This is a genomic window from uncultured Methanobrevibacter sp., assembly GCF_902788255.1.
Classification (GTDB): domain Archaea; phylum Methanobacteriota; class Methanobacteria; order Methanobacteriales; family Methanobacteriaceae; genus Methanocatella.
Genome location: NZ_CADAJR010000004.1, coordinates 1 through 57,671, shown reverse-complemented (window position 1 = coordinate 57,671; position 57,671 = coordinate 1). Strand labels below are relative to the sequence as shown.

The window sequence follows — 57,671 nt, the reverse complement described above, 5'->3', positions numbered from 1 at the left end:
ACAGAACAGGTGCGGAACTGTTGAATGCACTTAAAGAGGAAATCATCAAAAGAGATATCGAATGCATCGAAGAGGTAATGATCACATCACTTGTAACCGACGGAAATCAGGTGATTGGTGCAACAGGTTTAAATCTAAAGGATTCAAGCCTGATATATTTCAAGGCAAAATCCGTAATCCTTGCAAGTGGAGGAGCTGGACAACTATACCCTGTAACATCCAATACCTTCCAGAAAAATGGTGACGGATATGCAATATCCTACAGAGCAGGCGCAGATTTGATTGATATGGAACAGGTACAGTTCCACCCTACCGGTATGGTGGCACCTGAATCCAAAAAGGGAGTGCTTGTAACAGAAGCCGTTAGGGCAGAAGGCGGAAAGCTCATAAACAGCGAAGGCGAAAGATTCATGAGCAGGTATGCACCTGAAAAAATGGAGCTTGCAACACGTGATGTGGTTGCACGTTCAATATACCAGGAAATCATTGAAGGCAGAGGAACCGAAAACGGCGGAGTATACCTTGACATTTCACACCTCGATGACGATTATATAGACGAGAAGCTGGAGACAATGGTTCTTCAGTTTGAAAATGTTGGTGTTGACATCAAGCATGGTCCTATAGAAGTGGCTCCAACTGCACACCACTTCATGGGAGGACTGAAAATCAATACCGATGCATCAACATCACTGGACAATCTCTTTGGAGCCGGTGAAGTCTGCGGTGGAGTCCATGGTGCAAACCGTCTGGGCGGAAATGCGCTAGCAGATACCCAGGTGTTCGGTAAGATTGCCGGTGAAAGCGCAGCAAAAGCGGCCAAGTCAACAGAAATCAAAACCAACGATGACATGGTAAACGCCGAAGCTTCAAGAATTGAAGGATTGATTAAAAAAGGAAGCATAAAACCACAGGAGTTCAAAAACAACATCAAAAAACTGATGTGGGAAAAGGTTGCTATTGTCCGTGAAGAAAAAACCCTTAACGAAGCGCTTAAAGAACTCCAGGAAATGCAAAAAGACCTGGTAAATCTGGATGTCAAAGACACTAAGCAATACAATACAGATTTAGTGACAGCACTTGAAGTAATAAATATGGTTGAAATCTGTATTTTGACCGTAAAATCAGCTATTCTTAGAAGGGAAAGTCGTGGTGCACACTTTAGAAGTGATTTTCCTGAAACAAATGATGAATGGAAAAAGAGTATTGTTATGAATAAAGAAAAAATAGAATTTGAAGCTAGATAGCTTCTTCTTTTAATTCTTTTAATTCTTTAATTGCCTGTTTGGCTTTTGCATAAATTTCCTGTTCATCCAAAGTGGTTAATTTCTTATTTTCCATTAAAATTTTACCGTTACAAATGGTAGTGTCAACATTTGAACCGTTAGCGGAATAAATTACATTGGAACTTAAAGATGAACTGTCAGGCACCATATTTGCACTGTTGGTGTCAATTAGAATAAGGTCGGCTTTTTTGCCAACTTCAACTGAACCTATTTCTGAATCAAGACCTAAAGCTTCAGCACCCTTAATTGTCGCCATTTCAATAGCCTCATCAGATGACAGTACCTTAGGATCAAGGGTTGAAACCTTCTGAAGTAAACTTGCGGTTTTCAGCTCTTCAATCAAATCAAGATTATTGTTTGAAGATGCACCGTCTGTACCTATTGAAACACAGATGCCCTTATCAATCATTTTGGAAACAGGTGAAACACCGGAAGCAAGTTTCATGTTACTGCATGGGTTGTGTGAAACCTTAACATCATGCTTTTTAATGATTTCAATTTCCTCGTCACTCAACCATACACAGTGTGCAGCTAGAACGTCAGGACCTAAAAACCCGATTTTTTCCAAATATTCAAAAGGTCTGAGTCCCTTTTCTGCTGAAACATCATCGATTTCCTTTTGGGTTTCAGATACGTGTATATGGATACCCATGTTGTATTCATCAGCCAATTCACGAACCTTAATCAAGAGTTCTTCGGATGCGGTATATGGTGAATGAGGACCGAAAAAGACTTTAATTCTTCCGTCAGCCATTCCATTGCAATTTTTAAATAAGGTAAGATTTTGCTCGATTTCAGCCTGCCTTCTTTCAGCGTCACCAAAATCAATCATACCATATGATAAAACCGCCCTTAAACCTGCATCATCAATAGCACGGGCAACATCCTCCATGTAGAAGTACATGTCTGAAAGTGTGGTTGTTCCTGATTTAATAAGTTCAACAGCAGCCAAAAGGGCACCAATATAACAGTATTCTCCATTTAAATTGGCTTCCATTGGCCATATATGATCATTCAGCCAACTGTCCAAACTTAAATCATCAGCTAAACCTCTAAATAAAGTCATTGATAAATGAGTATGAGTATTAACTAATCCCGGAAGTAAAATTTTACCTTCCGCATCGATTATTTTATCTGCTTTTGAGTCTTCAATATCATCGGATATTTCTGCAATAAAGTCGTCTTTAATTAATAAGGATTGTTTTTTGTTTTCAAAATTATTCGGATTTAAGATAAATGCATTTTTGATTAAAATAGTATTATTCATGATAACACCCTGAAAAAATAAAAAAAAGAAATAGCTAAAAACTATTTATAAGTTTTTGATAGCTAATTTAATATCTTCTGCTTTAACAGTTTTACGTTTTGCAACTTTAGCAACATTGTTAGCTTCTTTAGCTACGTCACGTGCAACTTCTTCTAAGTATGCTGCTAATTCAGCTTTTGCATCTTCGCTAACTCTTTCAGCACCAGATTCTTTAATGATTCTTGCGATAGGAGCTTTTGGTATTTCAGACATATTTTTCACCTCACAAAATTCAATTAAAACTTATTACTAACATCGTTAATAATAAGTTAAATAAGATATAAGATTTCCTTATATTTAAATATTTTGCTAAATTATCCTATAATTTTAAAATAAGTTTAAAATATTTCCAATTTATTAAAAATAAAAGTATTAAAATATATATAAAAACAATAAAGATATTAATAACAAGTTTTATATATAATAACAGAAAAAATGTAGAGAAGATTAAAATGAAAATAAAAATTGCAGTTCCTTCCAAGGGAAGAATCAGTGAGCCTTCTATAAACATCCTAGAAAAGGCAGGATTAGGTTTAATCGATAAAAACAATCGTAAATTAATTTCAAAAACATTTAATGAAGATATAGAAGTTATGTTTGCAAGAGCATCAGATATTCCTGAATTTGTCAATGATGGTGTGGCCGATATGGGAATAACCGGTGTTGATTTAATCAATGAATCTGAAGCGGATGTCAGCGAACTGTTGGATTTAAGATTTGGACAGACAAAACTGGTCATTGCAGCTCCTGAAGAATCAAACATAAACTCAATTGATGATATAACCAATGACATGAAGGTGGCAACTGAATTTCCTGTATTAACCCAAAAATACCTACAGGAAAAGGGATTGGATTTAAAGATTGTAAAATTAAGTGGATCTACCGAAGCCGCTCCGTTCATTGGAATTGCAGATTTGATTACAGACCTGACAAGTACAGGAACCACACTTAAGATGAACCATCTAGAAATAATCGACGTAATTTTGGAAAGTACAATCAAGCTTATCGCTAACAATGAAAGCTTAAAAACCAAAAAAGAACTTATTGAGTCTGTAAGCACAAGTATAAAGGGTGTACTTGATGCGGACAGAAAGAAACTCATCATGATGAATGTGGATGAGGCTGACCTGGATAAAGTTAAAGAGGTAATGCCGTCAATGGGTGGTTTGACAATTTCAGAAGTACTGTCAGATAAAAAGACCGTCGCTGTACAGGCAGTTATTGATGAAAAACAAGTATTTGAATTGGTCAATGACTTGAGAAATGCCGGCGCCCGTGATATTTTAGTCGTGCCGATTGAAAGAATCATATGAGAATTGGAATTATATACACTACAACTAACAAATCAACAAAAAAATCCTGTAAAATACTTGAAAGAAAAGTGAATGCGGAGGTACAGCTTATTCCGATAGACTTGGCCAAAAATGACTGCATCATTAAATACAATTTTTTGATTCTGGCTGCATCAGCTTTAAATGGCAATGTACAAAGTTCACTGAAGAGATACATTTCCAAAAACATGAAAAACCTAAAGGAAAAGCCATTAGGATTGATAATAAACTGTGAAGAGGATAAAAACAGATTTAATGATACTTTTTCTGAAGAATTGGTTAATTCATCAAACATTTACTCAAATTTCGGTTATGAATTGGATGCTGATGAGGGAAATTTTTTTAAAAAGATAAAGACAAATAAAATAATTGAAAAATATCAAGATCTTGATATGGAACTTCCAAGCTTAAACATTAGTGAAATAGATAAGTTTGCCGACTACATGAATAATCTTATTGAAAAAAGGGTTGATTAAAATTTTCAGATTAAAAAACATAATTTCAATAAAAGACTTCAATAGAGAAGATATTGAATACATACTTGAAGAAGCGTCAAAACTAGAAGATATTGCACAATCTAGAAAAATTTCAGAAGAGTTAAAAGGAAAAATTTTGGGTTTAATGTTTTTTGAACCATCCACCAGAACAAAAATGTCCTTTGAAACAGCAATGAAACGTTTGGGAGGACAGGAAATAGGTTTTGAAAATAGTGGATCCAGTTCCGTTTCCAAAGGTGAAAGTATTGCGGATACTGCAAAAATGTTTGAGGGATACTGTGATGCGCTTGTAATCAGGCACGAACTTGAGGGAGTTTCAAAATTCATATCAGATGTGGTAAATGTTCCAGTAATCAATGCAGGTGACGGTGCAGGCCAACACCCAACCCAGACACTTCTAGATTTATACACAATCAAAAAGGAAATAGGTAAACTTGACGATTTAAAAATCGCTTTAATCGGTGATTTAAAGTATGGACGTACCGTACATTCTCTATCAAATGCTCTAACTCTTTTTAACAATATCAAAATTTATCTGGTATCACCTAAAGAGCTTAAAATGCCTCAGGAAATTCTTCATGACTTAAACAAAACCAATGTTGAATATGAGGAAGTTGAAAACATTGAAAAAGTCATTGATGATGTCGACGTTTTATATGTAACCAGAATCCAAAAGGAACGTTTCATTGACGTTGACGATTACTTAAAAATAAAAGGCGCATATATAATCAACAAAAAAATGTTGGAAGGAAAGGATTTGATTGTTATGCATCCACTGCCTAGAATTGATGAGATCGATACCAATGTGGACAATACAAAATACAACAAATACTTCGCCCAGGCAGCAAATGCCGTTCCGGTCAGGATGGCTATTCTAAAAACATTAATAAAAAACAACCCTAAATAGTGTATAGAGCTGTTTCGAGTAATGTTTCATCACATTGAAGTTTGATGATGTTGGTTCTACCTTTTCCACGTCCGCGTGAAACGGTATTTGTTGAAATAATTCCAAGCATTTCAAGTTCATTGATAAAGTCAAAAATTCTTCTATAGGTTACTGCATCGCTTTTGGAAATGTCAGTGTATGATTCATACAGTTTTCCTGAAGTGATTTCCTCTTTTTGTTTAGTTAAATTCAAAATTGCTTCAAGGACCCTCTGCTGTTGAAGTGGAAGGGTGGTTATTATTTCGGTTATTTTATTGTGTTCTATTCTGTCTTTAGCTTTCACAACATGTTCGCTTGTAACTTTTTCTGAAAATTCATCGAAAGCCAATTCACCAGCATTTTTAAGTAAATCCAGAGCATATCTTGCGTCACCTTCTTCTTTGGCCGCCATTGCAGAACATAATGGAATGACATCACCTTCAAGTACACCATCCCTGAATGAGAGTTGTGCCCTTTCATTCAATATATCTGACAATTGGTCTGCTCCGTAAGGTGGGAAAACAATTTCCTTATCATTTAAACTGCTTGTAACTCTTGATTTGATTAGATTCTTAAAGTCAAGGTAATTACTGATTGATAAAACCGCAACATTATCTGTTCTTGTCAGTGTATATAATATTCCGTCGCCGTCTTTTTCAAGAAGTATATCGATTTCGTCCAGGATAACTATAAGATGCAATTTTTTACCAAATGCGTTTGTTCTAAAAAGGGTTCTGAATGCCTTTACAACTTCAGCCTTGGTCCAACCACGGTTTGGAACATCCCTTCCTAAACGATTACATAACTCTGCAATAACCTGATATTCGGTTGTGTAGTCGGTACATCTTATGTACTCGATTTTCACAAAAATATTATCTTTATCAGCCGCTTCAATCAACTGTTCACGTGCAAATTTGGAGGCTGCTGTTTTACCGGTACCTGTTTTACCGTATAGTGTCACATTTGATGGAGTAACATCATTCAAAACATCAACCCATTGTTTAGCTATTTCTCTGATTTGATGATCCCTGTGAACAAGTTTATCTGGTAAAAATCTGTGATCTAAAGGTTTTTTGTCTTTAAAAATTGGATTTTCACGTCGGTTTTTAATAAGTTCTTCATCTTCAAAAATATTTCCCATATTTCCACCCTAATATTAACATTAAAAAAATAAAATGATGTAAGTATAATTTCCAGTGTTAATATTATAAAAGTGTTGATAAATAAAGTTTTGGATTAAACTTCGAAAAAATTGTAATAAATTTGAAAAAATCATGTGAAATTAAATCTCCTAAAATTCGTGAATAATGGAAATACAAACTAAATACCAATAAATTTAAATTAAAATAATTATGCATTCTTTAAACTTAATTTAAACATTAATAAGAAAATATTTTTTTAAAAATGAAATGGTTAAATTTCAAATAAAAGATATGAATTTCAAGTGTAAAAATCTCAAAAAAATATGAATTGACAGATGTCAAATCGTCTATTGGACACCACTTTTGAAAAATCTATCATGATTTGTCACAAAGACAGAGAGGTGTGTTTCAAGTGTAATGTATTTTTTCAAAATGCCGAAAATCAAGAGGTGTGTTTCAAGTGTAAAAAAATATGAAAATTTCAATAAAAATTGTAAATTATAAAAATAGGATTAATCAAACTTCAAAATCAAAAAATAAGGAAAATAAAAAAAGATATATTTCAAGTGTTACAGTTGAAATATACCCCTTCAGTCGCGAATATATTCGCAAAAGTGTTTCACTTGAAATGCATCTCCCTCTCTCTAGATGAACATGTCATTCTGATTGGAAGGTGAGGCATTAAATTGTTGGCGACCAAACTTTTGGTCGATTAACCAGATACAATGTAATTTTGATTTAAAAACACGTTTAATGGTTCTAATAAATTCATTTTTATTCAAACCGTCTTCAAACAATTGTTCAGTTACAACAAATTGCTGCAAGATATCCTGTGCAACCTGAAGTTCAAAATCAACCAGGAACTGATTCAAACCAAAGTTCAATTCCATAAGAAAGTCTTTCCTGGTAATATCATCACTAGCCTTCATCAAATCCATATGTTGAGGAGCAACTTGTGTAGCGCAGGCAATAATCAAACAGTCCTTATCTGTTGGTTTAACGATATCCATTATGTTTTCTTTAGGAAATTCTATAATGTAGTGAAAATCTGCATTTTCGTCATATTTTGCTTCTCTTAACAAATCTTCATCTGTTAACCATTGTCTTACTTTTTCTTCAAGATCCATAATATCATCTTTTAAAAAAAATTTATAATAAATTATTTATTTTTTAATTATATAAATTAAACTATGATTAATATTAATGACATTATATTTTTTAATTTTAATACAATAAATTCATTTAATCTGTTTTTATTTATTACATTAAGTTTAATATTGTCATTAGCGATAGATTTGATATTTGGAGAACTTCCAACTAAAATACATCCTGTTGTTATAATAGGATCAATAATAAGTTTTTTTAAAAAAATATTAATTGGAATTAAAAGCAGACTGTCAGGATTAATATTGGTAGTGTGTGTATGTATTGTTGCAAGTGTAATATTATATGTTATATATCTTGTATCTTCACTCAACATGTTACTGTTTTCAATTGTTTTTATAGTGCTTTTATCATCAACATTTTCAGTGAAAATGCTATTGCAGACAGCTGCTGATGTTAAAGATGCACTGGACATTAGCATTGACAAGGCAAGGCAGCTTGTATCATACCTGGTGAGTCGTGACACAGAAGAGCTGACAGAATCATTCATTGTTTCTGCATCTATTGAAAGTCTCACAGAAAACATCACTGACTCATATGTTGCACCTGTTTTTTATTACTTTATTTTTGGTCTAATAATATTATATTATCCTTTAAATGATTATTTATATTATTTACTGCTGATACCAATGTTATACAGGATTTCAAACACTCAGGATGCAATGCTTGGTTATGAAACTGATGAGCTTAAGAATATCGGTTTTTTCCCGGCAAAAATCGATGATATATTAAATTATATCCCTGCCAGATTGTCAGGACTATTTGTTGTATTGGCAGCTTACCTGTTAAGGCTTGACGGCAGAAATGCTTATAAAATAATGAGAAGGGATGCCAGAAAATGCCCTTCACCAAATTCTGGTTATACAATGGCAACAACAGCGGGAGCTTTGAATATTCAGCTGATAAAAAAGGATACCTATATTTTAGGTGATGACAATAAAGTAATATCAAAGGATGATATTACAAAGGCTGTTAACTTATCCAGATTGACAATTATCTTATTTACAATAACAATTTTATTATTATTAACATTATTCTATGTGATATTATGAAAATGGCAATCATATCAGTTTCCGATAAAGGTAGAACATTGGCATTGAAATTAAAGGATAAGTTGGATGATGATTCAACTGTAATAAGATGTGACCTGTATCACAAGAATGTTAAAAATTATTTTCCGGTTCTATTCTATGAATATGATGCAATAATTGCCATTATGGCATCAGGAATACTGATAAGATCAATTGCTCCATTGGTTGAATCAAAAGTCACTGATCCTGCTGTTTTAAACATCGATGACAATGGCAACTTTGTCATATCAACACTTTCGGGCCATCTCGGCGGTGCAAATGAACTTGCACATAAAATTTCAGGACTTATTGACGCAACACCTGTAATCACAACATCAACCGATGTCAACAAAAAGCTTGGTATTGATGTTTTGGCAAAGGACCTCTATTTGACAATTGACAATACAAAGGAAATCTTGTATTTCAACAAGGCAATTCTTGAAGGCAATGAACTGTCATTTACCATCAATCCAAATAAGAATTTCGATTATCTGTTTGAATACTTGAACAATAATACACTTGAAATCGACCTCTCGATTTACTACTCATCAAAGATAAGTGTTGATGAAATACATGTTGAAATCGATGAACATAAGATAATTTTAAAAGAGAAAAAGATTGTAGTAGGTATCGGATGCAGGCGTGGAAAGGAATGTGAAAAGATTTATGATGGGTTAAAAAAATCACTGGATGATTTGAATATCATGCCTTCACGTGTCAACATGCTAACCTCTGCCGAGATAAAAAAGGACGAAAAGGGAATATTGGAATTGTCAGATAAACTAGAAATTCCCGTTGAATTTGTGGAAATCGATAAATTGAGATTGTTTGAATCCCGTGATGTTACCAAATCTGATTTTGTATACTCAAAGTTCGGCATCTATGGAGTATGTGAACCTTCAGCACTGATAATGGCAGGTTTCGATTCAAAATTAATTTATAAAAAAACATCATATGACGGCATTACAATATCAATTGCCGTTTCCAATTAATTATTTATATAAAAATATTTAAAAAAAAGAGTAAATTTAGAAAGCTAGTTTAAATAGCTTCTAATTTAGATAAAACTTCCCAAATTAAAGTTCTGGCATGCACTGGTATATTAGGGTCGTTACTGATTTCATCTAATTTCCCAAGAACAGTACTTATTCTTACGGATTGATCTTGTTCATCATCTTTTAATAAGTCACAAGATTGATTAGCTGCTTCTCTAATGTTACGAGGTACAGTATTATTATCTGAAATGTAGTCAAGTATTTCACAGACCTCTTCGATTGCTTGGTTACTCATATTATATCCCTCCAAAATCAATAAACTTAAAACAAGTAAGATAACTATTATGTAAATATATGTTTCCAATGGATTTAAATAGTTTGTGGTAATTAGATAATTTTCGTAGAAAAATATATATTAAATTAAAAATGAATTATTATACATGTCAGATATAAGCAAAACTACAATAAACTTACCAAAGGATTTAAAAAAGGAATTAAAAAAAATTGCAATTGATGAAGAAACTTCATTATCCGGCTTAATCATAAAAATGATTGAGGAAGGAATGAAAAACAGAAACAAAACAGATGTAATTTCAGATGAAGATTAATCATTATCTTCAACTGAATTTAACATTAAAGTAATAAATTGTGTTTTAGCGGTCTCTTCAACGAATACCGCAAGAAGCATAGCCTCTCTTAAATCATCACTAACACAGATAACACCATGGTTTTTTAAAATCAGGACATCCTCATCGCCAAGTCCTTCACTAGCACTTTTTGCCAGTTCGTCACTTCCAGGTTTTTCATATTCGATGGACTGTAGATATTGTGTCTTGATCGCTCCAAATCCTTCGAGTCTTTTGAGCTTTTTATCTGAAAATGCAAAACCTGTTGCATATGGTGAATGGGTATGCACTATTGCTGTGACATCAGGTCTTTTTTTATAGATTTCAAGATGCATGTTTACTTCAGAGGACGGTTTTCCCTGTGTAAGCACGTTACCTTCCATATCCACTAGAACAATATCCTCCTCTGATAAGTTGGACAATGATTTCAAAGTAGGGGTGATTGCCACTACATCTCCGAATCTTTCACTGATATTACCGGCCTTTCCGGAAACAAGGCCCTTGTCATAGATTTCATTTGAAACTTCAATAATTTCATTAACATTTTTTTTCATCAAATAACCTCATATGAATTTATAATGTTTGTATTTTCCCTTATGAATGATAGGCACTTCTGCAGGAGTTGGGTTGATGTTATAGATTTTCTGGAACTCTGTCTGTGTCTGAAAAGTACCTGAGTTGATTAAGTGAACGCCCTTGAATCTTTTGTAGCTGTTAATGTGAATGTGGCCTGTGTGGAAAATATCAGGAACCTCATCTATTACAAGGTAGTCTTCAAGTTCTGATGCTAGTGGAGTTCTTTCACCATAGAGCGGTGCAAGGTGTCTTTTCTTTAACAGTTCTTCCATGATCAATTCACTTTTTTCATACTCGAATTCCTTAACTGCCATTACCATGTCGTCAAAGCTACGTCCGTGGTAGATTAAAACATTAATACCATCAAGTGATACTACACCAGGGTTTGAGATAAATTCAACGTTGTCAAGTTCATACAATGCCTTAGCATACTCTTCAGGCACTGCAGGCTGTGGTTCAGCCACTCTTGATGCGTCGTGGTTTCCTGGAGCGATAATGATTTTAATGTCGCTTCGGATATTTCCCAGAAATCTTGCAGCCTCATTGTACTGTTCTGTGATGTCCTTGATTGCAAGTTCCTTATCCTGGTTAGGATATACACCAATACCGTCCACGATGTCCCCACCGATAATAAGGTATTTTACATCCTCAGCAACTCTTCTCTGCTCCTCATCACCGGCTTCACAGTTAATCCAGTCAATGAACCTTTGGAATGCATCTTCAAGGAATGTCAGACTTCCTATGTGAACATCTGAAAGGAATACTATACCGAAATCCATTTCCTTGTCCGGTATCCTTAAGACACCCGGATTTATGATCTGCTGGCCGAATGCAAAGTTTCTGTCATCACTCTTGTTTGCAATGACACCCACAACCTCATCTTTAACAAGCTTTTCGGCTTCGGCAAACATTTCTTCGTTGTTTTTAGAAAAGAGAACAGATATGGTTCCGGTATCGTCTTCAAATTCCACGATCTTATGGCCGTTTTTACTGGTTCTAATTTCACGGACCATCAAAATCATGCTTAGGCTGTCCATTCCGTCATCGATATCTGCTATTTTGGTAAAATTCCTAAGTTCAGGCCTTCTTGATAGAATGTTGGCAAGCTTTTCATACCTGCTTTTGAAATAGGATATGAGGTTTTCAAGTTCACCGCTGGTATATGACTTTTTACTTGTATCCTGAATGATTTTAAAGTCATATGTAACGTTACTTTTCTGTTCGTTTCTTTTGAACTTGATTTTTGTATCCTTAATGGTTTCTGAAACCTTTTCGATTTCCTCATTTACATGTATTTCAGGTTTGTCAGATTCCTTTTTGAGATTTTCTATTGATGTCGGTTTTTTCACTTCAGTTTTTACATCGGGAGCTTCAGCTGTTTTTTCAACTTTCGGCTTTTCAGCAGAAGCGTTATTTACTTCAGCTGTTTTATTTGTGCTTTTTAAACCGACAATAGGTTTTTTTGCTTCAGTAGTTTTGTTTTCCGGCTGTGGTGTTTTATCAACTTTTTTTTCGTCTTTAATTAAAGTGTCCTGGTTACTGGTTTCTGGTGCAACTTTATTGCCTGTAATTTCGTCAACAGTTTCACCACTGACGCTAACAAGATCTTTAGAAGTAAACTTATCACTTTTTAATTTAACTATTAAATTTGATGCAAAATCTACAGGATTTTCTGCATTGATGACTTTATCATAAGCTTCAGGTGATAGGTTTATTCCCTTTTTTGCAAATTTTAATAGAATTTTATTAGTTGACATATTGTTAAAAAATTTATTTTTCTATGTTTATAAACTTTGAGAATTTTTGAAATCAATATTGTTTTGGGGTTGAAATTTGAGTTATATTTATTATATATTAAAAATATATTTTAACTTATTATATAATCTATATTAATGATTGTGATAAAATGGCAAGTAAAATACTAAAAGTTGTATTGATAATAGTGTTATTTATTGTATTTTTTGAATTAGGTCTTTTTAGTTCATATACTATTGTTACAGCCGAAGCTCCAAACGTTCAGGGATTGATTGATATGCAGGTTTCAAAAATCCAGGAAATGTTCAGTCCTGATAAGGTAAATGAGGCTTTAATCAAAGATCCATCTCCAGTTAACATAACCAACAAAAAAGATGTTGCGCTCAAGATGGAATCGCTATCGAAGGTTGATGGGGTTAATGTGGATTCAATGAACATTACAACATTTGAAGATACTGATAACAAGAATTTCACTGTAAATATTGAAGCGTTAGGTTATGCTTCACCAAATTCAACATCAGGTCAAATCGTTATAAGTCAGAACCCATCATATAAGGTTATAGCAACCGGTCATGCCTCATATAAGGAGAACGGTTTGAGAGTGGATGAAAATACAATTACAATAACTTCTGTTTTAAAATTGTACTAGTGATAAAATGATTAATGTAATAGGAATTGGCCAAAACCGCGAAAACATGACTTTAGGTGCCCTTAAAGCTATTGAGGAATCCGATGTCGTCATTGGTTATAAGAAATATATTAACCAGATTGAAGATTTGCTTGACGGAAAGGAAGTTGTAAAAAAAGGTATGGGTGATGAGATAGCACGTGCTGAATTTGCTATTCAAAAAAGTCAGGAAGGCCAAACCGTTTCATTAATTAGTTCCGGAGACCCTGGTGTCTTTGGAATGGCTAACGTACTTTATCAGATTGTAAGCAAATATGAAGATGTTGAAATAAAGGTTTATCCTGGAGTATCTGCACTGAACTATGCATCAAGCCATCTGGGAGCTCCATTGCATGATTTTGCTGCAATAAGCTTAAGCAATATTTTAACTCCAATGTCAGAAATAGAAAAGAAGTTGAGATATGCACTTGAGGCAAATCTAATCGTTGCAATATATAATCCCATAAGCAAAACACGTAAGGAACCTTTCAGAAGATTCAAGCAATGTGTTTTGGACATAAAGGGCGAAGATGCATTAATAGGCATTATTGACAGTACTTATGAACCTCCAAAACCAACTATTGTCAAGGTCAAAGACCTGACAGAGGACATCGTAAACATGTCCTGCACTCTTATAGTTGGAAACGATATAACCTATGTTCAGGATGACAAGCTAATAACACCAAGAGGATACGTTATAAGGTCAAAAATCCATCCGTTATCACAAAATCATTATGAAAAATTCTTGAATGGTGAAGTGGCACATGGTCCAAACAGGGAATGTGAATTTTATCCATGCCATTTTGAAGGCCAATACTGTGATTTCTGTTATTGTCCTTTCTATCCATGTGGAGATTCTGCAACCGGAGGGGAATGGATTAAAGGCAAAGGTGTATGGAACTGTACACATTGTCACTGGTTACATACAAAAGAACCTGTTGAATGTTTAAGAGAGCCTTTGGAAAACATTCTCGAAGAGGTTGAAGACCTAAAAACCAAGAAGAAGACATTATTAAAACTTAGAAAAGCATGTTTATTAAAAACAAATCCAAATGATCTTTAGGGGAATTTGAATTGTCAATCAAAAATCTTTTAATAGAAATGAAAAATATGTCGGAGTTAATGGTTGATTTAGCATATTCTGCTATATTGTTCAACAGTAAAGCGGCCGCTGAAGAAGTAATAGCTTTAGAAAATGAAGTTAACTCCATGAATTATGAAATCAAAAAAGAATCGTTAGTTGCTGCAAGATCATATGAAGATGCTGAAAAATTAACCGCTCTGCTTGAAATTGCAGAAGCTGCTGAAAGTATAGCAAATGCCGCAAAAGATTTAGCAGATTTAGTAATTACCGGATTCAAACCTCATCCTGTATTTAAGATGGTTATGGAAGAATCCGATAAAAGTATCGTTAGAGTGAAAATTGAAGAAAATTCAGATTTAGCAAATAATACATTAGGAGATTTATTGTTAGTTAATCGTACCGGTATGAGAGTAATTGCGATTAGAAGAGGAGTATCCTGGATATACGGTCCGGATAAACATACAACATTATTAGCTGACGATACATTAATTTTAAAGGGAACTGATGAAGGTGCTGATTTACTTGAAAAATTAGCGGCTGGAGCATGTTCCCTCGAAGATATTCCAGAAGAATTAGAAGACGAAGACTAGAGTTGATAAAAATGATTATAGGTAGTGATATTTGTGACAGAACAGCAGAAGAAGAATCGCAGTCCACTATCTATATTTTCAACATTTCCTGATTTTGTTAGTGAACACAACTCAATTATTAAGGAAAGCCTTTTGGCATTGCTTATTTGTGCAATAGGTGATTTATGTGCAGGTGTTATCTTAGGTAAGATGACATTTTTCCTTGAAACATTTCCGGGACTGTTAGTTATAATTCCCGGTGCGATAGGTATGAGAGGAAATATTTTTGGTTCATTCGCATCAAGGCTGTCAACCAACCTACACATTGGTATAATTTCACCTAAATTTGAATTTTCGGAAGAGTTAAATCACAATATCTTCTCATCATTTGTTCTGACATTGGTTTTATCACTGTTTTTAGCAATAGTGGCTAAGATATTATGTATTATATTTAACCAACCGTCAATGAGCCTTATTGATTTTATATTGATTAGTGTTATTGCTGGGATTATTTCAAACCTGATAATGCTTCCTATAACAATGTTTGTTTCATTCAAAAGCTTCCAGCATGGATGGGATCCAGACAACATTACAAGTCCTATCATTGCAGCATTCGGAGACTTGTTCACATTGCCTGCTATCATCCTATCAGTATTCATTTTGGATTTAATAAATTTTAATTATATATTTGAGGATATTGTTCTAGTTATAATATTGATTGCTGTTATTTTAAGCTTTATTTACTGCTATAGGTTGTCCTATGAAACAAATACCATATTAAGACAGTCCACACCGGTTTTACTTTTATGTTCCCTTTTGGGAGGGGCTGCCGGAGGAATTCTGAACTCTGCAGTTGAAACATTGCTGACTAATCCAAGTCTGTTAACACTGGTACCGCTATTCTCAGGCGAGTGCGGAAGCCTAATCAGTATATTGGGAGCAAGGATATCTTCAGGTCTTCACTCCGGTTTGGTGGAACCGTTCAACAGGCCTCAAGGAGAGGCGGTCCATAACTTTATAATAAGCTTTATTCTGGCTATTATAGTATTTCCGTTAATTGGTCTTTTGGCTGAAGGCTCTTCATATGCATTGGGTGTTGTTGGTGTAGGCTTTGACAAGATAGTTGAAATATCAACCTCAGCAGGCCTTATTTTAGTTGCAATAATGGTAATCATCGTTTATTATGTTTCAGTAACATCCTATAACAACAATCTGGATCCGGACAACATTGTAATTCCAATTTCAACCAGTATCACAGATTCAATTTCAAGCCTGATTTTAATTTCAATGTCCCTTATCTTTTTGGGTGTCCTGATTTAGTGCCAGGCACTTATTGTGAATTGGCATTCATTTGTTCTGAAGTAGTCATATTCTAGAAATTCCTTATTGAAATTTTTTGGAACGCTCACAAGCAAGACCTTTGCATTAGGCTTGTCAAGATGAATGAACACCACCGCACTGTTGTCATCATAGAAATCAATTTCATCATTCAAATAAACAGTATCTGATATCGCCGTTCGCCATGGCCTATCCTTAATGACCCTTGTTGAACTCACGACATATGAAATGTCATATTTTTCACCCGTATCCACCAACAGATAGTAGTCGGACTTTTTCAGGTTTCCCGGAAATACCTTAAAATAACAGCAGCTGTATTCGTCCTGAGGATGCTGTTTGTTGCATTTTCCCTTAATCTGGAAGTCATTTAACACATAACTTTTGTAGAAATCACATTTCACCAGCCGTGTAAGTGAATAGATGTCTTCACCGTTAGGGGTGTCACCTATTTTTACACTTGAAATACTACTCTTCTGCGGAGCCAGTTCCATGGATGTTTTGATTTTGGAGTCAAACAGTCTTTTGTTTACAAGATTATCGTAATCATTTCCAAGTGCAATCAGTTTGGCGTATGATATGCTGTTTGATATTACCTGGTCGTCATCATTTACAATTGCAAGACCTGGTGTACCCTTGCCATACTTGTTCCAGTCGTCGGGAACTCCAGGATTGTTAATAAGGTTGTCAACCACTTCGGATACCATTTTTTCCATGTTGTTTGTCTCCTGGGATTTTATAATCTTTTCAGTGGAGTTTTCAACTGAAGTTAAGATAACTCCAAATATTACAAGGATTATAATTAGGACCATGCTGATTTCAATAAGTTTCATTTGCAACCAACCCGTATTTTTTTCTGTGTGAGCTGTCCAAAATCAGGCTGTCCCAGTCATCGGGATTTATCTTCTCTCCATTGTAGTGGTCTGCAAATACTACATGATCTGAACATGAGAGTGATTCGTTTCCCAGGGGCGTATGAGTCTGTATAAATACTTCCATCCCATAATGTGGACATTTTCCTTTTCCTTCCAGTCTGCAAAGATAACAGCTTCCATCAGCACTTTCATGAAAGTATCCGGTATCAAGGCAATCTCTCAACACACCGGGATCTCCATGATGGACATAGGGGTCGTATGGACATTTTTTCATCGTCATCGGTGCCGTTGCCTCCAGATATGATTCTGGGGAATCAAAGTTGTGAAGAAGCATATAGGCAGATAATGCGGATTTGTAGTGAATCTTGTCGTCATATGCCATAATGCCCGATGCTATCGTAAGCTTTGCGATAGGAAGCGGGTCTCGCAAACCCTCTATTGATGAGTTGCTTTCAATTATTTCAGAAAACATTTCATTATCCTTTTTTCCATTCAATTTGACCTTAAACAATACTTTCCATGGACTGTCCGTTGGCTCGACAGATAATACCTCAGAACTTAATTCAATATCATACTTCTTTTTGTATTCCTCATTTTTATCGGATAATTTCTTGTTTAAGTTTTTCTTGATTTGGTCCTCACTGTCATGCACCGGCAGGCCGTTGTAAACTTTTTGTGTCGCTTCAGCTATTGAATCCCTTCCCAAAACTTCCAAATTTCTTGAATAGTCTTCAATGATGTATTTGAAGTTATCATTTGATTCACTTTCAAGATTTGTATTTTGAATGTAGTTTATGGTGGTTACAACGAAAATGGCTATTAACAGCAGCGACACAATTAATATGGCTGTTGTGCCAACAATTATGTTACCTTTTGAATCGAGTCTTTTAATTTTCATTTTTAAAAATTTAGTCTGTAATTTATAAATTAATTGTTGAAGTGCGACTGCATGATTTTGTGAAAATATGTTATTACATTTTGGCGAAAATGCACAAAAACAGTAATAAAAAAAATACTTTTTTATATTATTGAGGATAAATTATACTTATTGAAAATTATGGAGGCATTACATGTCAGATACTGTAAGAACATGGCGTCATATTCAACAAAGATATAATCTTATAGGTTCTAAATGTAACACTTGTGGAGAGTTATTCTTCCCATCTCGTGTAGTTTGTCCTAATTGTAGAAGAAAAGGAGACCTTGAACCATTCCAATTCTCTGGAAAAGGTAAAATATACACTTTTTCAGTAATCAGATCAGCACCTGATGACTTTAAAAAGTCAGCTCCTTATGCTGTAGCAGTAATTGAGCTTGAAGAAGGTGCAAAATTAACCTCACAATTAGTTGATTGTGATGTAGAAGACCTAGAAATAGGCGACGATGTGGAAATGGTATTTAGAAGAGTTAGAGAAGATGGTGAAGACGGAGTAATCTCCTATGGATATAAATTCAAAGTTATCAAATAATACCGGAGTAATTCTCGTAAGCCATGGAAGTACCCTACCTTACGCAGAAGAGGTATTTGTTGAGATTAAAGATAAATTTATCAAAAAAACAGGACTTGCAGCTGAAATCGGTTACATGAAAGTGTCCGAGCCAACAATTGCAGGTGCTGTGGAAATACTTAAAGACCAAGTGGATGATTTGGACAAAATCATTGCTTTACCTGTCTTTTTGGCTCCAGGAATTCATACCAACATTGATATTCCACAACTATTGGGTCTTGAACCTCTTGAAGTCGATCCAAGATGTCCTGATGGCAATTATCCGCCAGAACATTACTTATCAATCGCAGATGATGTTGACTTCGATGGTGAAATCGAACTTTTAGGTTCAATCGGACCAAGGGATGAACTCTTAGATATAATTGATAAAAGAATTGAAGAAGCTTTGGCTGAATCCAAACTGGATGACAGTGCAAAAACCGGAATTCTACTTGTAACCCACGGTTCAAGATTAAATTATAACAAGGAGTTTGCAACCGCATTATATAACAAATTCGAAAAAACCTGTGATTTACCATCCAGCTTTGGATTTATGGAATTATGCGGTCCAAGCATACCTGAATCCATCAATAAATTGGTAGATGAAAACGGATTGGAAAGATTGGTGGTAGTGCCTGTCTTTATCGCTCCTGGAATGCACACAACTCATGACATTCCACATATCCTCGGATTTTTGGAAGAGCATGAACACTCCCATTCACATTCCCACAGCCATGGACACGGTCATGACCACACTCATGATTTGACTCCAGTGGACTTTGACGGAGAAATATTGTATCCGGAGCCAATCAAGGCTGATGATATTTTAATTGATATTTTAATTAGTATGATAAATGAAAACGTATAGGTTTTCATATATTTTTTTGAAAAATTTTTCTTTCAAGATAACTTCAGTGAATTTAACTTATAATTTAATAAAGTGATAAATATGTCTGATAAAAAAACAGGAATTTTACTTTTAAGCCACGGTTCTAGATTAGATGATGGGGAAGAAGTAATTAAAGCTTATAAAGAAATGTATACGGAAGAATTTCCCGATATGCCGGTTGAATATGGTTTTATGGAAATAAGAAAACCAGGTATACCTGAAACAATCAACAAATTAACAAGTGAAAACGATTTGGATAAGATTATCGTAGTGCCTGTATTTGTCGCACACGGTCTTCACACCAAAAGGGACATTCCGCAGATACTTGGTGTAGAAAGTGATTTCGACCCTGAATCAATCTCAGGTGGTCATCATCACCACCATCACGGTCATGATCACGGTCATGACCACGGACACAGTCATGGACATCATCATCACCACCATCATGACCACGATGATGAAAAAATCGAATTTGATGGTGAAATCGTATTAACTGACCCATTGGGTATTGATACACGTCTATACGAAATAATTAAGGACAGAGTTTCAGATAATCTCTGAACTCCTTAACTTTTTTTACTTAACTTTATTTATTTTGAAATTTATACTAATATTCATGACTCTTAAAGTCTCCGATATTGGTGAAAAAGAATTAATAAAATACATTATATCTAATTCTAAGGACATTATTCCGGATGATACGGCAATTACCAGATTCGACTCCACCAATCTGATATCCACATGCGACATGCTAATTCAGTCAAGGCATTTTCCAGATAACATGTCTTATTTTAACATGGGATTCAAGGCTGTAACCGTAAATGTAAGTGACCTGGCAGCAATGGGAGCTGAACCTTTGGGATTTTTACTTGCAATCGCACTGCCAAAAAGTTTAGAAGTGGATTCATTTAAGGAAATCATTGAGGGAGTGTTGCGTGCCTGTGATTATTATCAAATTCCGTTAATTGGCGGAGATACCAATGAGGCATCTGAAATAATAATTACCGGAACCGCCCTGGGACTTAACGATAAGCCTGTGATGATGGATAACTATGGGATGGGTGATTTGATTTGTTTAACCGGTGATATAGGTCTTGCCGCATTGGGATTTGAACTGGATGATGTTAACAGTATTTACGCTCGAAAGGCTTTAAAGCCTGAAGCCCGTATAAAGGAAGGCATGATTTTAAAGGAGTATGCAACTTCTGCAACCGACATCACAGATGGACTTGCAAGTGAATTGTATGCCATAAAAAAGGAAGATTATGGGTTTATGATTTATGAGGAAATGCTTAATATCACTGATGAGTATAAAAATCTATCTGAAAGCCTAAACCTTGATTATCTTGATTTGATTTTAAATGTCGGCGAGGACTTTGAGCTGCTATTTACAATATCAAAGGAGAATTTGGAGAAGTTGCCGATTGACTGTATGGTCATCGGAGAGGTCACCGATTCGGATGTAATTGAGCTGACACGTGAAAACGGTTTTGTTGAGAGAATTGAAAATAGGGGTTATGAGCATTATGTTAGTGAGTAGGGATTTCTATAAGAAAAGTTCCAAGACACAAAAAATCAGATGTGAGATTTGTGCCAACTACTGTAAAATCACTGACGGCAATGTTGGGGTGTGCAGACAGCATAAAAACATTAATGGAGAATTGTTTGATGAATCATATGGAATAGTTTCATCACTGAGTCCAGATCCAATTGAAAAAAAGCCGTTCAATCAGTTTTTACCGGGAACATTTACCTATTCAATCGGAGGTTTTGGGTGTAATATGACATGTTTGCACTGCCAGAACTATATGATATCACATGAATATGATAAAAATTCTCGAGGTATTAAAATAACGCCAGAAGAGATTGTGGAAAATGCACTTAAATATAATTGTGACTCAATTGCTTGGACCTATAATGAACCTACGATACACTTGCCTTTCAATAAGAAAACTTCTATCCTTGCAAGGATGAAAAATCTCAAGGTGGTCTATGTGAGCAACGGATACTTTTCGGACAAGTCAATCGAGGAGGTCCTGACATTTGTCGATGCATTCAACATAGACTTGAAAAGCATGTCCAATGATTTCTACAAAAAGGTCTGTGGTGCAGAGTTGGATGTTGTTCTGGACAATTTGAGAAGGATTTACATGGAAGGCAAGCACCTGGAAATAACAAACCTCATCATTAACGGCCATAATGATTCAGTTGAAGAGATAACTCAGTTGTGCGATTTTGTAGTTGATGAACTCGGTCCTGAAGTTCCACTTCATTTTTCAAGGGCATTTCCATACTATAAGATGAATGACATTTCACCTACCAATCCTGAAATACTGTTCAAGGCACGTGAAATTGCACAGAAAAAGGGAATAAAAAGTGTCTATTTAGGAAATATTTAATATTAAAAAAAGAATTAAAAAGTTAGTTTATTCTCCAAAACTAACTCTTTCGAATTTTTCCAATGTCTTAAGTGACTTGGTAGCATCCACACCAATCTTTGTGGTTGTTCCGTCACTTTCAGCTACAGGATCTAAAGAAGAACCACGTACATTAGGAACAATCATGATGTCACGGTCACCTTTAACACGTGTAGCTATTGCATACTCGACATCTTCAGCATCGAATATGTTCACGTCAGTATCAACCGCAACACAGTGCTTGAGTGAAGGGTGTGCTGATAAAGCTGCCATTATTGCGTTTTTACCGTCACCTTCAGTCTGCTTGTTGATTGATACAACTGCATGTAACCAGCAGCAGCCTCCTTCGGTCAATACAACATTTTCAACTGTAGGGACCGCATTCTTAACAGCCTTGTAAATCCTAGGTTCCTGTGGAAGTCCTTGTAACAGCTTGTGTTCAAATCCTGCAGGAACGATTGCATGGTAAGCCGGATTTTCCTTTTTGATGTGCATTTTACTTAAATTGATGATTGGCTGGTCACGAATTATATCGTAAGTGTCGGTCAAATCAACGAATGGTCCTTCAGCAACGGTTTCGGTCACTGAAATCTTACCTTCCAATATAATGTCAGACTGTGGAACCTCCAGGTCTCCACATTTGATAAGTTCAAGTTCACCGTTTTTAAAGGCGTTTGCAACTTCCATCTCATTATAGTCGATTGGTATTGAGGTTGTACTAGCAAGCAATATCGCCGGATCCATTCCGATTGCTATTGCAATGTCCAAATCCTCACCAGCCTTTTGGGCATTCTGGAAGTAAGTGTAAAGGTTTCTTGGTACAATTCTGATTACTAACCTTTTATCGTCAAGTACCATCATACGGTGAATTGAAGCGTTTTGAATGCCGGTAACAGGGTCACGTGCAAACACTACGCCTGCAGTGATGTATGCTCCGCCATCACGTTTATAATGAGTTAAAATAGGGATTTTGCCTAAATCAATATCCAAGGTATCATAGTCTGAAAAGTCGGTGAACTTTTCAACTTTAACCGGATTTTCCATTGCGTCAATGATTTTTTCGGTAATCTCGGACACTTCACAGTTGATTGATTTTGCAATCTTGTCACGTGTATTGCAGATACCGGTAACAACAGGCATGTCATATCCCTTAACGTTTTTAACGATAACTGTGTCCTTAGGATATTCTCTTAAAACCTTTGAGATTTCATATTCGGTTGAAAGCTCATCGGTAATTTCTATAATGTTTTCATCTGTAAGATTCATATTAATCACTATAAGTTAATTTTTTTATCTTTTAATTTATCAAGAAGCTGTACAATTTCGGGATTGTCAATAGCGAGGATTTCACCTGATAATACTGCTGCGTTCTTACCGTTGTTTATTCCTACGGTTGCAACAGGAACTCCAGGCGGCATGCTGACAGTTGTGAGCCTGTAGTCATCACCATTTTCATTTGTACAAGGAACACCAATAACAGGTCTGGCGGTAAGGCCGACAATTCCACCGGTAACCTGTGAGGAGTTGGAACTTACTCCAATGAATATTTTTGCATTTTTCATGCATTTGACGTAATCTATGAATTTTTTGTTTGACCTGATTGGACAGACAACCTTCATGTCATGTGTGATTTTAAGCCTGTCAAGGATTGCAGCCACTTTTTTGGCAACAGGCATATCAGTCTGTCTTCCAATGATGATTGCCACTTCAGCATCCTTGTTTTTGCATCTTGCATTTTCTTCATCCCCTTCAATTTTATTGATTTCCAGGTCTTTGACCATTATAAAATCGTTATTGAGGAATGGTCTGTCGATTGCCTCTATAATGCTTTCATTGCTGTCAATCACTTTTTTAGCGTATTCCTTTCTTAAATCAATAACTTTCCTGTGGACTTCATCGTCATGCAATCCGATAAATTGGGCAGCCAATATTGCGGCATTGTCTCCCCTGTCTATTCCTACAGTTGCAATAGGGGATGGATAAGGCATTTGTATTATTGAATCCAATGCGTCCAAACCATCGGTTTTCACATCTACAGGCACACCGATAACCGGTCTGGGGGTATATGCTGCAATTGTACCTGGCAGGTGTGCGGCAAGACCTGCAATTCCAATAAATACTTCTATTCCAGCATCAGTACCCTGTTGCACGATTTCACGAACAAGATTAGGTGTTCTGTGTGCTGATGCAATTTTTAAAGAGTATGGTATTTCTAATTTGTCTAAAATGTCCATTGATTTTTCTGCAATAGCGATATCTGATCCACTTCCGAGAATAATCATTATTTTTGGTGTCATTTAAAAATCCCTTCTTGATAATATTTTTTAAACATAAATTATTTTATTCAAACTTATTTATAAATTTATTAAGATTTTTAAATATTGTCGTGTATTTGGAGAATTGATGTTGTATTATAAAATTTATATATTTTTATATAATTGTGTTGGTTTAAAACCAACAAATATATAAATATGATGATGGCTATAGTATAGCATGTCAAGGAAAGTTCAAAACAAAATTTTTGTTGGTGATAAAACGATTTATAGTGCCAATACTCCAAATGGGTGGTCAATTGTTATAATGCCCGATAATATTTTGATTGATAACTATCATACAGACTCTGTGCATATTCATCCAGACCCCAAAAATCATATTTTTAAGGTCAAGTTACGTCAACAAACTAAAGACGAGATTTTTGAAATCATTAAAGATTATTTGAGTGTTTCTGGAGTATTGGATGTGGAAGAATTGATGGAGATGTTAAAATGATTATTACATTGGTAAAAAAACAAACAGGATATGAATTCATCAAAGAGATGGAAGAAACATATAATTCCATCAATGAGCTAGAAAAACTTTTTAAAAGAACAAATAACATGAAAATGTATGTTGATTTGGAAAATTGGAATTATTATAGGGATAATCCTGATGAAATGATTGAAATCACTGAAAGTTTGATTACAAATAAATTATCTTTATCCGATTTGGATTTAACAATACTTAATACAATTAAACATGAAAAACCTAGAAGCATTAGAGATTTGGCAAATAAGATTAATAAGGATGTCAGTAACATTCAACCAAAGGTTAAAAAATTGGAAGAAGAGGGTTTTGTCAAATTTAAAACCGGAAACAAAAATAGTAAAATACCCTATCTTACATATGATGAAATCAAATTAGAAATTTAGATAATCATTGATAAGTTAATTCTATTTCTTTTAGTGTCAATATCCAAAACCTTTACCTCAACAATGTCTCCGACACTCACAATGTCTAATGGGTGTTTTACAAATTTATCGGCTACCAATTGTGAAATGTGCACCAATCCGTCCTGATGAACACCAATATCAATAAATGCTCCAAAATCCACTATATTTCTGACTGTACCCTGCATTATCATTCCGATTTCCAAATCGTCAATTGATAAAACATTTTTTCTAAGAATAGGTTTTGGCATGTCCTCACGAGGGTCACGACCGGGCTTTTTAAGCTCTTTTATAATGTCTTTCAATGTCTCCTGACCAACATCCAGCTCTTCTGAGATTTCCTTAATGTTGATGTTGTCCAATTTAAGATTTCTGTTTCCTATATCGTTTAGAGAATAATTCAGCTTGTCCAGGAGTTTATAGGTAACATCATATGATTCCGGATGGATTGTGGTATTGTCCAGAGGATATTCTGGATTGTCGATTTTGATGAAACCTGCACACTGCTCATATGTCTTTTTACCTAACTTTTTAACCTTCAAAAGTTCCTTTCTGTTGGTGAAGCTTCCGTTTTCCTCACGATATGTGATGATGTTTTTTGCGGTTGTGTTGCCTATTCCTGAAACGTAGTTTAGAAGGCTCACAGAAGCAGTGTTCAAATCGACACCCACCTCGTTAACCACCTTTTCAACAACACCTGTCAGTGACTCTGTCAGCTGCTTTTGATTCATGTCATGCTGGTACTGGCCGACACCAATGGATTTCGGATCAATCTTTACAAGTTCTGCCAGTGGGTCCTGCAGACGTCTTGCAATGGAGACCGCACTACGCTCCCCTTCGGAATAGTCTGGAAATTCCTCATCGGCAAGCTTTGATGCTGAGTAAACTGAAGCACCTGCCTCATTGACGATGATGTATTCGACGCTTGTCCCCTTGATAATTTCAGCAACAATCTCTTCTGATTCCCTTGAGGCGGTACCGTTACCTATGGCTATAACGTTAATGTCATATTTCTGAATCAGTTCCTTCACGGTTTTAACTGATTCGGCAACCTTATTTTGTGGTGCTGTCGGATAAATCAAGCTTGTATCTAGGACTTTGCCTGTCTGGTCAATTATTGCCAATTTGCACCCTGTCCTGAAAGCCGGATCCCATCCCAAAATGGTTTTTCCAACCAATGGGCTTTCCATCAGGAGCTGGTTCAGGTTGCGGGCAAATACCTTGATTGATTTTTCCTCGGCCTTTTCGGTTAGGAAATTTCTGATTTCACGTTCAATTGCAGGTGAAATCAATCTTTTATATGCATCTTCCACGGCATCTTTAATTATTGGGGTAGTATATCTATTGTATTCGATTTTTTCAGGAATTTTTGATATGTTTTTAAGCATATGGCGATTCAGATATTTCAATATCTCATCTGAATCACATGTCAGCTTTACTCTTAAAACCCCCTCATTTTCACCACGGTTTATCGCAAGAATCCTGTGCGGAGGTATTCTTTTAATGTTTTCTGTGTAATTGTAGTAGAGGTCATACTCGGTTGAGGTGTCCTTGTCCTTTGCCTTTGTTTCGATTTGACCGGTATGGAAGGTGTTCTGTCTGATTTTTTTTCTGAATGTTGAATTGTCGGAAACTATTTCAGCAATGATGTCCTTTGCACCGTCTATTGCCTCATCCGGTGTCTTGACCTCATCGGTAACGTATTTTTCGGCTATTTTTTTGACACTTTGCTTGACGTCCTGTCTTAATATTATTTGGGCAAGTGGTTCAAGGCCCTTATCACGTGCCTTTGTGGCTCTTGTCTGTTTTTTGCTTTTAAACGGTCGGTATAAGTCTTCAAGTTCAACCAATGTTTCTGCCCTTGTGATTTGTGTTTTCAACTCATCATCTAATTTGCCAAGCTCATCTATTCTTTTGATGATTTTTTCCTTTTTGTCCTCAAGGTTTCGCAGGTATTTCAACCTTTCATCAAATTTCCGCAATGTTTCATCGTTTAGGGAACCGGTCACATCCTTTCTGTATCTTGCAATGAATGGAATGGTGTTTCCCTCATCGATCAATTTGATTACCTTTTTTACCTGCCAGTTTTGAAGATTCAATTCCTTTTCAAGTGTTTTTACTATCATTAACTTACTACCTAAAATTCAATACAATGATATTGTATTGCAATTATTATTATACTTTTTTGAATTCAATTTACATTTGAGGGATTTTTATTTTTTACATAATTATTATATTATAATTTAATAAAATAATTGATAATTTTGCTTATTTTACAAAAACATTTATAACCATTCAATTAATAAAAGTAATATAATAATAACATTTTATGGTGAATTTTAATTGTATTGGTTTTTTGTAATTTTGGCATTTCTATTGGCTAGCGTTAAAACTGAAAAGCCTAAAAAATATCAGAAGGTTTCAGTAATCATTCCTGCTTATAACGAAGAGGAAACTGTTGCTACCGTTATTGAAGTAGTTAAGAAGGTGTCGTTTGTAGATGAGATAATCGTTGTCAATGACGGATCATCCGACAACACCGAATCAGAAGCTATTAAGGCGGGAGCCCGTGTTATCAATCATGCAGTCAACAGGGGTAAGGGTGAAGCTTTACAGACCGGATATAGGGAAGCTGAATGTGATATCATAGCTTTTATAGATGCTGACATCTACAATTTAACCTCACATAAGGTTGAATCTATCATCAAGCCTATATTGGATGGTGAAACCGACATTACAAAAACCAAGTTTTCACGTGCTAGTGGGCGTGTCACCGAGCTTACTGCGAAACCTCTCTTAAACTTTTTCTTCCCGGAGATTTCATTCGAACAGCCTTTAAGCGGACAGTTTGCAGCACGTAAGGAAGTATTGAAAAGAATTAATTTTGAAAAGGATTACGGTGTTGATGTAGGTATAGTTATTGATGCTGATGTACTTGGTATTTCAATAAAAGAGGTTGATATCGGAGCAATCGAGCATGACATGTCTCCATTGTCTGATTTGAATCTGATGGCAAATGAAGTTGTTAGAACAATCATAAACCGTGCCAACAAGTATGGTAGGGTTACAATGATAGATGACATCGGGTATTATATTAGAATGTCCATTGTAGGTTTGTCATTGGTTATTTTAGGTTTGTTTACAATATTCTTTGTCAAGTTCGTTCCTTTGGCTTTAGGTGTCATAATTTCTGTAATTGGTGTTATAATTGCCATTTATTACATTATAAAGGTCATTGTTCAGTCAATTATAATATTTAGAAAGACTCCCGGAGGAAACCTTTTCAAATCATTTATTAAAATACATTTCCCTATGATAATCTCAATCATTGTTTTAATTTTAATGATTTCAACTTTCATTGGGGCTGCACATTTCGATCATGGGGTTTTGTCAATCGAGCCGAACTCAAGAAATCTAATTATTTATGCTGACGATTCACCTCGTGACAATTCAATTTCAGTCAGGGGTCCGTACACCGTAGACTCAGCCATTGAAAATGAATCAGATATCATACGGGTGCCGTCAGATGCGATGATGACCCTGGGTATCAAAGCCAATGACACGATAAAGATCGGTGATGAAACATATACCATCAATGATACAAGACCTGGCGAACAGGATATATTGAGAATGCCAAATCAGGCTAAAAAATATCTTAATCTTAGAAATGATGATGTAATACAGAACACCCGCCTTAAAGAGGTCTTTGCAGGCTCAATGATTACTCACAGCTATGACAAGGATAATGTTTCCTGTGTTGAAAAGTTCATCGTCTCAGGCAGGGACAGAAGTGCAATGGCATATGAAGTGTTTGTTAACAATGAATCAATGGCATACTCAACAGGTGTGTTAAAAAATGATTCTGTGTATGATATTGCAATCAATAACAATCAGGTAGCATCAGTTCACAATTTGAATAATACCACATTTGAATATGAAAATTATACAGTTGAAATAGTCTTCACTGATCCAAATTCACATTCCATAAAACAGTACATTCCTGAAAATCAGGGAAACTTCCTGAATTTCTATTTTGATGTTTAAAAAAAGAAAATTAAATAACCTAAAAAGGTTATTTGTTATAGGCTTTAACGGCCTCTTCAACATCATCATAAAGTCCAAGCGCTGCAAGAGCACCGACTTTACCTTGCTCACCAGTCACTGCAATCAATGGAATATCTAATTCTTCTGCAACTTTTTCGGCAGTTTCAACATCCATCATTCCAGATTTGGTAGCAATTGAGTATTCTCTTAATTTGGAAGGAATATCTAAACCTTCTAAAATAGCTATTGCTGTTTTATCAGACAAGGTGTCTCTTTTAAGGATTTCAATGACTCTGTCAATCAAATCCTGCTTTTTGGATTCCTCAACAGCAAAGGTCAAAGCTATTGAAACACAGTTTTGAGTCTTATGAGGATTGTGCGGATAAAGCTGGACAATAATGTGGTCAAGATATTCGAATCCTTCACTGGCAAGTTCCACTCCTAGATTGTGTGCCATTGTCCATGTAGCGCCTGCATCCTTTGTATCGGTATCATCAACACCAATAACTACCTTTTCAAGTTTAGGTGTTACAACTGTTGCCCTTCCAACCTTGGAACCTCCTCCAATGTCTAGAAGTTCAATGTATTTGACACCTTCACCCATTCCTCTGCACATTCCGGCTCCAACACCGGCACCGGCAAGACCAGCATGTGTTACCTTTACTTCGTCACCGTCAACAATAATCTCATCGATTCCGGCAGCATTGAAACTGGCCTTCAAATCAAGCGGGGATGAACCTACATGACATTTATAGACATGTTTGTTACCGTCACGTGAAGCTGAATCGATAAGTTCGGAATTGTTCCTGTATTGATTTAACAGCCAGTGGGATCCTGAAATACATGGATGGTATTCTACAATTTCCACCTTGTCCCCATCCACCATGGTCAATACCTTTTCGTATGGTGCAATCCATGGGTCATTAAATTTTTCTTTTAGTTCATTAGGTTTAAGAATTTCCATGTAATCATCTAAATTTCTTTTAATCTGTCACACATTTTAATAGCTGCTTCAACTGCACTTTTTGCGTTTTTAACACGTCTGTGAGCATCCATTCTGGTCATACCAGGACCGGTAATACCGAGTGCTACAGGAGTATCGTATTCAAGTGCTAAATCAGCTATTTTACGGGAAGCATGCTGGGCTACGATTTGGTCGTGGTCGGTTGCACCTTCAATTACTGCACCGAGTGTGATAATTGCATCGTATTCGTCTTTTTGTAACAATTTTTTTATTACAAGTGGCATATCAAATACGCCTGGAACTGCAACCACTTTAGTAATTTCACAGCCTCTATTTTTTGCTTCTGCTTTAGCGAGTTCTAACATCATTTGTGTAATATCATAGTTAAATTCAGCAACTACTGCTGCTATTTCATATTTTGCCATTTTATCAACCTCTTTTATTTATTTAAGCTCCACCAGTAAATATGATAAGTAAAAATCCTGCTACCCCACTGACTACCATAATGAATATGATAAAAAGTGCCGCCATTTGCATTTTAGTTAGTTTTTTAAAATTCATAGTCTATTGTCTCCTTTATTTATAAGTTATTTTTAACCGCCTCGGTCAGTTCGGCTGTTGTGGCCGAACCTCCAAGATCACCGGTTAAAATATTAGCATCATTTAATACTTTTAAAATTGCAGATTCGAATTTGTCTGCAGCTTCGTTTTCACCTAAATACCTTAACATCATTATAGCTGATAACATCATAGCTATCGGATTAGCCTTATTTTGACCTGCAATGTCCGGTGCGGAACCATGGACAGGTTCAAACAACGCTCCATCTTCACCAATGTTGGCAGATGGAATCAGACCAAGTCCTCCAACAAGTCCAGCCCCTTCATCAGACAGTATGTCTCCGAAAAGGTTTGTGGTTACAATCACCTCAAAGCTTTCAGGCTGTGTAATCAGGTACATTGCAGTTGCATCAACGTAAAAGTCCTCGGTTGCAATGTCAGGATAATCCTTTGCAACTTCATAGAAAATTTCTTTAAACAATCCGTCTGTCTTTTTCAACACATTGGCCTTATGAACTGCGGTAACTTTACTCTTGTTGTTGTCCTGTGCATATTTGAATGCATAGTTTATTATGCGTTTTTCAGCTTCACGAGTGATGATACGTCTTGCTATCGCCCCTTCATCGGTATATGACTCCTCATCGGCAATGTACATACCTTCGGTATTTTCACGAACAATCATAAAGTCAATGTTATCACATAATGAGTTTGTATTAGGATAAGCTTTAACAGGTCTTAAATTAGCAAACATTTTCATTTCTTGTCTTATTTTAACGATAACGTCCGCTGCAGTTTCACCAGCCGCACCAAAGAGACACGCATCACACTCTCTAATGATGTCTAATGTTTCTTCAGGCAGTGCAGTCCCGGTTTTTTCAAGGCATTCGTCACCGGCTTCACCGTGGACATACTCAAAGTCAATGTCCAGGGAATCCAAAACGTCCAGTGTCGCTTTCATTACTTCCTTTCCAATTCCGTCTCCCGGAACAACTGCAATTCTGTAACTATTTGTTTTTGAGGTACTCAATCAAACCACCTTGATTTAAAATCTCTAACATGAATGGAGGTAACTTTTTAAATTTGATGACTTCTCCACTCTGTGAGGTTATTGTAGCATTTTCCATATCTACACTAATCTCTTCACCATCTTCTATAAGTTTGCTAATTCCCGGAGCTTCCAAAAGGGGAACTCCGACATTTGTCGCATTACGATAAAATATTCTTGCAAAGGACTCGGCAATAACTGCTGCAACGCCCACACCTTTAAGTGCAATCGGGGCATGTTCACGGGAGGATCCGCATCCGAAGTTTTTTCCGGCAACAATAAAGTCCCCCTCATTGCATTTCTTGTAAAAGTCTGGGTCAAGACCTTCCATGCAATGCTTGGATAGGGTTTCCTCATCGGTATAGATTAAGTATCTTCCGGGAACTATGATGTCTGTGTCAATATCGTTTCCAAATTTCCATGCTTTACCTTTCATATTATCACTCCGGCGCCACTATTCTTCCTTCAATTGCTGAAGCGGCAGCAACAGCAGCTGAAGATAGGTAAACTTCACCCTCAGGTGAACCTTGTCTTCCTTTAAAGTTTCTGTTTGATGTTGAAAGGCTCACTTCTCCAGGTCCGATTATTCCGGTATGTCCTCCAAGGCAAGGACCGCAGCAAGGAGCGGATACAAGCGCTCCGGCTTCAACGAATATCTTAAGTAATCCTTCGTCCAATGCTTTTGTATAAACTTCTTTTGATGCTGGGATAACTAACATTCTTGTACCGTTAGCTATTTTTTTACCTTTTAATACTCTTGCAGCATCACGTAAATCGCTTAATCTTCCGTTAGTGCATGAACCTAAAAATACCTGGTCAATTTCTGTGTCCACTTCACTGACCGGCTTTACATTGTCAACATTGTGTGGACATGCTATCTGCGGTTCAAGATCGCTAACGTCAATATCAATAATATTAAGGGAAGGTGAGTTCAAGTCGGTTTTAAACACTTTATACGGTTTATTGGAACGTTTTTCGACATACTCTATAGTTTTTTTGTCAGGTTCCACCAAACCGGTTTTCCCACCCATTTCAATTGCCATATTGCACAATACCATTCTGTCTGAAACACTCATCTGAGATATGGTTTCACCGGCAAACTCACATGCCTTATAGGTTGAGCCGTCAGCACCCATTTCACCAATGATATGTAAAATGACATCTTTTGCATAAACATTATCCTTTAAGTCACCAGTAACATTAAATCGGTTGGTTTCAGGCACTTTGAACCAGAGATTTCCTTCAGCAAATACCATAGCCATGTCGGTTGATCCGATACCTGTTGCAAATGCACCTAATGCACCATGGGTACAGGTATGTGAATCTGCACCTACAATTACATCTCCAGGTACCACATGACCTTTTTCAGGCAGAATCTGATGGCAAACACCTGCATTAACATCATAAAAATGTTCGATATTGTGTTTTTTGACAAATTCTCTCATCATTATATGGTTATTTGCGGAATCGATTGAATCGGCAGGGACCTGATGGTCGAATGGGATGACAATCTTTGATGAATCCCATACCTTATCCGCTCCAATCTTTTCAAATGATTGAACTGAAAGAGGTCCGGTTAAATCATGAGTCATTGCGATATCTATATTTGCTATAATTATGTCTCCAGCTTCTACACTGTCTTTACCTGAAGCTCGAGCTAATATTTTTTCAGACATTGTTGGCATATTTTTAACCTCTTAATAATGATAATTATATATGTTTTCTAATGTATATAAACTCTTTTTTAATTGGAAAATTTAGAAAAAATTTTTTAAAGCAATATAATTTCATCGTTATTTTCATGTTCATCATTAAAACTAATTTTATATATAATGTTGAATAAAATATAACTCATGAGCAACTCATTTTTTACTAGATTCAAAAAAGAAGAAAAGCCTCCAGTAATCGAGGAACAGGCTCCTGTCTGGAATGATAGGATTTTTTGGGTTTCAACATTACAAAAAATCGCATTTCCTGTCCTGAATCATTTGGCAAGAGGATCACTTAGGAAAAACATGCCTTTTGAATCTAAAAGTACTGACGGACAGAAATTTGTTTATCTTGAAGCTTTTGCTCGTGTTTTCAATGGAATTGCACCATGGTTGGAATTGGGTGCAGACACTTCCGAGGAAGGTCAGGTCCGTGAAAAATATATCAAATTGACATTAAAAGCTATTTCAAATGCGGTTAATCCAAACAGCAATGATTACATTTTTGTAGTTGAACCTAAACAGTCTTTAGTTGATGTTGCTTTATTTGCTCAAGGATTGCTCAGGGCCAAAAATCAAATTTGGCTTAATTTACCTATGGATATTCAGGCCAGAATTATCCGTGAACTTAAAAATACTAGAATTATAGCGCCTTATGAAAATCATTGGCTATTGTACACTTCAATGATTGAGGCTGCACTATTGGAATTTACAGGTGAATGCGATAAGGAAAGACTAACCTATGCAATTTCCAAATTCCGTGATGAATTATACATTGGAGACGGAATCTATTCTGATGGTGAAGACTTTGAAGCGGGTTACTTTAACAGTTTGGTCATACACCCAATGTTAAATGATATTTTAAAAGTTATGAGAAAATACAGTCTTCGTGATGGCGAGTTTCTGGATGTTCAACTGATGAGATCTTCAAGATTGTCCTCTCAATTGGAAAGAATGATTTCACCTGAAGGAACCTACCCGTTAATCGGCCCATCATTGTCATACCGTTGTGGCGTATTCCATTTGCTTTCACAGGCGGCACTATTAAAAATATTGCCAAGAAACATATCACAAAGTCAGGTCAGAGGCGCACTTACAAAAGTTATTCAAAAACAATTCACAGGTAATCAAAATTTCAACTCTGAAGGATGGTTGATTTGTGGATTGAATGGTTCTCAAATTGATATTTGTGAAAATGAGATTAATACTGGTAGCCTTTATGCATGCTGTGCAGTATTATTGCCGTTAGGTTTACCTTCTAATGACAAGTTCTGGACAGAACCATTTGAAGAATGGAGCAGTCTAAAAGCATGGAACGGCCATCAAATTCAACCAGACCAATCAATTAATTTTTAATTTAATTCGTATAAGTTTCCGTAATTAAATAATTTAATTTTATTCGGAACTTTTTTTATTATATTTTTAGTATCGAATATTACCGGATTTGCCATATTTTTAGATATGAAGTTGTAATCTAAATGCTTGAACTCATTATGGTCACATAATATTAAAATCAAGTCTGCATTTTCAACCGCCTCAGCAAAACTTACGAAATCTGGATTTTCAATGTGAGGGTCGTGAATTGCGATTTCATAGTTTGTACTTAACTTTGCAATTATCTCATATGCCGGACTTTCCCTGTCATCACCGGTATTTCCCTTGTATGAAACTCCAAATACTGCAATTTTACCCTTTGGAATGATTTTTTTGACATTTTCACATACAAAATCAGGCATTGAATTGTTTGTGTCACGGGCAAGTTTTATAATCTTTGCGGTTTCGGGCGCTTTTGCATAGATAAAGTATGGGTCTATTGCAAGGCAGTGTCCCCCGACACCAGGTCCCGGTGAGTGAAGGTTTACTCTCGGATGCTTGTTTGCCAATTTTATAACGTCCAATGCATTTACACCAATTTCGGCACAAATTTTTGCAAGTTCGTTTGCAAGTGCAATGTTAACGTCTCTGAATGTATTTTCCATACATTTTGACAGTTCGGCTGTTTTTGCTTCGGTCAACATCAGGTTTCCTTCAACAAACTGTCCATATACTTCACTTGCCTTAACTGCACATTCAGGTGTAACTCCACCTATAATACGGTCGTTGTGAACCAGTTCATGAATGATTTTTCCTGGAAGCACCCTTTCAGGGCAGTGTGCAAGATAAAGGTCTTTTCCAATTGTAAATCCTGCCTTTTCAAAAATAGGTTTGATGGTTTCATCAGTTGACATCGGAGCTATTGTTGACTCGATAATGACCGTATTTCCCTTTTCAAGATAAGGTATTATTGTTTCACATGCTGTAATGACATAGCTCAAATCGCAACTGTAGTTTTCTGAAATGTATGGGGTAGGTACTGTAATTATGAATGCATCCGCTTTTTCGGGAGTGAGGGAAGCTTTGTATACTTTAAGTTTTATTGCGTTTTTAATGATGTCGGTTATTCCTGGCTCTTCAATGTGTATAATTCCCTTGTTCAGATTTTCTATTATCTTTTCGTTAATGTCAACTCCAACAACTTCACAGTGGCTTCTTGTAAATAGTGCGGCTGTTGGAAGTCCGATATAACCTTGTCCCATGATACATATTTTCATAATTCCCTCTCCATCTTTTTATATATTAATAATAATATATACTTAAAGTAATATAAAGTTTTAAGTGATTATTATGAAGATTTTGATTACCGGTTCCAATGGAATGTTAGGGCATGATTTGACTGAAGTTTTAAAGGATAATCATGAATTGATTCTTACAACTTCAAAAACATTGGATATTACAAATAAAGACCAGGTTTTTGAGGTTATCTGTGATGCCGAACCTGATGTTGTCATCAATTCTGCAGCTTATACTGATGTTGATGGCTGTGAGGAAAATCAGGACCTTGCCTATTCGGTAAACGGTGAAGGTGTTAAAAACCTGGCCCTTGCATGTAAGGAGGTCGACTGTGCCCTGGTGCATATAAGTACCGATTATATTTTCAATGGAAAAAATGACAGGCCATGGGTAGAGGATGATGAAATCGGCCCGATCAGCGTTTACGGAAAAAGTAAGCTCAAGGGTGAAGAGGCTATTTTGGAAACGCTAGACAAGTATTTCATTGTAAGGACTGCATGGCTGTATGGAATCAACGGTAAAAATTTCCCAAAGACCATGCTTGAATTGGCCAAAAACCATTCGGAAATTACTGTTGTTTATGATGAGGTTGGAACACCGACTTACACTCCTGATCTTGCTTATGGAATTTCTGAGTTAATTGAAACTGATTATTATGGAATTTACCATCTCACCAATTCAGGAAACTGCTCATGGTGTGAATTTGCAAGATACATCTTTGAGGTTGCAGACAAGGACGTTAAGGTCGTTCCGGTTACAGCATCTGAATTTGCAAGACCTGCACCAAGACCTAGCTATTCAGTTTTGGAAAATAAGAATTGGGTTGACAAAGGCTTTAAGCCATTGAGAAGTTATAAGGAAGCAATTAAGGAATATGTTGAGTTGATAAAATGAATAAAAAGTTAGTCTTTGTTTTCGCATTGATTCTTGTTATTTTCAGCATTTCTGCTGTAAGTGCGGGATTTTTTGACTTTTTGAAGTTTGGAGATGACTCAGGCAATGCAAAAGTAGTTGAAAACGGTGAATACTGTACAGTTGATGAGGTTGCTGCATATATCAAGGAGTTTCATAAACTTCCAAGTAATTATATAACTAAAAACGAAGCCAGGGACCTCGGATGGCATGGAGGACCGCTTAAAAAATATGCTCCCGGAAAAAGTATAGGCGGAGACACATTTACAAACAGACAGCATGTCCTGCCCGACAGTGATTCCAAATACATAGAATGTGACATCAATGCAAACGGAACCAGCCGTGGAGCTGAAAGGATAGTTTACAATACCGGTGATTATAAGGTTTACTACACCGATGACCACTACAACACATTTACCGAGGTATAAAATGCAATTGGACGGTAAAATGATAAAAAAGGAAGGTCATGACTATCTGATGGAAGCATTGGATTTTCCGGATTACTATGGTAAAAATTTGGATGCATTATATGACTGTTTGTGTGAAATCGAATGTGAAATTGAACTGATTAATTCAGATGAAGTGGACAAGGAGATTATTGAAACATTCTGTGATGCATCGGATGAAAACGATTTTTTAAAGTTTAAAATAATATAAGGTACAAAGTGATTATTATGAAAGGTATAGTACTTGCAGGTGGTTCTGGAACACGCTTGTATCCAATTACAAAAGCGGTTTCAAAGCAGTTATTGCCACTTTACGATAAACCAATGATTTATTATCCTATTTCTGTGTTAATGCTTGCAGGAATCAAGGAAATTTTAATTATTTCCACTCCTAGGGATTTACCGATGTATAAGGATCTTTTGGGTGACGGATCAAATCTTGGAATAACATTCGAATATGCCGTTCAGGAAAATCCGAACGGTCTTGCAGAGGCATTCATCATAGGTGAAGACTTCATTGGTGATGACAATGTTGCGCTGATTTTAGGCGACAACATTTTCCATGGTCACAGATTTACAGAAATACTTAAAAGAGCAACCAATCTTGAAGAAGGAGCTGTCATATTCGGATATTACACCAACAATCCCGAAGCGTTTGGTGTAGTTGAATTTGACGATGACTGGAATGTTTTATCAATTGAGGAAAAACCCGAAAAGCCAAAATCAAATTATATCGTGCCGGGACTCTATTTCTATGACAATGATGTAATTGAAATTGCAAAAAACGTCAAGCCTTCCGACAGGGGAGAAGTTGAAATCACCTCTATCAATGAGGAATATCTTAACCGTGGAAAGCTTAAGGTTGAGCTTTTGGGAAGAGGTATGGCATGGCTTGATACAGGGACCCATGAGGGACTGCTTGAAGCGGCTAATTTCATAGAAACCGTCCAGAAAAGGCAAAGCCTATACATTGCATGTCTTGAAGAGATAGCATATCTTAAGGGATACATTGATGATGAAGTACTATTGAAAACAGCTGAAGAGCTTAAAAAGACTGATTACGGACAATATTTATTTAATTTAGTTAAAAGATGATTATTATGGGTAAATTTAAATTTAGTGAAACCGGAATAGAGGGCATGTTTGTTGTTGAACCTACAGTTTTTGAAGACAACAGAGGATATTTCATGGAAACCTTCCAGGAAAATGACTTTAAAGAGGCCGGTCATGATTTGACCTTTGTTCAGGACAATCAATCAAAATCCTCTAGAGGAGTATTGAGGGGTCTGCATTTGCAACTCAACTATCCTCAGGGAAAACTGGTTCGTGTAATTAAAGGGGAAGTTTTTGATGTTGGAGTTGATTTGAGGGCCGATTCACCGACTTACGGTAAATGGTATGGTGAAATACTGTCTGAAGACAACAAAAAGCAGTTATATATTCCACCGAAGTTTGCCCATGGATTTTTGGTATTGTCTGATGAGGCTGAATTTTTATATAAATGCACAGAATTCTATCATGGTGAGGATGAATCAGGCATAATGTGGGATGATTCAGATATTGGCATTGACTGGCCATTGGATGGGATTGATGAGATTATATTATCCGATAAGGATAAAGAATGGAAAAGCTTTAAGGAAGCCAATATCAGATATGAGTGATTATTATGACAAATATTTTAGTTACAGGTGGAGCAGGTTTTATCGGAAGCAATTTTGTAAGGTATATGGTTAACAAATATTCCGATTATCATATTATCAATCTTGATGCATTAACATACTGCGGAAATCTTGAAAACTTAAAAGACATTGAGGATAAGGACAACTACACTTTCGTTAAGGGAGACATCCGCGATAAGGATGTAGTTGACGAGCTTGTTAAAAAATCAGATTATGTAATTAATTTTGCCGCTGAAAGTCACGTCGACAGAAGCATTACCGATCCGGAAATTTTCATAAAATCCAATGTTCTGGGCACTCAGGTGCTTTTGAATGCCGCCAATGAGTATGGCATTGACAAGTACATTCAGATTTCCACAGATGAGGTTTACGGTACTTTGGGCAAAACCGGTTACTTTACAGAAACCACTCCTTTGCAACCTAACAGTCCATATTCAGCTTCCAAGGCAGGTGGTGACTTGATTACAAGGGCATACTTTGAAACCTTTGACTTGCCTATTAACATCACTCGCTGTTCCAACAATTACGGTCCGTATCAGTTCCCGGAAAAACTGATACCTCTTATGATATCCAACACTTTGGAGGATAAGAAACTGCCGATTTACGGTGACGGTAAAAACATCAGGGACTGGCTGCATGTCCATGACCACTGTACTGCAATAGATCTGGTCCTGCATGAAGGTAGGCTCGGTGAGGTCTACAACATCGGAGGAAACAATGAAAAAGAGAATATCTACATTGTAAAACTGATATTGGAAACATTGGGCAAGGATGAATCATTGATTGAATTTGTCACCGATCGTTTAGGCCATGACCGCCGTTATGCTATTGATTCAACTAAAATTCAGGATGAATTAGGTTGGAATCCCGACTATACTTTTGAAGTTGGTATTAAAGAGACTATCCAATGGTATCTGGACAACCAGGACTGGACAAACCAGGTTAAAAGCGGCCAGTATCAGGAATATTATGAAAAGATGTATGCGAATAGATAGAATTTACACTTGAAACATACCTCTTAAATTACCATAATATTCATTATTTTTCTATTTTTTTAAATTATTTTTATTATTTTTTCTTTATAATGAATGTTATATTGATTATTTTTCACTCTGAAGAAAAAAATTATTAGTTAAAATAAGCATACTTTTATATATTATCCTTTAATAATCATTATTAAAGATAAATTTATTTTTGGGAAATGGTGATTTGGATGTTGGAGCAATATTTACCTTTTGTGGCATTAATTATTTTTGGTAATATTGAAAACTTAGTTTTATCTTCACAAGGTGTTGTAGCTGGAGTTAATCCTGTCAAATTAGGAATTGCAAGTATTTTATGCGTTTCTATGTGGTTGATTATTGGAACATTTGGAACACAAATGCTGATTCAATATGTTGATTTTATTGAATGTTTAGGTGGTTTGGCCATCCTTATTTTAGGTGCGCAGGCAATGTACACTTCCATTAGGGGTGAATGATTATGGATGTTGAACTAATGCATTTTTTACCTTTATTGATTTTCGGTAACATTGAAAACTTAATTTTAGCCGCACAGGGTGTCAGTGCTCATGTTGATCCGTTAATATTATCTATTTTAAGTTTAATTGCTGTTGTCATATGGTTTTTAATCGGAACATTCGGAACAAAAATTGCATTGAAGTATGCCAGATACATTAATTTCATCGGCGGTTTAGCAATATTCATTTTAGGTATTCAGGCGATTTTAGGCGCAATTCCTGGTATGCTTGCATTTTTCCACTAGATTGTCATGTCATATTTTAAACATAAGCTCTACGGTTTAATTTTTAAACTGTTCGGAAAGTCTGACGTAAAGGACAATAGGATTTCTTTTATAATCGATTCCGGACAATCATTTAAAGGAAACCTGGACTACATTAAAAAGGAATTTGAAAAAAGAGGAGACTTTGAATTTCACTTTTTTTATAAGGATAAGTTATCAATTGACAGTTTCAAAAAGTTATCCGGCTCCAAGTTCATATTTTTAAATGATAACTTCTTTCCGTTGGCGTTCATGAAATTTAAGAGTGAAAATACAATAGTCCAATTATGGCACGCTCCGGGAGCTTCAAAGAAATTTGGAGGATCAGTCGATATTGAAAGTAGGGAAATTTTAGGAAAAATCTCCGATAAGACTGATTATTTGATTGTCACTTCAAAAAAGATTGTAGATTATTATAGTGAAGCTTTCCAAATTGAAAAATCCAAAATCAAGCCATTGGGCCTTCCCAGAATGGATTATTATTTTGAAAATCATGATTTAAATAAATTGAAGGAAGATTTCTGCAGAAAACACAACATTTCCCAAGACAAGAAAATCATTCTTTACGCTCCAACCTTCAGGGATGAGGAAAAATACAATAACGTCTTTGATTATTTGGATTTGGATAAATTTAATCGGGAACTGTCAAGCGAATATGTCCTGGCATTGAGGCTGCATCCTAAGATTAAAAATTTCTATAAGGATGACATTTCCTCAAAGGGTAAATATGTCGATGTAAGTGATTTTGAATCCGAACAGGAGCTGATGATGATAAGTGACGTTTTAATCACTGATTACTCCTCAATCATGATTGAATATTCCGCTTTAAACAAGCCTACAGTATTTTTCACCTATGATTTGGAGGATTATTTGGCTAATGAACGTGGATTCTACTATGATTTTAAGACAACCGTTCCAGGACCTATAGTTTTTACATCAGATGAGTTGATTGATGTAATCAAAAATGGAAGCTTCGATAAAAGCAAAATATCAGAGTTTGTAAAGACACAATTTGATGAAATTGACGGTCGTTCATCTCAAAGGATTGTCGATTATCTATTAAATAATGGATGATATTATGGATAATTTTGATGTTAGTGTTATTGTTCCGGTATATAATTGTGAAGAGTATATAGGTACCACATTAGATTCTATAATTAATCAGGATTTTAAGAATTTTGAAGTCATTGTAATAGATGACGGCTCAACTGACAGGAGTCTGGAAATCATAAATGAGAAGTTGTCAAAGTCATTGATTTCCCATCAGATAATACATCAGGAAAACTCAGGAGTAAGCAGTGCCAGAAATGCCGGAATTTCAAAGGCAACTGGAAAATATCTCGTTTTCATTGATGGTGACGATTATGTAACGGGCAACCACTTGTCTGAACTGTATAACGGGAAAAGCGATTTCAGTCTGGTGCAGTTCATCAAAAAGGATGGTGACAGATTGTCCACTCCATATCATTTCTCAAGAGAATTCATGTCATGTGAGGATTTCATAAAAAAGGAATTGAACATGGAAATGCCATTCACTTTCTGTCAATTGATGTATAAAACCAGCATAATTAAGGACAATGGCATTAAATTCAATCCTGATTTGGTATATGGTGAGGACATAGATTTTGCACTCCGGGCTCTGATATACGGTGATGAGGTGACAATCAGCAATGAGGCAACCTATTATTACCTTCAACATCCGCAATCAGCCATTAACACTTCAGAATTCAGACGTTTTGAGGTAATCGAGATTTTTGAAGGAATTGCTGATTTTTATAAAAGTAAAGGAAGGGATGATTTGGCAAATCTGGTCATTACCTCAAGGATTCCAAAGGCAATATTTGGAAACATGAACTACTTCTTCTATAACGGCTATGATTTTGACAGGGTATTGAATAAGATGAAGGAATTGGATTTGCTTACAAAACTTTCAAGATATGAGGGTGACAGCAAATTCAAATCAAAAATAAGATTATTCTTATTAAGTCCAAAAATATATTATAAAACATGGAAAAAACTAAAAAATTCGATTGATTAAGATGAAGGTTTCTGTTGTTACACCAAACTATAATGGGGAAAGGTTCCTGAAGGCATTTTTTGAATCCCTCAACAATGATTCAGAATTGATTGATGAGGTTATAATAGTAGATAATGGATCAGATGACGGAAGTAAAGACTACATCAGGACAAATTCCTTTAATTTTTCAGTTAAAATAATTGAAAATTCCAAAAATCTGGGCTTTGCTCCTGCGGTTAATCAGGGAATTCTAGAAGCCCGCAACGAATATATCTTTAGTTTGAATAATGATACTGAAATTAAAAAGGGTTCAATCAGGGCATTGGTTGATTTGATATCATCTGATGATGAAATATTTTCCGTTCAGGCCAAAATGCTGCAGTATAACAACAAGGAACTGGTGGATGATGTAGGTGATGAGTACAATATTCTTGCCTGGACCAAAAAGACGGGGGAAAATCACAATTCCAATGAATTTACCCAGGTAAGGGAAATATTTTCCTCATGTGCCGGTGCTGCAATGTATAAGAAATCACTATTGACAGAAATTGGAATGTTCGATGCCAATTATTTCGCCTATATGGAGGATGTGGACCTAGCTATTCGTTCCAGAATCTATGGATATAAGAATCTTCTCTGTCCTGATGCTGTTGTTTATCATATAGGTTCTGCAACATCCGGAAGCAGGCACAATGATTTCAAGGTTCGCCTTGCTGCAAGAAACAATGTATGGACGATTTACAAGAACCTGCCAATACCAATGAAGATTGTCAACTTCATATTCCTATTTTTAGGATTTTTAATCAAATATGTATTTTTTGTCAAAAAGGGATTCGGTTCAACATATCTGTCCGGTTTAAGGGAAGGGCTGTCCACAAGAAACAAAATAGACAAGGTCAAGTTCCGGGCAGGCAATACAAAAAACTATTTTAAAATCGAATACAGATTAATAATTAACACATTAAAATTTTTGAAAAAATAATCAGTGAGTTTTATGGACCTTTCAGTTGTTATTGTAAACTATCAGACTTTTGAGTTAACAAAAAATACTATTGACTCAATTTTGGAATATGATTATCCATTTTCATATGAGATATTTGTTGTGGACAACGCATCCGGCGATGATAGTTTGAAAAGGTTGCAGGACTATTTTGGCGATAAGGTAAGGTTCATCGCTTCAAAGGAAAATAACGGTTTTGCAGCAGGAAACAATCAGGCCTTAAGAGAGGCTACCGGCAGATATCAGCTTCTTTTAAACTCAGATACTATCGTTTGGCAGCACACATTGGAAAACATTTATGATTACATGCAAAAAAATCCCGATGTCGGTGCATGCGGTTGCCGGGTCCTTTTGGAGGATGGTGATCTTGACAAGGCATGCAAAAGGTCTTTTCCAAATGTTAAAAACTCATTTTTCAGACTGTTTCATATTCCGACCAAAAGCAAGGACGATAACTATAACCTGACAGACCTTCCGGATGATGGAGTTTATGAAATTGACTGTCTTACCGGTGCGTTCATGTTCATGAGAAAGGAAGCCCTGGACCAGGTGGGTTTTCTTGACGAGACTTTTTTCATGTATGGCGAGGACATTGACCTTTGCTACCGCATAAAGAGGGGAGGCTGGAAGATAGTTTATTATGGGGAGTCCAAAATCACTCACCTCAAGGGTGCCAGCAGCAAAAAACAAAAGTCCAAGCTAATATATGAGTTTTACCGTGCAATGTATATCTACTATAAAAAGCACCATGCATCAGAGTCACTTTTTATCGTAAACTGGGTTGTCTATTTGGGCATTGCCCTTTTGTGTTGCTTAAAACTATTTTTGAATATCTTCAAAAAGAAAAGTTAATTAATGTAATAACTATAATATATATAACAATACTAGATTTTTTTGGTAGTTATTATGATAAAGGAAAATCAAAAGGCACTAAACATAATGTTGGTTTTAATTGATGTATTGGTGATAATCTTATCACTGGTATGTTCATTCTTGTTAAGGTTTAAAACCACATTGTTCGGTCCAATTGGAGGGCATTTAGGCTTATCAAGCTATTTACTGTTTTTAGTGCTGGCTGTTATTCCTGTTTATCTGATTTTATATTTTGCATTTGGTTTGTATAAGCCTCGCAGGACATATAAGAATATATTTTCGGAAGCCACTCAGATTATAAAAGTGAATATCCTTGCATTCTTTATTCTGGTTTCAATTTTATTTATCATAAATCAGCCTAACTTTTCAAGGATTATGCTATTTTTACTGGGAATAATAGGTGCATTCTTTGGAATTATTGAAAGATTTATTATAAGAAGCTTTTTAAGGAATTTAAGAGTAAACAATAAGAATCTAAAGCATATTCTTATAGTTGGGGACAATGAGTTGGCGTTCTCATTTGCACGCAAGATTCATGAAAATCCATATCTCGGATTTGTAGTCAGCGGATTTTTGGGAAGGTCAGAGCATGTCGGTAGTGAAATTGAAGGATGCAAAGTAATCGGTGCATTTAATGATTTCGACCATGTCCTTGAAAATAATAATTTCGACAGAGTAGTTTTGGCTATTCCATTAAAATATTATTATAAGATTAATGAACTTGTGGAGAGCTGTGAAAAGGTGGGAATCAAGGCGGAAATCATTCCCGACTACATCAGATATTTCCCGGCTCAACCGTCTGTAGACATGATTGAAGACATTCCGATAATCAATATCAGGTATGTTCCGCTTGATGATGACTTCAATAAATTCTTGAAATATACTTCAGATTATATAATATCAATAATAGCAATTATTATAACATCACCAATTATGATTATTACAGCCATTGCTATTAAGCTAACATCTCCCGGCCCAATTATATTTAAGCAGGAAAGAATGGGGCACAACGGTGAAATCTTTGAGATGTATAAGTTCCGTAGTATGAAAGTCCAGGATCCAAACGAAGAGAAGTCCGAATGGACTACAAAGGATGATCCAAGAAAAACAAAGGTCGGTGAGATTATAAGAAAAACTAGTATTGATGAATTGCCACAGTTTTTCAATGTATTGAAAGGAGACATGAGTGTTGTCGGTCCTAGACCGGAAAGGCCTTACTTTGTTGACCAGTTCAAAGAGACAATTCCAAAATATATGGTAAAGCATCAGGTCAGGCCGGGCTTGACCGGTTGGGCTCAAATCCATGGTTGCCGTGGTGACACTTCAATCAAGAAACGTATAGAATATGATATTGAATACGTAGAAAACTGGCACATGGGTTTGGACTTGGGTATAATGATTAAAACCACATTGAAGAAAAATCCTAATGCATATTAGCACTTTTGTGCAAAATCACACCTGTGCACTTTGGTAATTTTTATATTAAATTTTTTTATAATAAAGTATTGAGTAGTTTTCAAATGCTCTCTCTCTAACTTTATATACACAGTGAATATAAAATTATAATTAACTTTTCTATGAGGGGTTTGGTATGCAAGAAATTATTTTACAAGAATATGAAAAAGTAAAAGATAAACTTTCTGAAGAAGAGTTCTTAGAAGAAATCGAACGAATCAAAGCTGATAATGATGGAATCGATTTCATTGATGATTACGGCGCTGCTCAAATGGTAGTGCAAAATCATAATGGTGTTGACACATCTATACTTGATACAAAAGAAAAGGAATCCTCAACCATGATGACTGAAGATTTAAAAGAAAGATACGATAAAGTTAAAGATCAAATTTCCGAAGAAGAATTCTTTTCAAGAATGGAGAAATTTAGACAACAAGAAGAACACAATCCATTTATGACCGATGTGAGTCTGGCGGATATGGTAGTTGGTGAACTGGTTACAGAAGAACCTGAAGTTCTATCCGAAAAACCTGAATTTGCTGTAGATACCATTGATAAACTCGAAGCAGGCAGTAAGGATGTCACAATTGCAGGAAGGGTAACATCAATTTCCAATCCAAGATCATTTAAAACACGCAAAGGTCAAGATGGGGAAGTCTGTAATGTAGAACTTAAAGATAACACCGGTACTATAAGGGCAGTATTTTGGACACAGAACATCAAACTGCTAAAAAATATGAAAGTCAATGAAGGAGATATCATTCAAATTAAGAATGTTGATATCAAGGAAGGATACACCGGCCTTGAAGCTAATCTAAGACCAAGGTCAACTCTTGTTCATTTGGAAGAAGATTCAACTAAATATCCTTCATATGAAGAAGAGATTACCAAAATCGCCGATATCGAACCGGAAACTAAAGTCAATATTATTGCAAGAATCCTTAGAATTCCAACCATCAGAAGTTATGAAAAAAATGGAAAAGAAGGAAAAGTTGCATCATTGGAATTGCAGGATGAATCAGGACACATTTCATACACTTTATGGAACAAAAATGTGGAATTAATTGAAGATTTAAAATTAGAGGATGGAGACACAGTTAAAATTCTTCAAGCTCAAGCACGCCAAAGACCAAACAGGGACGGTGAAAACGAAATCTCACTTACCCATTGGGATGGAAGAATTATTAAAGGCGACTTTGATGTTCCTGAAATTGAGCAAGAATTCACTCCTATTGCAGATTTAAGTGAACAGAGAGATGTTTCAATCATAGGGGTAGTTTCAAGACTCCAGGATATTAAAGTGTTCACAAGAAAAACCGATAATACTGAAGGAAAATTAAGAAACTTTGATGTCAGAGACCAAACCGGTGAAATAAGAGTTACAGTTTGGGGAGATGACACCAGCATTCCAATCAACAAAGGTGATTTCATTAAAGTCATTGGTGGAGATGTACGCTTTGACGAATACACTCAAAGCCAATACTCAATGAATACCAACTTCAATACTCAGATTACCCTTAATCCTGAAAACTTATCACTTGAACAAATTGATGAATTGGAAGCAATCAGAAATGAGTTGCATCCTGTTCCTGTTGGACAGATCCAATTTGACTTTGATGAGGATGGAGTTGAAATCGATATTCAAGGAAGAATTCTCTCTCTCGAAGATAAAAGGGAATTCCAAAGAGATGACGGTACTGCAGGAGTTGTACGTTCAGCACTCTTTGCTGATGAATCCGGAAAAGTCAGATTATCCTTCTGGAATGAAAAGGCTGAAGGGGACTATGAAGTAGGTGAAGCATACAGGATTGAAAACGCTAGAACCAGACTTGGAATGTATAGTGTTGACTTAAACATAGGAGGCGGTTCTAGAATCATCAGATTATCTGAAGAACAAGCATCTGCATTGTTTATACCTCAATTAGCTACACTTGAAAAAGCGATTTACGAATTCAAAAAAATCGAAGACCTTGACGAAGACGAGCAAGATACAATCATTGTCGGTAGAATCTTTGAAATAAGTGAAACCCGCCATTTCGACAGAGACAATGGAGATACCGGATCTGTTAGAAATATAGAAATCGCCGATGATACCGGCTCTATTAGGGTTGCATTATGGGATAAAGATACCGAAAGAGAATTTGAAATCGGTCAAGCAGTCAAATTGCAAAATCCTCGTTTAACATTGGATATGGACAATCGCCTTCAAGCTACCGTATCTGGTGGTACAACAATATTGGAACCTGATGAAAAAGAATTAGCAGATTTACCTTCACAAGATGAATTAATGGAATCAATATTTGCTCCAAAAACTATTGAATCCTTACTCGAAGATGACACTAATGTTCACATAACTGCTAGAATTAAAGAAGTTGCAACTGATAGGTTTTTACTCAAAAAATGTCCAAATTGTCATGAAAATGTTGAAGAGTCTGAAGATGAGTTCATTTGTGATAATTGTGGTCATGTATTCGATGAACCTGAATACACTCTCATGATTCCAACAAGAGTTGAAGATGACACTGGAGATATTTCAGTTACTTTCTTTGGTAATTTAGCAGAAGAACTTATAGAAATGGACAAAGAGGAAATAATTTCTCTTATAGATGATGGTTACGGAATTGAAGAAAAACTTCAAGACTTAGAAGGAATGACTATTGAAATTATTGCTAATGTTAGTTTTAATGAATATAGTGAAGAAAATAGGTTAAGCCCTAAAAAACTCTTAAAAAAATACTTTTAAAAAACAAATAGAAAGGAATGATTATTATGGTTGAATTAAGTGATTTACCAGGTGTTGGAGAAAAAACAGCAGAAAAATTAAAAGATGCAGGTTTCGCTGATATGATGAGATTAGCAACCGCTACTCCTAAGGAATTATCAGTAAAAGCTGAAATTGGTGAGGGTGTTGCTGAAAAAGTTATTGAAGCTGCTCGTAGAGCTGAAAACATTACTTTTGAAACTGCTCTTGAAGTTGACGAAAGAAGGAAAGATGTTGGACACATCACTGTAGGAAGCCAAGAATTCAATGATTTAATCGGTGGAGGTATTGAAACCCAATCCATTACAGAAGTATTCGGTGAATTCGGATCAGGTAAAAGTCAAATTTCCCATGAACTGGCTGTAACCGTTCAATTACCAGAAGAACTCGGTGGTCTTGACGGGGAATGTGTATTTGTCGATACTGAAAACACTTTCCGTCCAGAAAGGGTAAGACAAATTGCTGAAGGATTTGAATTAGACACTGAAGAAGTTTTAAGCAGAATCCATGTTGCACGTGCATTTAACTCCGCTCACCAAATCCTGATGGTTGATAAAATCAACGAACTCATTCAAAGTGGAGCTAATGTTAAATTGGTCATTGTGGATTCATTAATGGCTCACTTCAGAGCTGAATATGTTGGAAGGGAATCATTAGCTGTAAGACAGCAAAAATTAAACCAACATTTACATTCACTTCAACAAATTGCTAACACTTACAATGTTGCAGTATTTTTAACCAACCAGGTACAAGCTAAACCAGATTCCTTCTTTGGAAGTCCTACCAAAGCTATTGGTGGACACGTTTTAGGTCACGCTTCAACTTACAGAATCTGGCTTAAAAAAGGTTTGGCCGGTAAAAGAATCGCACGTTTAGTGGATTCCCCTCATTTACCTGAAGGTGAATGTGTATTTAAAATTACTAGCGAAGGTATCGTTAGCTAATTTTATTTTCTTTTTTTTCATAACTTTTTTATACTATTATTTATTAATATTATTATATGAATGAAATTGCTATTACTATTTTATCAATCATAATAATGATTGGTCTCGGATATTTCCTTAAAAGAATCGATTTTTTAAGCGAGAAGGATATTGATCCGTTTAATAGGATAGTAATGTACATTTTAATGCCCTGCATGATATTTCATGCATTGTTCACTGCCGATTTATCGTATCTGTCAAAATTGGGAATATTGCCATTTATTATTTTGGCATCCTCCATGGTAACAGGTATTGTATCCTATTTTATTTTAAGGCAATTTAAATTGGATGATATTACCTTATGGAGTGTACTGGTTACTGTAATGATTGCCAACACTGCTTTTATGGGTTATCCTGTAACTTTAGGTATTTTTGGCCAGGAAGGATTTTTAAGGGCAATCTTTTGTGATATTGCTACTTTATGTATCTTTTTAATTTTATCTTTCATATTGATTTTAAAGTTCGGAGGTACCGTAAAGACCGCCGTTAGAAAGATTACTTTTTTCCCGCCGTTGTGGGCGGTAATCTTGGGATTAACCTTTAACTTTTTAAACATACCAATAGGGCCGGTAATAGACAATACCATTAATTATCTGGGTCAGGGGGCAATTCCTTTAATCATGATTGCCTTGGGTCTGTCCATTGACTTTTCAGCAATTAAAAGAAGTAAGAACATGATTGCATTTACTTCAGTCATGAAACTGCTTTTCTTCCCATGCATTGCCTTTTTGGTTGCAACTCAACTGGGTCTGGTAGATCTTCAGTTCAAAATTTCCATTATTGAGGCCGCAATGCCATCAGGGATGATGTCCCTCTTGCTTGCAATTACCTATAAACTTGACTATGAAATGACTTCGGATTGCATATTGATCAACACTGTAATCTCTTTGATTACACTTCCGGCAATAATCATGATAATTTAATAAAAAATTAAGAATTTATTCTAACCTAAATTTATTATTTTATCAAAAAATAATGGTTATCCTTTATTTGATTAAAAAATAAAGGTATAGTTTTTATTTTTGAATTAAAGCTATTTTTAAAGAGATTTCCATTCATCATATATAAACTTTACTCCAAGCTTTTTATAGATAGCTTTATATATGTGTATTCACTACATATGTATATCTAATACTATGTAAAAATTTTTACAACTATTTTTAAATTGCAATTTTTTATATATATTAGATATTTTTCACGACTTGTACAAGGTGAATTAATATGGCAGAAGAAATAAATAATAACGAAGAATTAAGGATAGGTGTTTACGTCTGTCACTGTGGTGTAAACGTTGGAGGAGTAGTAGACTGTCCTAGCGTAGCTGAGTATGCTAAGTCTTTACCTGGCGTTGTCCACGCAACAGACTACAAATACATGTGTTCAGACCCTGGTCAAGCAATGATCCAAGAAGATATCAAAGAGAAAAACTTAAACAGAATTGTTGTAGCAGCATGTTCCCCTCGTCTTCACGAACCTACTTTCCGTAGATGTGTAGAAGAAGCTGGATTAAACAAATTCTTATTTGAATTTGCTAACTTAAGGGAACAAGACTCCTGGGTACACATGAACGAACCTGAAGCAGCTACCGAAAAAGCAAAAGACTTAACCCGTATGGCAGTTGCAAAAGCTAGATTACTCGAACCATTAGAAGCTACCAAAGTAGCAGTAGATAACAAAGCTTTAGTTATCGGTGGTGGAGTAGCTGGTATCCAAACCGCTTTAGATTTAGGTGACATGGGCTTCAAAACCTACATGGTAGAAAGAAACCCAACCATTGGTGGACGTATGGGACAATTAGATAAAACATTCCCTACTCTCGACTGTTCAATGTGTATTTTAGCACCTAAAATGGTAGACTGTTCCAAACACGAAAACATCGAATTAATCTCTTACGCAGAAGTAACTGAAGTAGACGGATACATCGGAAACTTCAAAGTAACTGTAGAGAAAAAAGCTAGATACGTAGATGAAGATTTATGTACTGGATGTGGAGCTTGTCAAGAAGCTTGTCCTATCGAAATACCTAACTACTACGACGAAGGTGTAGGTATGGTAAAAGCTGCTTACATTCCATTCCCTCAAGCTGTACCATTATGTGCAACCATCGATAAAGATTACTGTATCGAATGTAACTTATGTGTACAAGCATGTGGACCAGACGCAATCGACCACAACCAACAACCTACCAAAATTGAATTAGAAGTTGGTACTATCGTTGCAGCAATCGGTTACGACCCATTCGATCCTTCCGGAATTTACCAATACGGATACGGACGTTTCTCAAACGTTATTACCGCTATGGAAATTGAAAGGATGATTAACGCATCAGGTCCTACTGGTGGTCACGTAATCAAACCTTCCGACGGTATCGAACCTAAACGTGTTGCATTCATCCACTGTGTAGGTTCCAGAGATGAACAAATCGGTAAACCATACTGTTCCAGAGTATGTTGTATGTACTCCATGAAAAACGCTCAATTATGTATTGACCACGAACCTGACACCGAAGTAACTTGTTACTACATGGATATCCGTTCATTCGGTAAAGGTTACGAAGAGTTCTACAAAACATCTCAAGAAAAATACGGTATCGAATTCATCAGAGGTAAACCAGCACAAATCTTCGAAAACGATGATTTAACCTTAACTATCAGAGCAGAAGATACTTTACTCGGTAAAGTAACTGAATACACTTACGACTTAGTTGTATTAAGCGTAGGTCTCGAACACTCCGCAGGATCTGACGAACTCAGACAAACTCTCGGTTTATCCAGATCTGCAGACGGATTCTACATGGAAGCTCACCCTAAACTCAGACCTGTTGACACCTTAACTGACGGTGTTTACATTGCTGGTGTAGCACAAGGTCCTAAAGATATTCCTGACTCCGTAGCACAAGGTTCAGCTGCAGCATCCAGAGCAGCAATCCCAATGGCTAAAGGAGAAGTAGAAATCGAACCTATTATTGCATCCAACGACGAAACCGTTTGTGGAGCATGCCAAGTATGTGTTGAATTATGTCCATACGGTGCTATTGCTATCGCAACCGGTGTAGGTGGAAAAGAATTTGCACAAATTAACACCGCATTATGTAAAGGATGTGGTACTTGTGTAGGTGCATGTCCATCTGGTGCAATGAACCAACAACACTTCAAAACCGAGCAAATTATGGCACAAATCAGTGCTGCTCTTGAAGACATAGGTAAATAGATTTAGAGATTAATTTCTCTATTTCTCTTTTTTCTTTTTTTTAACAGATTTTTTTTGAAAACTTTTAAATAGTATTCTTTCATGATATAATAATGTTACATAACTATTGTTATATGGTGAAACCCTGATGAAATACAATCCGAAAATACTTCTCTACATTTTGATGCTTTCTACTATGGGCATAAACACTCCATTGAGCATCATTGGAATAATTTCTCAAATTTCCGAGTATTTCAACACATCAATAGCAATGTCCGGACTGTATGTAAGTTCATTCACCTTCACTATTGCCGTTTCAGGCCTCTTTATACCGATTCTTTTTTCAAAATATGAACGAAAGCGAACATTCATCACAATACTCGGCATTTTTGCCCTGTCAAACATTGTAATTATATTCACAAAAAGCATTTACACAGCATCCTTTTTCAGGATACTTTCAGCGGTTTTCTATCCCGCATTCATTTCCATCGCACTGACTTTCTGTGAGGAGATCGCCCCCGACGGCCAAAAGCAGGACTATATCACCAAGATACTTTTGGGAATTTCTGTAGGAAGCATAATCGGCCTTCCGATAACAACAGGACTTGGAACAATATTCGGCTATCAGGTGGCCATGGCCTGGATTTTTGCGATTAACTTTTTGACACTGGTGCTAATTGCAATATTCTTCCCAAGAATTCCCGGAAGAGCGAAAAGCTATGAAAAGCCAGTATCAAGTCTGATTACAAAGGAATTCATAATAGCCACCGTCGGTATCATAATGATGCCTATCGGGGCAAGCATAGTCTATAACTACATGCCGTATTTTCTGCAGAGCGTAAGTCACATATACACATATAAGCTAAGCATATTCCTTTTCATTTACGGAATATTTTCCATTTTCGGAACATGGCTCGGTGGAAAACTGATAGTTTTCAAAGACAAGGCAACACTTTTAATCTTTCAGATAGTATGTGCGATGGTATTCGTTGGTCTCTACTTCTTTGCAGACTATCTGATTTTTGTTGTGGTATTGATGCTGATATTCGGTATTCTTGATGGTATGGGATATAATCTCATACAGTACATTGAAACATCTGCATTACCTGAAAGTCCCGAACTTGCAAATGGGGTATTTTTAAGTGTACTGAATGGCGGAATTGCCATGGGCATTGCAATCGGAGGATTTTTGGTAGATGGATTTGGAATCATGTCCATATTCGTTTTTGGAATGATCTTTCTTTTGATTGCATTTGTTTTGCTGTATTATGTCATTAACATAATGAAAATAGATTTAAAATACAATTAAAAATAAAAAAAGTATAGATGTGGTTAAACATCTATTTTAAAACCTTTGAAGTTTTTTTAACTACTTTATTTGAATAGCTGACCTGATATTTTACTTTTTTACCAGCTTTGAGTTTTTTCAGAACTGATTTTTTAAGGGTAAGTTTTGCAACACCTTTGGAGTTTGTCTTTGCCTTATATGTTTTATCATTGAACTTAAAGACTATCCATTTGGATTTTGCAGCTTTTCCATTGATTTTCAGGGTCGCCTTTAAAGTAATTTTTTTTGCGGATTTCTTGACCTTCACTTTTGAAAGAGATAAAGAAATCTTTTTAGCGCTTGTTTTTCCGGATTCTTTTTTGACAGCATTGCTTGAAGGATTGGTTTTGTCACTAACAGATGTGTTCACAGAAGGCTGAATCTCTTTTGAGGCATTGCTTCCATTAACTTCAGCAGTTTTTTCTTTAACTGTAATGTTAAGTGTTTTCATGAAATAAATAGAGAAAACGTGATTAACTGAATGTATTACAATCTTGTGATCGCCCAAACTTAATTCAGGAATGGCAATATCCATAACATCTGTAAAAATATAATTGTCCAAAACTCTTTGCCCGTCTACTTCAACATAGACAGCAACCCTTTCAAAATAGTCATTTGTTACCCTAATCTGTGCGGTTTGACCTTCCTTAATCTCACTTGTAGCATTTACTTTTATATGTGGAGTACTATTGGTGGAGAAACAATAGAAGTGTGTGGATTGTGATCTTCTTCCATTAAATTCAAGTACGAATCTTGGCTGACCGTCAAATTTTGGCATTTTGATGGTTGCAGTTCCGTTTTCAACATGTGCAAGAGCAATAAACTCATGCTCCACATGATAAGGATTATCATTATAGTCTGTAATATCCTTTAAAAGTGTCAATGTGCCCTGTTCAAATCTTGGAACTTTAACAGTAACATATGCATCTTCATTGTCAATGATTGTTGTTGGATAATCAAATTCGGGTCTTACAAAGACAGATGTAACTATCTGTGATGAAGGATGGTAATTGTCTCCCGGATAATATGCAACAACTTCATTTTCTCCTAGGTTAAATTCATCAAAACTTATTTTTGTAGATCTTAGTGTATCTAACTGGATATAATCATAGGATTTATTATTCATTCTGATATTCACTATTCCAGTTGCATGTTCTGGCAAGTAGAATTCAAATGTAAATTCATCAGCAAGATAAGGTTTATAATAATTCATAAAAAATGGGTAAGTAAAATTAATCATTTTTGTGATGCTGAACTTATCATAATAACCTCCACTATATGTATAGGTTACATTATGCATGCCAAATTTTGGCAAATTTGACAAATCTCCGGTATCAATATACTGATATCGACTAACCTTTTGATTGTAGACTTCCTCGCCATTTATTGAAATTGACAGGTTGCCTAAATTGTTACTGTTATAAATATATCCTATGCTCGCCACATCGTAATATCTATTGTCATCCATATAAACGGTATCATGTAAAGTGAGATAGTATTCTAGTGACTGACCAGATAACTTGTCTTCTTCATTGGATGCAGATAAGACTTCATCATCCGCAGCACTGGAAGACAAAACATCCTCATCAGTTGGGATTTCCTCAACAGCCTTATCGGACAGGTCCTCATCATCAGCCTCTTGTGATACAACATCATCGTTTTCAGCTAAATTTGAGGATGAAATTTCACTTTCAGTGATGTTCAATTCACTGTCTGCACCGGCAACGACACCGATGGAAAAAATAAGTAAGATTAAGGATATGATTAAAAGTTTTTTCATTTTAAATCCCCCTTAATCCCTTTTGCGCAATACTGGCACAATCAAAACAGAAAGCATTATAAATAAGATGAATAATGGATTTCCTGTAGCTTTGCCAATATCTGCTTCTTTCACTGTTTTTTCTTCAACACTTTTATCTGGAGTTTTGTTCTGATCTGTGCTAGGATTAGGTCCTCTTGCATGATCCTTGAAATTCGGGGTTTCATTTTTCAAATCTGTTTTATTAGAACTATTCGTGTCGTTGTTTGTTTCATTAGTTGTTTCGTTTGGAATAATTCTATTTGTTATGTTCCAGAACACTTTCAAACCTCCATCAAGAGGGCATGTGAAATTCCTGACGAAAATTGCGGATATAAATTCAACATTATCCTGAATATTGATTTCACGGACAACATACTCGTGGGTGTCTCCTAAAAACCAATACTTGTCGCCATTACTGTTCACTCTTTGAGTGGCGGAATCGAAAGTTAAGTTTTTAAAAACATGTCTCCAATTATTTTCTTTAGTCAGTTTAGCAGTTTGAACTATTGTGTATGAAACCAATTTGCCTGATGGGTCAGGTAAAAACACTATGGTTCCTACGGTTTCATCAAAAATAGGTTCATCTGGTGAACTTTTCCATTTTGGTGGACATAATGAGTCTACAACTACCTTATGCAGCAATTGAATTTCAACATAGGTAATGTTTCCTGAATCTCCACCTTCCCATATTTTATTAACAATTACGGATGAATTAAAATCACAGCCGCAAGTCTGGTCTTCGGCATTTAAAATTGATTCGTCATCAGAATTAGAGCTTAACAGGGGTTCATGTTCTAAAGATTCGCTTTCTGTTATAGAATATGCGTTTGAAGACAATTTTTCTTCAGCATTGTCAAGATTAGTAGTTTCTGTTGGAGTTTCATAAGCACTTACTGTACTCGTCTCCGTTATATTTTCACCTGCACTAACTGCTCCCAGTGTGAGTACAAGGCCAATAAGTAAAATGCTTATATACATTATCGATCTTGTTTTCATATTTTCACCGTCTAATTTTTCCTAAACAGTTATCACCTGATTTTTAATATTTAATTAATCAATTGATCTTATTTAGTTTAAATAACAGGCTTTGATAAAATCATTAAAACCTGTCTAAACAATCATTTGTTGCAAAATATATGTTTCATTATGTAACAAATTTCTTGTTATAATTAGTATAATATTTTTAATAATATATAAAGGTTATTTCCAAATAAAAAAAGGCTCTTTCAAAAACTTGTGTGATTTTTTTCTTTTTCATTTTTTATGTTCCAATGATTTAGTTTTAGCATGAATCTTGTTAAAAGTCCTTGTTCTATT

Annotated in this window: 58 protein-coding genes (1 of these 58 running past the window's edge); 38 read left to right on the top strand and 20 right to left on the bottom strand. The window is 35.7% G+C overall.

What is annotated here, in order from left to right; translation table 11 throughout:
* Positions 1–1,244, top strand: the 3' portion of a protein-coding gene (gene tfrA / locus QZV03_RS01790) for a fumarate reductase (CoM/CoB) subunit TfrA (protein WP_296873998.1). It extends 400 nt beyond the left edge of the window; only the last 1,244 of its 1,644 coding nucleotides appear in the window; its start codon lies beyond the left edge, outside the window; the stop codon is at positions 1,242–1,244.
* On the opposite strand, the gene QZV03_RS01785 is transcribed toward tfrA, so the two are convergent.
* Positions 1,237–2,553: an amidohydrolase family protein gene (locus QZV03_RS01785; protein WP_296874021.1), complete on the bottom strand. Its 1,317-nt coding sequence runs from the start codon at positions 2,551–2,553 to the stop codon at positions 1,237–1,239. The two genes, tfrA and QZV03_RS01785, sit on opposite strands and share 8 nt — an antisense overlap.
* Positions 2,554–2,595: 42 nt before the next feature.
* Complete coding sequence (locus QZV03_RS01780) at positions 2,596–2,802, bottom strand: histone family protein (RefSeq protein ID WP_296873997.1); 207 nt, start codon at positions 2,800–2,802, stop codon at positions 2,596–2,598.
* A gap of 239 nt (positions 2,803–3,041) precedes the next feature.
* Between QZV03_RS01780 and hisG the strand changes: the two genes are divergently transcribed.
* From hisG to pyrB, 3 genes are read left to right on the top strand one after another with little or no spacing between them, the layout of a single operon-like run.
* The gene (gene hisG / locus QZV03_RS01775; protein ID WP_296873996.1) at positions 3,042–3,902 is read left to right on the top strand and encodes an ATP phosphoribosyltransferase; all 861 of its coding nucleotides are present in this window, start codon (positions 3,042–3,044) and stop codon (positions 3,900–3,902) included.
* On the top strand, positions 3,899–4,396 hold the full coding sequence (locus tag QZV03_RS01770) for a flavodoxin domain-containing protein (protein ID WP_296873995.1): 498 nt from the start codon (positions 3,899–3,901) through the stop codon (positions 4,394–4,396). Before hisG ends, QZV03_RS01770 begins: the two co-directional genes overlap by 4 nt.
* Complete coding sequence (pyrB, locus tag QZV03_RS01765) at positions 4,389–5,324, top strand: aspartate carbamoyltransferase (protein WP_296874020.1); 936 nt, start codon at positions 4,389–4,391, stop codon at positions 5,322–5,324. The genes QZV03_RS01770 and pyrB overlap by 8 nt, the downstream gene beginning before the upstream one ends.
* Here pyrB and QZV03_RS01760 read toward each other — a convergent pair.
* Together QZV03_RS01760 and QZV03_RS01755 are read right to left on the bottom strand one after the other, a co-directional pair.
* Complete coding sequence (locus QZV03_RS01760) at positions 5,317–6,483, bottom strand: orc1/cdc6 family replication initiation protein (RefSeq protein ID WP_296873994.1); 1,167 nt, start codon at positions 6,481–6,483, stop codon at positions 5,317–5,319. The two genes, pyrB and QZV03_RS01760, sit on opposite strands and share 8 nt — an antisense overlap.
* A gap of 645 nt (positions 6,484–7,128) precedes the next feature.
* The gene (locus QZV03_RS01755) at positions 7,129–7,611 is read right to left on the bottom strand and encodes a DUF2299 domain-containing protein (RefSeq protein ID WP_296873993.1); all 483 of its coding nucleotides are present in this window, start codon (positions 7,609–7,611) and stop codon (positions 7,129–7,131) included.
* A 63-nt stretch (positions 7,612–7,674) separates the two neighbouring features.
* On the opposite strand from QZV03_RS01755, the gene QZV03_RS01750 reads away from it, so the two are divergent.
* Positions 7,675–8,700 (top strand): cobalamin biosynthesis protein, encoded by a 1,026-nt coding sequence (locus tag QZV03_RS01750; RefSeq protein ID WP_296873992.1) that lies wholly within the window; start codon positions 7,675–7,677, stop codon positions 8,698–8,700.
* Positions 8,697–9,710, top strand: coding sequence for a cobalt-precorrin 5A hydrolase (locus tag QZV03_RS01745; RefSeq protein ID WP_296873991.1), 1,014 nt, complete (start codon positions 8,697–8,699; stop codon positions 9,708–9,710). Before QZV03_RS01750 ends, QZV03_RS01745 begins: the two co-directional genes overlap by 4 nt.
* A 49-nt stretch (positions 9,711–9,759) precedes the next feature.
* Here the strand turns inward: QZV03_RS01745 and QZV03_RS01740 are convergent, their stop codons facing one another.
* Entirely contained in the window at positions 9,760–10,008 is a 249-nt protein-coding gene (locus QZV03_RS01740) for a UPF0147 family protein (RefSeq protein WP_292801448.1), read from the bottom strand.
* Between the two features lie 145 nt (positions 10,009–10,153).
* Between QZV03_RS01740 and QZV03_RS01735 the strand changes: the two genes are divergently transcribed.
* Positions 10,154–10,321 carry a Met repressor gene (locus QZV03_RS01735; RefSeq protein ID WP_296873990.1) on the top strand — a complete coding sequence of 56 codons (168 nt, stop codon included), beginning with the start codon at positions 10,154–10,156 and terminating at the stop codon, positions 10,319–10,321.
* On the opposite strand, the gene QZV03_RS01730 is transcribed toward QZV03_RS01735, so the two are convergent.
* Both QZV03_RS01730 and QZV03_RS01725 read right to left on the bottom strand, forming a co-directional pair.
* On the bottom strand, positions 10,318–10,893 hold the full coding sequence (locus tag QZV03_RS01730) for a class II aldolase/adducin family protein (protein ID WP_296873989.1): 576 nt from the start codon (positions 10,891–10,893) through the stop codon (positions 10,318–10,320). The two genes, QZV03_RS01735 and QZV03_RS01730, sit on opposite strands and share 4 nt — an antisense overlap.
* Positions 10,894–10,902: 9 nt before the next feature.
* Positions 10,903–12,672: a DNA-directed DNA polymerase II small subunit gene (locus QZV03_RS01725; protein ID WP_296873988.1), complete on the bottom strand. Its 1,770-nt coding sequence runs from the start codon at positions 12,670–12,672 to the stop codon at positions 10,903–10,905.
* A gap of 149 nt (positions 12,673–12,821) precedes the next feature.
* Here QZV03_RS01725 and QZV03_RS01720 point away from each other — a divergent pair, with 149 nt between their 5' ends.
* The 4 genes from QZV03_RS01720 to QZV03_RS01705 are packed head-to-tail and all read left to right on the top strand — an operon-like array spanning position 12,822 to position 16,310.
* Positions 12,822–13,319 (top strand): hypothetical protein, encoded by a 498-nt coding sequence (locus QZV03_RS01720; protein ID WP_296873987.1) that lies wholly within the window; start codon positions 12,822–12,824, stop codon positions 13,317–13,319.
* 7 nt (positions 13,320–13,326) lie between these two features.
* Positions 13,327–14,400, top strand: a complete 1,074-nt coding sequence (gene cobJ, locus QZV03_RS01715) for a precorrin-3B C(17)-methyltransferase (RefSeq protein ID WP_296873986.1) — start codon at positions 13,327–13,329, stop codon at positions 14,398–14,400.
* Between the two features lie 11 nt (positions 14,401–14,411).
* Positions 14,412–15,011 (top strand): potassium channel family protein, encoded by a 600-nt coding sequence (locus tag QZV03_RS01710; protein ID WP_296873985.1) that lies wholly within the window; start codon positions 14,412–14,414, stop codon positions 15,009–15,011.
* 33 nt (positions 15,012–15,044) lie between these two features.
* Positions 15,045–16,310: a magnesium transporter gene (locus tag QZV03_RS01705; protein ID WP_296873984.1), complete on the top strand. Its 1,266-nt coding sequence runs from the start codon at positions 15,045–15,047 to the stop codon at positions 16,308–16,310.
* Here the strand turns inward: QZV03_RS01705 and QZV03_RS01700 are convergent.
* A complete protein-coding gene (locus tag QZV03_RS01700) occupies positions 16,307–17,158 on the bottom strand; it encodes a hypothetical protein (RefSeq protein WP_296873983.1) in 852 nt (283 codons plus the stop codon). The two genes, QZV03_RS01705 and QZV03_RS01700, sit on opposite strands and share 4 nt — an antisense overlap.
* Positions 17,145–18,098 (bottom strand): hypothetical protein, encoded by a 954-nt coding sequence (locus tag QZV03_RS01695; protein ID WP_296873982.1) that lies wholly within the window; start codon positions 18,096–18,098, stop codon positions 17,145–17,147. The genes QZV03_RS01700 and QZV03_RS01695 overlap by 14 nt, the downstream gene beginning before the upstream one ends.
* Before the next feature lie 172 nt (positions 18,099–18,270).
* Here QZV03_RS01695 and QZV03_RS01690 point away from each other — a divergent pair, with 172 nt between their 5' ends.
* The 5 genes from QZV03_RS01690 (at position 18,271) to amrS (ending at position 21,975) form a co-directional block, all read left to right on the top strand.
* The gene (locus QZV03_RS01690) at positions 18,271–18,669 is read left to right on the top strand and encodes a Zn-ribbon domain-containing OB-fold protein (RefSeq protein ID WP_296873981.1); all 399 of its coding nucleotides are present in this window, start codon (positions 18,271–18,273) and stop codon (positions 18,667–18,669) included.
* On the top strand, positions 18,641–19,555 hold the full coding sequence (gene cfbA, locus QZV03_RS01685) for a sirohydrochlorin nickelochelatase (RefSeq protein ID WP_296873980.1): 915 nt from the start codon (positions 18,641–18,643) through the stop codon (positions 19,553–19,555). The genes QZV03_RS01690 and cfbA (QZV03_RS01685) overlap by 29 nt, the downstream gene beginning before the upstream one ends.
* Before the next feature lie 81 nt (positions 19,556–19,636).
* Positions 19,637–20,137 carry a sirohydrochlorin nickelochelatase gene (gene cfbA / locus QZV03_RS01680; protein ID WP_296873979.1) on the top strand — a complete coding sequence of 167 codons (501 nt, stop codon included), beginning with the start codon at positions 19,637–19,639 and terminating at the stop codon, positions 20,135–20,137.
* A 55-nt stretch (positions 20,138–20,192) separates the two neighbouring features.
* Complete coding sequence (gene thiL, locus QZV03_RS01675) at positions 20,193–21,116, top strand: thiamine-phosphate kinase (RefSeq protein WP_296873978.1); 924 nt, start codon at positions 20,193–20,195, stop codon at positions 21,114–21,116.
* The gene (gene amrS / locus QZV03_RS01670; RefSeq protein WP_342764217.1) at positions 21,103–21,975 is read left to right on the top strand and encodes an AmmeMemoRadiSam system radical SAM enzyme; all 873 of its coding nucleotides are present in this window, start codon (positions 21,103–21,105) and stop codon (positions 21,973–21,975) included. The genes thiL and amrS overlap by 14 nt, the downstream gene beginning before the upstream one ends.
* A gap of 27 nt (positions 21,976–22,002) precedes the next feature.
* Here the strand turns inward: amrS and QZV03_RS01665 are convergent, their stop codons facing one another.
* Both QZV03_RS01665 and purE read right to left on the bottom strand, forming a co-directional pair.
* A complete protein-coding gene (locus tag QZV03_RS01665) occupies positions 22,003–23,259 on the bottom strand; it encodes a UbiD family decarboxylase (RefSeq protein WP_296873976.1) in 1,257 nt (418 codons plus the stop codon).
* Between the two features lie 8 nt (positions 23,260–23,267).
* On the bottom strand, positions 23,268–24,290 hold the full coding sequence (gene purE, locus QZV03_RS01660) for a 5-(carboxyamino)imidazole ribonucleotide mutase (protein ID WP_296873975.1): 1,023 nt from the start codon (positions 24,288–24,290) through the stop codon (positions 23,268–23,270).
* A gap of 196 nt (positions 24,291–24,486) precedes the next feature.
* Between purE and QZV03_RS01655 the strand changes: the two genes are divergently transcribed.
* Both QZV03_RS01655 and QZV03_RS01650 read left to right on the top strand, forming a co-directional pair.
* Positions 24,487–24,762, top strand: coding sequence for a hypothetical protein (locus QZV03_RS01655; RefSeq protein WP_296873974.1), 276 nt, complete (start codon positions 24,487–24,489; stop codon positions 24,760–24,762).
* The gene (locus QZV03_RS01650; protein WP_296873973.1) at positions 24,759–25,181 is read left to right on the top strand and encodes a MarR family transcriptional regulator; all 423 of its coding nucleotides are present in this window, start codon (positions 24,759–24,761) and stop codon (positions 25,179–25,181) included. Before QZV03_RS01655 ends, QZV03_RS01650 begins: the two co-directional genes overlap by 4 nt.
* Here QZV03_RS01650 and QZV03_RS01645 read toward each other — a convergent pair.
* A complete protein-coding gene (locus QZV03_RS01645) occupies positions 25,178–27,325 on the bottom strand; it encodes a Tex family protein (protein WP_296873972.1) in 2,148 nt (715 codons plus the stop codon). The two genes, QZV03_RS01650 and QZV03_RS01645, sit on opposite strands and share 4 nt — an antisense overlap.
* 217 nt (positions 27,326–27,542) lie before the next feature.
* Here QZV03_RS01645 and QZV03_RS01640 point away from each other — a divergent pair, with 217 nt between their 5' ends.
* Entirely contained in the window at positions 27,543–29,243 is a 1,701-nt protein-coding gene (locus QZV03_RS01640; protein WP_296873971.1) for a glycosyltransferase, read from the top strand.
* A 28-nt stretch (positions 29,244–29,271) separates the two neighbouring features.
* On the opposite strand, the gene mmp11 is transcribed toward QZV03_RS01640, so the two are convergent.
* From mmp11 to hacA, 5 genes are all read right to left on the bottom strand, one after another.
* Positions 29,272–30,207: a methanogenesis marker protein 11 gene (mmp11, locus tag QZV03_RS01635; RefSeq protein WP_296873970.1), complete on the bottom strand. Its 936-nt coding sequence runs from the start codon at positions 30,205–30,207 to the stop codon at positions 29,272–29,274.
* Between the two features lie 8 nt (positions 30,208–30,215).
* Entirely contained in the window at positions 30,216–30,632 is a 417-nt protein-coding gene (gene ribH / locus QZV03_RS01630; RefSeq protein ID WP_292802051.1) for a 6,7-dimethyl-8-ribityllumazine synthase, read from the bottom strand.
* 155 nt (positions 30,633–30,787) lie between these two features.
* The gene (locus tag QZV03_RS01625) at positions 30,788–31,792 is read right to left on the bottom strand and encodes an isocitrate/isopropylmalate family dehydrogenase (protein WP_296873969.1); all 1,005 of its coding nucleotides are present in this window, start codon (positions 31,790–31,792) and stop codon (positions 30,788–30,790) included.
* A complete protein-coding gene (locus QZV03_RS01620; RefSeq protein ID WP_296873968.1) occupies positions 31,770–32,246 on the bottom strand; it encodes a 3-isopropylmalate dehydratase small subunit in 477 nt (158 codons plus the stop codon). Before QZV03_RS01620 ends, QZV03_RS01625 begins: the two co-directional genes overlap by 23 nt.
* A gap of 4 nt (positions 32,247–32,250) precedes the next feature.
* A complete protein-coding gene (hacA, locus tag QZV03_RS01615) occupies positions 32,251–33,495 on the bottom strand; it encodes a homoaconitase large subunit (protein WP_296873967.1) in 1,245 nt (414 codons plus the stop codon).
* A gap of 168 nt (positions 33,496–33,663) precedes the next feature.
* On the opposite strand from hacA, the gene QZV03_RS01610 reads away from it, so the two are divergent.
* Positions 33,664–34,875, top strand: coding sequence for a DUF2264 domain-containing protein (locus QZV03_RS01610; RefSeq protein ID WP_296873966.1), 1,212 nt, complete (start codon positions 33,664–33,666; stop codon positions 34,873–34,875).
* Here QZV03_RS01610 and QZV03_RS01605 read toward each other — a convergent pair.
* Positions 34,872–36,110, bottom strand: a complete 1,239-nt coding sequence (locus tag QZV03_RS01605) for a nucleotide sugar dehydrogenase (RefSeq protein WP_296873965.1) — start codon at positions 36,108–36,110, stop codon at positions 34,872–34,874. The genes QZV03_RS01610 and QZV03_RS01605 overlap by 4 nt on opposite strands.
* Positions 36,111–36,183: 73 nt before the next feature.
* On the opposite strand from QZV03_RS01605, the gene rfbD reads away from it, so the two are divergent.
* The 18 genes from rfbD to QZV03_RS01515 all read left to right on the top strand — a co-directional run bounded on the left by rfbD (position 36,184) and on the right by QZV03_RS01515 (position 54,535).
* Positions 36,184–37,023, top strand: a complete 840-nt coding sequence (gene rfbD / locus QZV03_RS01600; protein WP_296873964.1) for a dTDP-4-dehydrorhamnose reductase — start codon at positions 36,184–36,186, stop codon at positions 37,021–37,023.
* On the top strand, positions 37,020–37,469 hold the full coding sequence (locus QZV03_RS01595) for a ribonuclease domain-containing protein (protein WP_296873963.1): 450 nt from the start codon (positions 37,020–37,022) through the stop codon (positions 37,467–37,469). The genes rfbD and QZV03_RS01595 overlap by 4 nt, the downstream gene beginning before the upstream one ends.
* A gap of 19 nt (positions 37,470–37,488) precedes the next feature.
* Positions 37,489–37,698 (top strand): barstar family protein, encoded by a 210-nt coding sequence (locus QZV03_RS01590; RefSeq protein WP_296873962.1) that lies wholly within the window; start codon positions 37,489–37,491, stop codon positions 37,696–37,698.
* A 17-nt stretch (positions 37,699–37,715) separates the two neighbouring features.
* Positions 37,716–38,582, top strand: a complete 867-nt coding sequence (gene rfbA, locus QZV03_RS01585; RefSeq protein ID WP_296873961.1) for a glucose-1-phosphate thymidylyltransferase RfbA — start codon at positions 37,716–37,718, stop codon at positions 38,580–38,582.
* Positions 38,583–38,587: 5 nt separating this feature from the next.
* Entirely contained in the window at positions 38,588–39,148 is a 561-nt protein-coding gene (rfbC, locus tag QZV03_RS01580; RefSeq protein ID WP_296873960.1) for a dTDP-4-dehydrorhamnose 3,5-epimerase, read from the top strand.
* A gap of 5 nt (positions 39,149–39,153) precedes the next feature.
* Positions 39,154–40,161, top strand: coding sequence for a dTDP-glucose 4,6-dehydratase (gene rfbB, locus QZV03_RS01575; RefSeq protein WP_296873959.1), 1,008 nt, complete (start codon positions 39,154–39,156; stop codon positions 40,159–40,161).
* A gap of 218 nt (positions 40,162–40,379) precedes the next feature.
* Positions 40,380–40,646, top strand: coding sequence for a hypothetical protein (locus QZV03_RS01570; protein ID WP_296873958.1), 267 nt, complete (start codon positions 40,380–40,382; stop codon positions 40,644–40,646).
* Between the two features lie 2 nt (positions 40,647–40,648).
* Positions 40,649–40,930 (top strand): hypothetical protein, encoded by a 282-nt coding sequence (locus QZV03_RS01565; RefSeq protein ID WP_296873957.1) that lies wholly within the window; start codon positions 40,649–40,651, stop codon positions 40,928–40,930.
* 6 nt (positions 40,931–40,936) lie between these two features.
* Positions 40,937–42,022 carry a CDP-glycerol glycerophosphotransferase family protein gene (locus QZV03_RS01560; RefSeq protein ID WP_296873956.1) on the top strand — a complete coding sequence of 362 codons (1,086 nt, stop codon included), beginning with the start codon at positions 40,937–40,939 and terminating at the stop codon, positions 42,020–42,022.
* A 4-nt stretch (positions 42,023–42,026) separates the two neighbouring features.
* Positions 42,027–42,986 (top strand): glycosyltransferase family A protein, encoded by a 960-nt coding sequence (locus QZV03_RS01555; protein ID WP_296873955.1) that lies wholly within the window; start codon positions 42,027–42,029, stop codon positions 42,984–42,986.
* Position 42,987: 1 nt separating this feature from the next.
* A complete protein-coding gene (locus tag QZV03_RS01550; protein WP_296873954.1) occupies positions 42,988–43,947 on the top strand; it encodes a glycosyltransferase family 2 protein in 960 nt (319 codons plus the stop codon).
* Between the two features lie 12 nt (positions 43,948–43,959).
* Positions 43,960–44,817 carry a glycosyltransferase family 2 protein gene (locus QZV03_RS01545; RefSeq protein WP_296873953.1) on the top strand — a complete coding sequence of 286 codons (858 nt, stop codon included), beginning with the start codon at positions 43,960–43,962 and terminating at the stop codon, positions 44,815–44,817.
* Positions 44,818–44,871: 54 nt separating this feature from the next.
* Positions 44,872–46,275: an undecaprenyl-phosphate glucose phosphotransferase gene (locus QZV03_RS01540; protein WP_296873952.1), complete on the top strand. Its 1,404-nt coding sequence runs from the start codon at positions 44,872–44,874 to the stop codon at positions 46,273–46,275.
* Between the two features lie 154 nt (positions 46,276–46,429).
* Entirely contained in the window at positions 46,430–49,036 is a 2,607-nt protein-coding gene (locus QZV03_RS01535; RefSeq protein WP_296873951.1) for an OB-fold nucleic acid binding domain-containing protein, read from the top strand.
* A gap of 26 nt (positions 49,037–49,062) precedes the next feature.
* Positions 49,063–49,998, top strand: a complete 936-nt coding sequence (radA, locus tag QZV03_RS01530) for a DNA repair and recombination protein RadA (RefSeq protein ID WP_296873950.1) — start codon at positions 49,063–49,065, stop codon at positions 49,996–49,998.
* A gap of 56 nt (positions 49,999–50,054) precedes the next feature.
* Entirely contained in the window at positions 50,055–50,960 is a 906-nt protein-coding gene (locus tag QZV03_RS01525) for an AEC family transporter (protein WP_296873949.1), read from the top strand.
* A 298-nt stretch (positions 50,961–51,258) separates the two neighbouring features.
* Positions 51,259–53,247: a CoB--CoM heterodisulfide reductase iron-sulfur subunit A family protein gene (locus QZV03_RS01520; RefSeq protein ID WP_296873948.1), complete on the top strand. Its 1,989-nt coding sequence runs from the start codon at positions 51,259–51,261 to the stop codon at positions 53,245–53,247.
* 127 nt (positions 53,248–53,374) lie between these two features.
* Positions 53,375–54,535, top strand: a complete 1,161-nt coding sequence (locus QZV03_RS01515; RefSeq protein ID WP_296873947.1) for an MFS transporter — start codon at positions 53,375–53,377, stop codon at positions 54,533–54,535.
* Positions 54,536–54,566: 31 nt separating this feature from the next.
* On the opposite strand, the gene QZV03_RS01510 is transcribed toward QZV03_RS01515, so the two are convergent.
* Both QZV03_RS01510 and QZV03_RS01505 read right to left on the bottom strand, forming a co-directional pair.
* A complete protein-coding gene (locus QZV03_RS01510) occupies positions 54,567–56,333 on the bottom strand; it encodes a hypothetical protein (RefSeq protein WP_296873946.1) in 1,767 nt (588 codons plus the stop codon).
* A gap of 12 nt (positions 56,334–56,345) precedes the next feature.
* A complete protein-coding gene (locus QZV03_RS01505) occupies positions 56,346–57,350 on the bottom strand; it encodes a hypothetical protein (RefSeq protein WP_296873945.1) in 1,005 nt (334 codons plus the stop codon).
* Positions 57,351–57,671 lie beyond the last annotated feature (321 nt).

Excerpts from the sequence above, each read along its gene's own strand:
- QZV03_RS01780 (WP_296873997.1), bottom strand. The coding sequence starts at position 2,802 with ATGTCTGAAATACCAAAAGCTCCTATCGCAAGAATCATTAAAGAATCT.
- hisG (WP_296873996.1), top strand. The coding sequence starts at position 3,042 with ATGAAAATAAAAATTGCAGTTCCTTCCAAGGGAAGAATCAGTGAGCCT.
- QZV03_RS01770 (WP_296873995.1), top strand. The coding sequence starts at position 3,899 with ATGAGAATTGGAATTATATACACTACAACTAACAAATCAACAAAAAAA.
- QZV03_RS01760 (WP_296873994.1), bottom strand. The coding sequence starts at position 6,483 with ATGGGAAATATTTTTGAAGATGAAGAACTTATTAAAAACCGACGTGAA.
- QZV03_RS01755 (WP_296873993.1), bottom strand. The coding sequence starts at position 7,611 with ATGGATCTTGAAGAAAAAGTAAGACAATGGTTAACAGATGAAGATTTG.
- QZV03_RS01750 (WP_296873992.1), top strand. The coding sequence starts at position 7,675 with ATGATTAATATTAATGACATTATATTTTTTAATTTTAATACAATAAAT.
- QZV03_RS01745 (WP_296873991.1), top strand. The coding sequence starts at position 8,697 with ATGAAAATGGCAATCATATCAGTTTCCGATAAAGGTAGAACATTGGCA.
- QZV03_RS01740 (WP_292801448.1), bottom strand. The coding sequence starts at position 10,008 with ATGAGTAACCAAGCAATCGAAGAGGTCTGTGAAATACTTGACTACATT.
- QZV03_RS01735 (WP_296873990.1), top strand. The coding sequence starts at position 10,154 with ATGTCAGATATAAGCAAAACTACAATAAACTTACCAAAGGATTTAAAA.
- QZV03_RS01730 (WP_296873989.1), bottom strand. The coding sequence starts at position 10,893 with ATGAAAAAAAATGTTAATGAAATTATTGAAGTTTCAAATGAAATCTAT.
- QZV03_RS01725 (WP_296873988.1), bottom strand. The coding sequence starts at position 12,672 with ATGTCAACTAATAAAATTCTATTAAAATTTGCAAAAAAGGGAATAAAC.
- QZV03_RS01720 (WP_296873987.1), top strand. The coding sequence starts at position 12,822 with ATGGCAAGTAAAATACTAAAAGTTGTATTGATAATAGTGTTATTTATT.
- cobJ (WP_296873986.1), top strand. The coding sequence starts at position 13,327 with ATGATTAATGTAATAGGAATTGGCCAAAACCGCGAAAACATGACTTTA.
- QZV03_RS01700 (WP_296873983.1), bottom strand. The coding sequence starts at position 17,158 with ATGAAACTTATTGAAATCAGCATGGTCCTAATTATAATCCTTGTAATA.
- QZV03_RS01695 (WP_296873982.1), bottom strand. The coding sequence starts at position 18,098 with ATGAAAATTAAAAGACTCGATTCAAAAGGTAACATAATTGTTGGCACA.
- QZV03_RS01690 (WP_296873981.1), top strand. The coding sequence starts at position 18,271 with ATGTCAGATACTGTAAGAACATGGCGTCATATTCAACAAAGATATAAT.
- cfbA (WP_296873980.1), top strand. The coding sequence starts at position 18,641 with ATGGATATAAATTCAAAGTTATCAAATAATACCGGAGTAATTCTCGTA.
- cfbA (WP_296873979.1), top strand. The coding sequence starts at position 19,637 with ATGTCTGATAAAAAAACAGGAATTTTACTTTTAAGCCACGGTTCTAGA.
- thiL (WP_296873978.1), top strand. The coding sequence starts at position 20,193 with ATGACTCTTAAAGTCTCCGATATTGGTGAAAAAGAATTAATAAAATAC.
- amrS (WP_342764217.1), top strand. The coding sequence starts at position 21,103 with ATGTTAGTGAGTAGGGATTTCTATAAGAAAAGTTCCAAGACACAAAAA.
- QZV03_RS01665 (WP_296873976.1), bottom strand. The coding sequence starts at position 23,259 with ATGAATCTTACAGATGAAAACATTATAGAAATTACCGATGAGCTTTCA.
- purE (WP_296873975.1), bottom strand. The coding sequence starts at position 24,290 with ATGACACCAAAAATAATGATTATTCTCGGAAGTGGATCAGATATCGCT.
- QZV03_RS01655 (WP_296873974.1), top strand. The coding sequence starts at position 24,487 with ATGTCAAGGAAAGTTCAAAACAAAATTTTTGTTGGTGATAAAACGATT.
- QZV03_RS01650 (WP_296873973.1), top strand. The coding sequence starts at position 24,759 with ATGATTATTACATTGGTAAAAAAACAAACAGGATATGAATTCATCAAA.
- QZV03_RS01645 (WP_296873972.1), bottom strand. The coding sequence starts at position 27,325 with ATGATAGTAAAAACACTTGAAAAGGAATTGAATCTTCAAAACTGGCAG.
- mmp11 (WP_296873970.1), bottom strand. The coding sequence starts at position 30,207 with ATGGAAATTCTTAAACCTAATGAACTAAAAGAAAAATTTAATGACCCA.
- ribH (WP_292802051.1), bottom strand. The coding sequence starts at position 30,632 with ATGGCAAAATATGAAATAGCAGCAGTAGTTGCTGAATTTAACTATGAT.
- QZV03_RS01620 (WP_296873968.1), bottom strand. The coding sequence starts at position 32,246 with ATGAAAGGTAAAGCATGGAAATTTGGAAACGATATTGACACAGACATC.
- hacA (WP_296873967.1), bottom strand. The coding sequence starts at position 33,495 with ATGCCAACAATGTCTGAAAAAATATTAGCTCGAGCTTCAGGTAAAGAC.
- QZV03_RS01610 (WP_296873966.1), top strand. The coding sequence starts at position 33,664 with ATGAGCAACTCATTTTTTACTAGATTCAAAAAAGAAGAAAAGCCTCCA.
- QZV03_RS01605 (WP_296873965.1), bottom strand. The coding sequence starts at position 36,110 with ATGAAAATATGTATCATGGGACAAGGTTATATCGGACTTCCAACAGCC.
- rfbD (WP_296873964.1), top strand. The coding sequence starts at position 36,184 with ATGAAGATTTTGATTACCGGTTCCAATGGAATGTTAGGGCATGATTTG.
- QZV03_RS01595 (WP_296873963.1), top strand. The coding sequence starts at position 37,020 with ATGAATAAAAAGTTAGTCTTTGTTTTCGCATTGATTCTTGTTATTTTC.
- QZV03_RS01590 (WP_296873962.1), top strand. The coding sequence starts at position 37,489 with ATGATAAAAAAGGAAGGTCATGACTATCTGATGGAAGCATTGGATTTT.
- rfbA (WP_296873961.1), top strand. The coding sequence starts at position 37,716 with ATGAAAGGTATAGTACTTGCAGGTGGTTCTGGAACACGCTTGTATCCA.
- rfbC (WP_296873960.1), top strand. The coding sequence starts at position 38,588 with ATGGGTAAATTTAAATTTAGTGAAACCGGAATAGAGGGCATGTTTGTT.
- rfbB (WP_296873959.1), top strand. The coding sequence starts at position 39,154 with ATGACAAATATTTTAGTTACAGGTGGAGCAGGTTTTATCGGAAGCAAT.
- QZV03_RS01570 (WP_296873958.1), top strand. The coding sequence starts at position 40,380 with ATGTTGGAGCAATATTTACCTTTTGTGGCATTAATTATTTTTGGTAAT.
- QZV03_RS01565 (WP_296873957.1), top strand. The coding sequence starts at position 40,649 with ATGGATGTTGAACTAATGCATTTTTTACCTTTATTGATTTTCGGTAAC.
- QZV03_RS01560 (WP_296873956.1), top strand. The coding sequence starts at position 40,937 with ATGTCATATTTTAAACATAAGCTCTACGGTTTAATTTTTAAACTGTTC.
- QZV03_RS01555 (WP_296873955.1), top strand. The coding sequence starts at position 42,027 with ATGGATAATTTTGATGTTAGTGTTATTGTTCCGGTATATAATTGTGAA.
- QZV03_RS01550 (WP_296873954.1), top strand. The coding sequence starts at position 42,988 with ATGAAGGTTTCTGTTGTTACACCAAACTATAATGGGGAAAGGTTCCTG.
- QZV03_RS01545 (WP_296873953.1), top strand. The coding sequence starts at position 43,960 with ATGGACCTTTCAGTTGTTATTGTAAACTATCAGACTTTTGAGTTAACA.
- QZV03_RS01540 (WP_296873952.1), top strand. The coding sequence starts at position 44,872 with ATGATAAAGGAAAATCAAAAGGCACTAAACATAATGTTGGTTTTAATT.
- QZV03_RS01535 (WP_296873951.1), top strand. The coding sequence starts at position 46,430 with ATGCAAGAAATTATTTTACAAGAATATGAAAAAGTAAAAGATAAACTT.
- radA (WP_296873950.1), top strand. The coding sequence starts at position 49,063 with ATGGTTGAATTAAGTGATTTACCAGGTGTTGGAGAAAAAACAGCAGAA.
- QZV03_RS01525 (WP_296873949.1), top strand. The coding sequence starts at position 50,055 with ATGAATGAAATTGCTATTACTATTTTATCAATCATAATAATGATTGGT.
- QZV03_RS01520 (WP_296873948.1), top strand. The coding sequence starts at position 51,259 with ATGGCAGAAGAAATAAATAATAACGAAGAATTAAGGATAGGTGTTTAC.
- QZV03_RS01515 (WP_296873947.1), top strand. The coding sequence starts at position 53,375 with ATGAAATACAATCCGAAAATACTTCTCTACATTTTGATGCTTTCTACT.
- QZV03_RS01510 (WP_296873946.1), bottom strand. The coding sequence starts at position 56,333 with ATGAAAAAACTTTTAATCATATCCTTAATCTTACTTATTTTTTCCATC.
- QZV03_RS01505 (WP_296873945.1), bottom strand. The coding sequence starts at position 57,350 with ATGAAAACAAGATCGATAATGTATATAAGCATTTTACTTATTGGCCTT.